This is a genomic window from Robertmurraya beringensis (genome assembly GCF_042433785.1).
Lineage (GTDB): Bacteria > Bacillota > Bacilli > Bacillales > Cytobacillaceae > Robertmurraya_A > Robertmurraya_A beringensis.
In genome coordinates this window covers 57,672-105,196 of record NZ_JBHLUU010000123.1, presented here as the reverse complement: position 1 = coordinate 105,196, position 47,525 = coordinate 57,672, and the positions used below count along the sequence as shown (strand labels likewise).

Annotated in this window: 55 protein-coding genes and 6 pseudogenes (1 of these 61 only partly in view); 17 read left to right on the top strand and 44 right to left on the bottom strand. The window is 39.8% G+C overall.

Annotation, left to right across the window (positions count from 1 at the left end; translation table 11 throughout):
• Positions 1–70: 70 nt before the first annotated feature.
• From ACFFHF_RS20985 to ACFFHF_RS20970, 4 genes and pseudogenes are all read right to left on the bottom strand, one after another.
• The gene (locus tag ACFFHF_RS20985; RefSeq protein WP_446695005.1) at positions 71–862 is read right to left on the bottom strand and encodes a Ger(x)C family spore germination C-terminal domain-containing protein; all 792 of its coding nucleotides are present in this window, start codon (positions 860–862) and stop codon (positions 71–73) included.
• Between the two features lie 144 nt (positions 863–1,006).
• Entirely contained in the window at positions 1,007–2,344 is a 1,338-nt protein-coding gene (locus ACFFHF_RS20980; protein WP_377058968.1) for an ISLre2 family transposase, read from the bottom strand.
• 182 nt (positions 2,345–2,526) lie between these two features.
• On the bottom strand, positions 2,527–2,892 hold the full coding sequence (locus ACFFHF_RS20975) for a Ger(x)C family spore germination protein (protein WP_377058967.1): 366 nt from the start codon (positions 2,890–2,892) through the stop codon (positions 2,527–2,529).
• Positions 2,893–2,897: 5 nt separating this feature from the next.
• Positions 2,898–3,682: pseudogene (locus ACFFHF_RS20970) on the bottom strand (spore germination protein).
• Between ACFFHF_RS20970 and ACFFHF_RS20965 the strand changes: the two are divergent.
• The 6 genes and pseudogenes from ACFFHF_RS20965 (at position 3,662) to ACFFHF_RS20940 (ending at position 8,013) form a co-directional block, all read left to right on the top strand.
• Complete coding sequence (locus ACFFHF_RS20965) at positions 3,662–4,207, top strand: recombinase family protein (protein ID WP_340906155.1); 546 nt, start codon at positions 3,662–3,664, stop codon at positions 4,205–4,207. The pseudogene ACFFHF_RS20970 and the gene ACFFHF_RS20965 overlap by 21 nt on opposite strands.
• 1 nt (position 4,208) lies before the next feature.
• Positions 4,209–4,442, top strand: coding sequence for a DUF4158 domain-containing protein (locus ACFFHF_RS20960; RefSeq protein ID WP_340902407.1), 234 nt, complete (start codon positions 4,209–4,211; stop codon positions 4,440–4,442).
• Positions 4,372–5,559, top strand: a pseudogene (locus ACFFHF_RS20955) (DNA topoisomerase); the annotation flags it as partial. The gene ACFFHF_RS20960 and the pseudogene ACFFHF_RS20955, both read left to right, overlap by 71 nt.
• 203 nt (positions 5,560–5,762) lie before the next feature.
• A pseudogene (locus ACFFHF_RS20950) lies at positions 5,763–6,299 on the top strand (MFS transporter); the annotation flags it as partial.
• Between the two features lie 118 nt (positions 6,300–6,417).
• Positions 6,418–7,647 carry an aminopeptidase gene (locus ACFFHF_RS20945; RefSeq protein ID WP_377058966.1) on the top strand — a complete coding sequence of 410 codons (1,230 nt, stop codon included), beginning with the start codon at positions 6,418–6,420 and terminating at the stop codon, positions 7,645–7,647.
• A 144-nt stretch (positions 7,648–7,791) separates the two neighbouring features.
• On the top strand, positions 7,792–8,013 hold the full coding sequence (locus tag ACFFHF_RS20940) for a hypothetical protein (protein WP_119706709.1): 222 nt from the start codon (positions 7,792–7,794) through the stop codon (positions 8,011–8,013).
• Between the two features lie 27 nt (positions 8,014–8,040).
• On the opposite strand, the gene ACFFHF_RS20935 is transcribed toward ACFFHF_RS20940, so the two are convergent.
• Positions 8,041–8,172, bottom strand: coding sequence for a DUF6254 family protein (locus ACFFHF_RS20935; RefSeq protein WP_340902399.1), 132 nt, complete (start codon positions 8,170–8,172; stop codon positions 8,041–8,043).
• Positions 8,173–8,374: 202 nt separating this feature from the next.
• Here ACFFHF_RS20935 and ACFFHF_RS20930 point away from each other — a divergent pair, with 202 nt between their 5' ends.
• A complete protein-coding gene (locus ACFFHF_RS20930; protein WP_340902397.1) occupies positions 8,375–8,647 on the top strand; it encodes an acylphosphatase in 273 nt (90 codons plus the stop codon).
• Positions 8,648–8,773: 126 nt separating this feature from the next.
• Positions 8,774–9,463, top strand: a complete 690-nt coding sequence (locus tag ACFFHF_RS20925) for a DUF421 domain-containing protein (protein WP_160547220.1) — start codon at positions 8,774–8,776, stop codon at positions 9,461–9,463.
• 11 nt (positions 9,464–9,474) lie between these two features.
• On the opposite strand, the gene ACFFHF_RS20920 is transcribed toward ACFFHF_RS20925, so the two are convergent.
• From ACFFHF_RS20920 to queF, 10 genes are all read right to left on the bottom strand, one after another.
• On the bottom strand, positions 9,475–9,780 hold the full coding sequence (locus ACFFHF_RS20920) for an antibiotic biosynthesis monooxygenase family protein (protein WP_377058965.1): 306 nt from the start codon (positions 9,778–9,780) through the stop codon (positions 9,475–9,477).
• Positions 9,781–9,832: 52 nt separating this feature from the next.
• Positions 9,833–10,780, bottom strand: a complete 948-nt coding sequence (locus tag ACFFHF_RS20915) for a siderophore ABC transporter substrate-binding protein (protein WP_377058964.1) — start codon at positions 10,778–10,780, stop codon at positions 9,833–9,835.
• 17 nt (positions 10,781–10,797) lie between these two features.
• The gene (locus ACFFHF_RS20910) at positions 10,798–11,559 is read right to left on the bottom strand and encodes an iron ABC transporter ATP-binding protein (RefSeq protein ID WP_377058963.1); all 762 of its coding nucleotides are present in this window, start codon (positions 11,557–11,559) and stop codon (positions 10,798–10,800) included.
• Entirely contained in the window at positions 11,556–12,506 is a 951-nt protein-coding gene (locus ACFFHF_RS20905) for an iron chelate uptake ABC transporter family permease subunit (RefSeq protein WP_377058962.1), read from the bottom strand. The genes ACFFHF_RS20910 and ACFFHF_RS20905 overlap by 4 nt, the downstream gene beginning before the upstream one ends.
• Positions 12,499–13,449 (bottom strand): ABC transporter permease, encoded by a 951-nt coding sequence (locus tag ACFFHF_RS20900; protein ID WP_377058961.1) that lies wholly within the window; start codon positions 13,447–13,449, stop codon positions 12,499–12,501. Before ACFFHF_RS20900 ends, ACFFHF_RS20905 begins: the two co-directional genes overlap by 8 nt.
• A 673-nt stretch (positions 13,450–14,122) precedes the next feature.
• Positions 14,123–14,629 carry a YfiT family bacillithiol transferase gene (locus ACFFHF_RS20895; RefSeq protein WP_377058960.1) on the bottom strand — a complete coding sequence of 169 codons (507 nt, stop codon included), beginning with the start codon at positions 14,627–14,629 and terminating at the stop codon, positions 14,123–14,125.
• A gap of 23 nt (positions 14,630–14,652) precedes the next feature.
• Positions 14,653–14,835, bottom strand: a complete 183-nt coding sequence (locus tag ACFFHF_RS20890) for a DUF3934 family protein (protein WP_160547227.1) — start codon at positions 14,833–14,835, stop codon at positions 14,653–14,655.
• Positions 14,836–14,933: 98 nt separating this feature from the next.
• Positions 14,934–15,737 carry a nucleotidyltransferase domain-containing protein gene (locus ACFFHF_RS20885; protein WP_377058959.1) on the bottom strand — a complete coding sequence of 268 codons (804 nt, stop codon included), beginning with the start codon at positions 15,735–15,737 and terminating at the stop codon, positions 14,934–14,936.
• Positions 15,738–15,839: 102 nt separating this feature from the next.
• The gene (locus tag ACFFHF_RS20880) at positions 15,840–17,846 is read right to left on the bottom strand and encodes a methyl-accepting chemotaxis protein (protein WP_377058957.1); all 2,007 of its coding nucleotides are present in this window, start codon (positions 17,844–17,846) and stop codon (positions 15,840–15,842) included.
• Positions 17,847–17,966: 120 nt separating this feature from the next.
• Positions 17,967–18,464 (bottom strand): preQ(1) synthase, encoded by a 498-nt coding sequence (gene queF, locus ACFFHF_RS20875; RefSeq protein WP_119706693.1) that lies wholly within the window; start codon positions 18,462–18,464, stop codon positions 17,967–17,969.
• Positions 18,465–18,732: 268 nt separating this feature from the next.
• On the opposite strand from queF, the gene ACFFHF_RS20870 reads away from it, so the two are divergent.
• Positions 18,733–19,089, top strand: a complete 357-nt coding sequence (locus ACFFHF_RS20870; RefSeq protein ID WP_377058956.1) for a YckD family protein — start codon at positions 18,733–18,735, stop codon at positions 19,087–19,089.
• 57 nt (positions 19,090–19,146) lie between these two features.
• Here the strand turns inward: ACFFHF_RS20870 and ACFFHF_RS20865 are convergent, their stop codons facing one another.
• Positions 19,147–20,139, bottom strand: a complete 993-nt coding sequence (locus tag ACFFHF_RS20865) for a Gfo/Idh/MocA family protein (RefSeq protein ID WP_160547231.1) — start codon at positions 20,137–20,139, stop codon at positions 19,147–19,149.
• A gap of 142 nt (positions 20,140–20,281) precedes the next feature.
• Here ACFFHF_RS20865 and ACFFHF_RS20860 point away from each other — a divergent pair, with 142 nt between their 5' ends.
• Both ACFFHF_RS20860 and ACFFHF_RS20855 read left to right on the top strand, forming a co-directional pair.
• Positions 20,282–20,854 carry a TetR family transcriptional regulator gene (locus ACFFHF_RS20860; protein ID WP_160547232.1) on the top strand — a complete coding sequence of 191 codons (573 nt, stop codon included), beginning with the start codon at positions 20,282–20,284 and terminating at the stop codon, positions 20,852–20,854.
• A 78-nt stretch (positions 20,855–20,932) separates the two neighbouring features.
• Entirely contained in the window at positions 20,933–21,865 is a 933-nt protein-coding gene (locus ACFFHF_RS20855) for an SDR family NAD(P)-dependent oxidoreductase (protein ID WP_160547233.1), read from the top strand.
• A gap of 43 nt (positions 21,866–21,908) precedes the next feature.
• On the opposite strand, the gene ACFFHF_RS20850 is transcribed toward ACFFHF_RS20855, so the two are convergent.
• From ACFFHF_RS20850 to ACFFHF_RS20840, 3 genes are all read right to left on the bottom strand, one after another.
• Positions 21,909–22,109, bottom strand: a complete 201-nt coding sequence (locus tag ACFFHF_RS20850) for a cold-shock protein (RefSeq protein WP_066052591.1) — start codon at positions 22,107–22,109, stop codon at positions 21,909–21,911.
• A gap of 213 nt (positions 22,110–22,322) precedes the next feature.
• Positions 22,323–22,760 (bottom strand): DUF1284 domain-containing protein, encoded by a 438-nt coding sequence (locus tag ACFFHF_RS20845; RefSeq protein ID WP_340902368.1) that lies wholly within the window; start codon positions 22,758–22,760, stop codon positions 22,323–22,325.
• Between the two features lie 50 nt (positions 22,761–22,810).
• Entirely contained in the window at positions 22,811–24,142 is a 1,332-nt protein-coding gene (locus ACFFHF_RS20840; RefSeq protein ID WP_160547235.1) for an oligosaccharide flippase family protein, read from the bottom strand.
• Positions 24,143–24,561: 419 nt separating this feature from the next.
• Between ACFFHF_RS20840 and ACFFHF_RS20835 the strand changes: the two genes are divergently transcribed.
• Positions 24,562–24,684 (top strand): hypothetical protein, encoded by a 123-nt coding sequence (locus ACFFHF_RS20835; RefSeq protein ID WP_340902366.1) that lies wholly within the window; start codon positions 24,562–24,564, stop codon positions 24,682–24,684.
• 321 nt (positions 24,685–25,005) lie between these two features.
• On the opposite strand, the pseudogene abc-f reads toward ACFFHF_RS20835, so the two are convergent.
• From abc-f to safA, 8 genes and pseudogenes are all read right to left on the bottom strand, one after another.
• Positions 25,006–26,856 (bottom strand): annotated as a pseudogene (gene abc-f, locus ACFFHF_RS20830) (ribosomal protection-like ABC-F family protein).
• Positions 26,857–27,031: 175 nt separating this feature from the next.
• Positions 27,032–27,157, bottom strand: a complete 126-nt coding sequence (locus tag ACFFHF_RS20825; RefSeq protein WP_512700636.1) for an RAxF-45 family protein — start codon at positions 27,155–27,157, stop codon at positions 27,032–27,034.
• Positions 27,158–27,237: 80 nt separating this feature from the next.
• Positions 27,238–27,870 (bottom strand): response regulator transcription factor, encoded by a 633-nt coding sequence (locus ACFFHF_RS20820; RefSeq protein WP_160547236.1) that lies wholly within the window; start codon positions 27,868–27,870, stop codon positions 27,238–27,240.
• Complete coding sequence (locus ACFFHF_RS20815) at positions 27,863–28,900, bottom strand: sensor histidine kinase (RefSeq protein ID WP_377058955.1); 1,038 nt, start codon at positions 28,898–28,900, stop codon at positions 27,863–27,865. The genes ACFFHF_RS20820 and ACFFHF_RS20815 overlap by 8 nt, the downstream gene beginning before the upstream one ends.
• Positions 28,897–29,634 carry a cell wall-active antibiotics response protein LiaF gene (gene liaF, locus ACFFHF_RS20810; protein WP_160547238.1) on the bottom strand — a complete coding sequence of 246 codons (738 nt, stop codon included), beginning with the start codon at positions 29,632–29,634 and terminating at the stop codon, positions 28,897–28,899. Before liaF ends, ACFFHF_RS20815 begins: the two co-directional genes overlap by 4 nt.
• Positions 29,635–29,725: 91 nt before the next feature.
• Positions 29,726–30,370, bottom strand: a complete 645-nt coding sequence (locus tag ACFFHF_RS20805; RefSeq protein ID WP_377058954.1) for a PspA/IM30 family protein — start codon at positions 30,368–30,370, stop codon at positions 29,726–29,728.
• 23 nt (positions 30,371–30,393) lie between these two features.
• Positions 30,394–30,738 (bottom strand): lmo0954 family membrane protein, encoded by a 345-nt coding sequence (locus tag ACFFHF_RS20800; protein ID WP_160547240.1) that lies wholly within the window; start codon positions 30,736–30,738, stop codon positions 30,394–30,396.
• Positions 30,739–30,958: 220 nt separating this feature from the next.
• Positions 30,959–31,573 (bottom strand): SafA/ExsA family spore coat assembly protein, encoded by a 615-nt coding sequence (safA, locus tag ACFFHF_RS20795; RefSeq protein WP_377058953.1) that lies wholly within the window; start codon positions 31,571–31,573, stop codon positions 30,959–30,961.
• 121 nt (positions 31,574–31,694) lie between these two features.
• On the opposite strand from safA, the gene ACFFHF_RS20790 reads away from it, so the two are divergent.
• Entirely contained in the window at positions 31,695–31,832 is a 138-nt protein-coding gene (locus ACFFHF_RS20790; protein WP_377058952.1) for a hypothetical protein, read from the top strand.
• A gap of 36 nt (positions 31,833–31,868) precedes the next feature.
• Here ACFFHF_RS20790 and ACFFHF_RS20785 read toward each other — a convergent pair whose 3' ends face one another.
• On the bottom strand, positions 31,869–32,444 hold the full coding sequence (locus tag ACFFHF_RS20785) for an Fpg/Nei family DNA glycosylase (RefSeq protein ID WP_377058951.1): 576 nt from the start codon (positions 32,442–32,444) through the stop codon (positions 31,869–31,871).
• 238 nt (positions 32,445–32,682) lie between these two features.
• Here ACFFHF_RS20785 and ACFFHF_RS20780 point away from each other — a divergent pair, with 238 nt between their 5' ends.
• Positions 32,683–34,212, top strand: coding sequence for an FAD-dependent oxidoreductase (locus ACFFHF_RS20780; RefSeq protein WP_377058974.1), 1,530 nt, complete (start codon positions 32,683–32,685; stop codon positions 34,210–34,212).
• Between the two features lie 33 nt (positions 34,213–34,245).
• On the opposite strand, the gene ypzF is transcribed toward ACFFHF_RS20780, so the two are convergent.
• The 10 genes from ypzF to ACFFHF_RS20730 all read right to left on the bottom strand — a co-directional run bounded on the left by ypzF (position 34,246) and on the right by ACFFHF_RS20730 (position 41,680).
• Entirely contained in the window at positions 34,246–34,383 is a 138-nt protein-coding gene (gene ypzF / locus ACFFHF_RS20775; protein ID WP_251522638.1) for a protein YpzF, read from the bottom strand.
• A 125-nt stretch (positions 34,384–34,508) separates the two neighbouring features.
• On the bottom strand, positions 34,509–34,649 hold the full coding sequence (locus tag ACFFHF_RS20770; RefSeq protein WP_340902348.1) for a hypothetical protein: 141 nt from the start codon (positions 34,647–34,649) through the stop codon (positions 34,509–34,511).
• A 74-nt stretch (positions 34,650–34,723) separates the two neighbouring features.
• Positions 34,724–35,866 carry a DEAD/DEAH box helicase gene (locus ACFFHF_RS20765; protein WP_340902345.1) on the bottom strand — a complete coding sequence of 381 codons (1,143 nt, stop codon included), beginning with the start codon at positions 35,864–35,866 and terminating at the stop codon, positions 34,724–34,726.
• Between the two features lie 85 nt (positions 35,867–35,951).
• Positions 35,952–37,169: a Ger(x)C family spore germination protein gene (locus tag ACFFHF_RS20760; RefSeq protein ID WP_377058949.1), complete on the bottom strand. Its 1,218-nt coding sequence runs from the start codon at positions 37,167–37,169 to the stop codon at positions 35,952–35,954.
• Entirely contained in the window at positions 37,166–38,755 is a 1,590-nt protein-coding gene (locus ACFFHF_RS20755) for a spore germination protein (protein ID WP_377058948.1), read from the bottom strand. The genes ACFFHF_RS20760 and ACFFHF_RS20755 overlap by 4 nt, the downstream gene beginning before the upstream one ends.
• Positions 38,752–39,864 (bottom strand): GerAB/ArcD/ProY family transporter, encoded by a 1,113-nt coding sequence (locus ACFFHF_RS20750; RefSeq protein WP_160547247.1) that lies wholly within the window; start codon positions 39,862–39,864, stop codon positions 38,752–38,754. Before ACFFHF_RS20750 ends, ACFFHF_RS20755 begins: the two co-directional genes overlap by 4 nt.
• The gene (locus ACFFHF_RS20745; RefSeq protein WP_377058947.1) at positions 39,861–40,091 is read right to left on the bottom strand and encodes a hypothetical protein; all 231 of its coding nucleotides are present in this window, start codon (positions 40,089–40,091) and stop codon (positions 39,861–39,863) included. The genes ACFFHF_RS20750 and ACFFHF_RS20745 overlap by 4 nt, the downstream gene beginning before the upstream one ends.
• Positions 40,092–40,248: 157 nt before the next feature.
• The gene (locus ACFFHF_RS20740) at positions 40,249–40,407 is read right to left on the bottom strand and encodes a DUF1540 domain-containing protein (RefSeq protein WP_340902336.1); all 159 of its coding nucleotides are present in this window, start codon (positions 40,405–40,407) and stop codon (positions 40,249–40,251) included.
• An 84-nt stretch (positions 40,408–40,491) separates the two neighbouring features.
• Positions 40,492–40,935 carry a threonine/serine exporter family protein gene (locus tag ACFFHF_RS20735; RefSeq protein WP_160547250.1) on the bottom strand — a complete coding sequence of 148 codons (444 nt, stop codon included), beginning with the start codon at positions 40,933–40,935 and terminating at the stop codon, positions 40,492–40,494.
• Between the two features lie 16 nt (positions 40,936–40,951).
• On the bottom strand, positions 40,952–41,680 hold the full coding sequence (locus ACFFHF_RS20730; RefSeq protein WP_340906153.1) for a threonine/serine exporter family protein: 729 nt from the start codon (positions 41,678–41,680) through the stop codon (positions 40,952–40,954).
• A 110-nt stretch (positions 41,681–41,790) separates the two neighbouring features.
• Here ACFFHF_RS20730 and ACFFHF_RS20725 point away from each other — a divergent pair, with 110 nt between their 5' ends.
• A complete protein-coding gene (locus ACFFHF_RS20725) occupies positions 41,791–42,786 on the top strand; it encodes a D-2-hydroxyacid dehydrogenase (protein WP_377058946.1) in 996 nt (331 codons plus the stop codon).
• A 173-nt stretch (positions 42,787–42,959) separates the two neighbouring features.
• Here the strand turns inward: ACFFHF_RS20725 and ACFFHF_RS20720 are convergent, their stop codons facing one another.
• The 5 genes and pseudogenes from ACFFHF_RS20720 to ACFFHF_RS20700 all read right to left on the bottom strand — a co-directional run.
• On the bottom strand, positions 42,960–43,682 hold the full coding sequence (locus tag ACFFHF_RS20720; RefSeq protein ID WP_340902331.1) for an amino acid ABC transporter ATP-binding protein: 723 nt from the start codon (positions 43,680–43,682) through the stop codon (positions 42,960–42,962).
• Complete coding sequence (locus ACFFHF_RS20715) at positions 43,679–44,335, bottom strand: amino acid ABC transporter permease (RefSeq protein ID WP_377058973.1); 657 nt, start codon at positions 44,333–44,335, stop codon at positions 43,679–43,681. The genes ACFFHF_RS20720 and ACFFHF_RS20715 overlap by 4 nt, the downstream gene beginning before the upstream one ends.
• A gap of 80 nt (positions 44,336–44,415) precedes the next feature.
• Positions 44,416–45,231 (bottom strand): basic amino acid ABC transporter substrate-binding protein, encoded by an 816-nt coding sequence (locus ACFFHF_RS20710; protein WP_377058945.1) that lies wholly within the window; start codon positions 45,229–45,231, stop codon positions 44,416–44,418.
• A 346-nt stretch (positions 45,232–45,577) separates the two neighbouring features.
• The gene (locus tag ACFFHF_RS20705; protein WP_160547253.1) at positions 45,578–45,811 is read right to left on the bottom strand and encodes a helix-turn-helix domain-containing protein; all 234 of its coding nucleotides are present in this window, start codon (positions 45,809–45,811) and stop codon (positions 45,578–45,580) included.
• Positions 45,812–45,869: 58 nt separating this feature from the next.
• Positions 45,870–46,109: pseudogene (locus ACFFHF_RS20700) on the bottom strand (PLP-dependent transferase); the annotation flags it as partial.
• Between the two features lie 2 nt (positions 46,110–46,111).
• On the opposite strand from ACFFHF_RS20700, the pseudogene ACFFHF_RS20695 reads away from it, so the two are divergent.
• A pseudogene (locus tag ACFFHF_RS20695) lies at positions 46,112–46,321 on the top strand (cysteine ABC transporter permease); the annotation flags it as partial.
• Positions 46,322–46,339: 18 nt separating this feature from the next.
• Positions 46,340–47,083, top strand: a complete 744-nt coding sequence (locus ACFFHF_RS20690; RefSeq protein WP_160547256.1) for an amino acid ABC transporter ATP-binding protein — start codon at positions 46,340–46,342, stop codon at positions 47,081–47,083.
• A 139-nt stretch (positions 47,084–47,222) separates the two neighbouring features.
• Here ACFFHF_RS20690 and ACFFHF_RS20685 read toward each other — a convergent pair whose 3' ends face one another.
• Positions 47,223–47,525 carry the 3' portion of an amino acid permease gene (locus tag ACFFHF_RS20685; protein WP_377058944.1) on the bottom strand. It continues 1,122 nt past the right edge of the window, so only the last 303 of its 1,425 coding nucleotides appear in the window; its start codon lies off the right edge, out of view; its stop codon occupies positions 47,223–47,225.

Here is a 47,525-nt window from a genome sequence, read left to right as displayed (position 1 = left end):
CCTTGATGACTTGTAATTTAAATTCTTTAGAATGTTTTATTCGTTTCATGATGTCAGCCTCCTTGGTACATTAAGCAGTATAATAAATATTACTCTTATTGTCCAAGTTCATTTTGGGGCTTATGAGGTTGATTTGCTCGATACTATCCTTATTTAAGAAAAATCGCTTTTCTTTTATCTCTTTATTCCATTTCTGGGGGTTCTCACGATATAATATTTCTCCTAACTTATAAACATCCGAATTTATCTCTACTCCTTTCTCAAAAGTCTTTAAAATCTCATCCCTTATTATTTTTTCAGTGTTAGCAATTAACTTATTTTCACTAATTTCCTTTAACTTTTCGTTTATTCCAGCTTGTACGACTATGTTAATGTTATATATCACTTGTTCGTTATGGATAACAGGTGTAATTTTTATCTTGGGTTTTTCTAATACTATAGAAACAATAGGTTGGTCATCTTCAACTATCCACAAAGGAGATCGAACAGTTTTTTCATCCATCCATCTTAGACCGTTTAAATCAGATTCAGAAAGCCAGCCTTGCAGATGCTTATTCCTTACAAAGAAAGCACCGTCATTTCTTAACAATGGTGCTTTATTATCTTCCTCTTTCCAATTTTCAGTGGATATTTTTATAGAAGGAATGTAAGCTGTTTGCCCAACAGGATCGCTATCTCGTATGAATTGGAAAAATTGAATAGGTTGTATGTAGGATCTTTGCTTATATCCTTCTCTTGGTTCGTGAAGAATGGTCGAAAGTCCAGATAAGGTGAAAAATGATTTTGTTTTAAATACATCTTCAATGGATTCCTTTGTAGCATACAATAAGATATTATATCGTATTTCCCGATACCGATTAATAAAATCAATAGAGGTGATTGAGTCAAGTTTTTGTGGGAGGTTTTTTTGGATAGAAAAACTCCTCTCTTATTTGTTATATTTCCCACCTAAATGAAAGCGTTATCTAAACAATTTAGTTTTGTTTTTGTTCATTTCCTTCATTTTTTAAAAACCTCGTAAGGCTTGTAAAGCATGGTATATCGGCTTTCCTTTTTGCTGATTTAAATATGATAAATTATTTCTTGTTAGCTCTCCGACTGAACTCTTTAACTTTTCCACATAATATTTTGGCTGAGAAACAGAAGCGGTTTGATCGTTAGGGTTAATTCGTCCTAAAATCGTCTTGATTTCTAATTCATCCTTCATACCAACCATAAAGTCAATAAATGCTTGTATTCCTTTATCGCACCAGCTGCGGCCGTTTTTAAGCCGTTTAGCGAATACACTCATCGTTCCTTCCGCACTTCCCATTGGACGATAGTGGCTGGTGTCTATGTCTTTTTCCTTCAACCATTCGCGATAATCTCCAAGGGCCTGAGGATATTTTGACAGCTGTTGTATGAACTCTTCTAACCGTTCTTCTTTCTTTTCGTTTTCAAGAGTACCAACTGCACTATTAAGTTCCACTAGGAATCCTTTCGCATCATATTGAGCCAGTTTCTTACGAATGACTCTATATCTCTTATGGCCTTTGAAAAGCGTTTTAACCTCACGAGCTACATGGAATCGGTCGATGACAAAGAATGCATTCTTATAGTGATCCTGACAAGCCGTAATCCACTGGGCTCCATCCCCATTAATTACGAGGTGATGTTCACTCGGATTGTAGTTGTAATTATCTATTAAGAACTGCTCAAATCCTTCCCAGAACGCTTTTTTACCTTTGTGGACATAGTGACGTTTTGCGATTAAGGATGTTCGTTTCCCGTTGACTATCCAGCCCTCATGTACGGAAGCAATCTTTTCTTCCCGCCCACGTCGTTTTCCACGTTGCCTTTTCACATATAGTCCGTCTACTTCTACAAAGAGCACTTTCCTCAATTGGTCGGTCGGCTTGACGAAAGTAACTTCTGTTTGTAGAAGGTGTTGACGAATAGTCTCATGGCTGATTACTTTGTAACCTAGTAGTTTCTCAATCATGGAGGAAGCATGACGATAGGATGTACCTTGAACTGCCATTTCCATTGCCATCGTTTCAACTAGGGGACTGAAACCTTTTGACCCCTCAAACTCTAAATAGTGATCAAGGAGATAAACGTATCCACCCTTTTCCCTGTCCCTATAGTAATTCCGATTGATGATAATAGAACCGAATGAAGTATCCATCTCTACGGCTCGCTTATCCTGAAGGTAAAATCTCTTTTTATCTCTATTTTCTGCAATCTGTTGATCCATTTCTTCGAGTTGCTTCGTGAGAACTTCACCAAATGTCTTTTGAAGCATAACAAATAAATCTTTTTCCAGTTCTTTTAATGTGGGTAATTGTATGGTATCTTTTTTCATAGGACTCCTCTTCCTTGTATTTGTGGTTTTCGCAGACTTTACTATACAAGAAGAGAGTCCTTTTTTCATTTGATTTTATTTTCCATCTACCGCACTTCCGTTTGGTGACCTGTTTCTCAATGGATGGGTCTACGCCCCATCCATTGAGAAACAGGGTACAACATCTCCCACAAACATTTTACTCATACAATAGAGGTTTTAATATCTTGCTTAAGTAGTTTATTGCTCAAAATTAGTGTAGACACATGTCCCCAAAAAAGTCTTTGTTGTGCATCCTTGTATAATTGATTTAATGCTTCTGTCATCGTAATTCCTTCACCTCTCCCAATCCAAACCGGTGGCTGCTTATCAGGTCTGGCGCCTTCTAGTCTAGCCACATTAGAAAAGTCCAGTAATTGAGCATAGGCTATATATTTTCCATCTTTATAGTCCATTCCAAGTGCTGCAACATAGTAAGTATCTTGTACTTCTTTGATATTCCAACATCCCGATAACACCGAACTAAAGAGAGTAATTATGCTTATTAAAAAGAGTTTGCGTATTTTCAATATCGTCACTCTCCTTCATCCGTCTTTGAGCTATCAGGCGTACGAACATAACTTACTCGTTCTCTATAACTTTTCCATGGTAATCGAAACAGTGCTTTAAAAAAATCCGAACTAGACTTCGGAAATACTAAAGCTAGGTAAGGGATTCCGAAAGAACGTAACCTCGCTATATAAATAACGATAAAAAATCCTGCAATCATAAAACCGTATAGACCCATAAAAATCGAACAAACAAGAACAACGCCTCTGAGAATAGATATTGCACTTGCTAATATTTGGTTCACTAGTGTATACCCTGAAATGGCAGAAAGAGCCGTAATAACAATGACTGAAGGAGAAATAAAACCCGATCGAATTGCAGCGTCACCAATGATGAGTCCGCCCACCACGGAGAGGGTTTGTCCAAGAGGTGAGGGTAATCTTTGGCCAGCTTCACGGAACATTTCAAAAAGGAATAAATCTAATGGTGCAGGAAATGGCAAACCCGATCTTGCAACAGTTACAGTCGCAAGAAGAGGAAAAGGAATCTGATCTTGATGGTATGCAAGCAGTGCCATCCAGAAGCCGGGTAGGTAGACAGCTAAAAGAAATCCTATCCATCGATAAAATCGAGCTAACGAAATGGGTAAATAGTTAATATGTGAATCTTCTGCTGTTTAATCAAGAAAGTAATGTTTACAGGAGCAATAATGACTAACGGAGAGCCATCTACTATTACGATTATTCTACCTTGTAATAAACAATCTACTGCAAAGTCAGGTCTTGATGTATCAGCAGAAAGTGGGAAGATGGATTACAACTTGATGCATTGAAACATTATGATGTGGATCAGATTTTCGAAGAAAAAGAATCGGGAAAAAAGAAAAATCGCCATCAGTTAGATGAGCTTCTAAAAATCCTCCGTAAAGGTGACACAGTGGTTGTCTATAAATTAGATCGTATCAGTCGGAGTACCAAACATTTAATTGAACTCATGGAACAGTTTGAAGAAAAAGGAATTCATTTCGTTTCTATTCAAGATAAAATTGACACAACGACAGCTATGGGACGATTCTTTTTCAGGATGTTGGCTAGCATAGCAGAATTAGAAAGGGACATTATTAGTGAGAGAACAAAAGATGGCTTGGTGGCAGCTAGAGCTAGGGGAAGAAATGGAGGTAGACCGAAGGTTGGATCAAAAAAAATCCTGCTTGCTTTAAAGATGTATAAAAGTAAAGACTACTCCTTATCACAAATTAAAGATGCTACAGGAATAGGAGCAACAACTTTATATCGTTACTTAGGAAAGAAAGAAATATCTAACGAGGAGCTATAACATGAGAGGAAAAGAATTGTTGACCTCTGATCAACGAAATATGTTTATGTCCATTCCTGACGATATTAGTGATCATGACATAGAAATGTACTATACCTTTAACTTAGAAGATCTTGAATTTATTAATAAGCACCGAAGAGACCATAATCGTATAGGGATTGCCTTACAGCTCGGTAACTTACCCTCGATCGGACTCTCGTTACCTCACGACCGATATGGAAGCGACGATGCTTGATCGAGTTGAAGCGATTGCTGGGGGCTATAAGGAAGAAGTACGTAGCATTCTCGCTAACAAAGGGAAGGTAGTCGCCAAACGGGTGTTTAATAATGGAAAAGTAACTGACCACCATGCGATTATTCCTACCGAAGAGCGATTATTTCTTCGTGATTTAGAGTCAGATGAACGAAAGCTGTACGATTTAATTGTGAAGCGATTCCTTGCTCTTTTTTACCCTGCCTATCAGTACGAAACCGTTCGTGCCATATTTGATGTGAACGGGGAGTCATTTTCTACGAAGGAAACGGTTGTAGTTGATGCAGGTTTTAAAGCTATTACAGGAAAAGACGAGGAGATAAGTGGTCAAAAGCTTGGTCAGATCACGAAAGGACAGTCCTTCTCGATCGGCCAGGTTCAAGCGGAGAAAAAGCTAACCGAACCTCCTGCACGATTCTCAGAGTCAGATATTTTAGGTCAAATGGAGAAATATGGCCTCGGAACCCCTGCTACTCGCGCCGAGATCATCGAAAGAATCATTGAAACCGAGGTCGTTGAACGGAAAAATGGACGTTTACATCCGACTCCTAAAGGAAAGCAATTGATGGATCTTGTGAATGAGGAACTTACGTCTCCAGAGCTTACTGCACAATGGGAAAAAGAGCTTGAAGCCATTTCACGTGGCAAAGGAGATCCAAAGCAATTTTTAAAACGGATTCGGAAGCAAACCGAGCAATTGATTTCTGAAATTAAGACGAGCGATAAATCGTATCGTGCTCATAATTTAACGGGATCCAAGTGTCCAGAGTGCCAATCTTTGTTGAAAGAGAGAAACACAAAAGAAGGCAAGATTCTCGTCTGCTCAAGTTCGGAATGTAACTACCGAAAGCGTAAAGATCCTAAGCTTTCTAACCGCCGCTGTCCTCAGTGTAAAAAGAAAATGGAAATGCATGAAGGAAAAGCTGGCTTGTACTTCCAATGCCGCAAATGTAATGTGGTCGAGAAAGCAGAGGAACGAAAGAAAGCAGTTAATAAACGCGAAGAACGAAAGCTTGTCCAAAAGTACTCACAAAAGGATGACAACTTCGGAAACAGCCTCGGAGACTTATTAAAAGCAGCGCTAGAAAAGAAAGATTAAAAATTAACAATATAAAAGGAACGCTAAGGCGCCCCAGGCACCTAAGCGTTTTTTCAGGAACAAAAGTGTCCGCCCCACACGGACAAATCAGGACAATCTGTCCACGAGCGGTGACAGACACCATAAAAAGACAGATCGGGGGGTTTTGTCCACGGAGGGTGTCTGACACCGCAATTGTTATTGCATTGAGGAGGGTTTTCAGCATGAGAATACGCGATTGGGATTCCAATTTGAAGGTTCGTTTGTTTGGTGAGGCGTTAATGAACATTACCTTTTGGATGTTTTTTCCCTTTTTAACGATATATTTTGCCGATGAGTTCGGCAAAAGCCTCGCTGGTTTGTTATTAATTCTTTCACAGGTTCTTTCGGTTTTTGCCAATCTTATAGGCGGTTATTGTGCAGATCGATACGGTCGTAAACGAATGATGGTTCTTTCTGCTTTTGGCCAAGGCATTTGCTTTATCTTGTTCGGACTGGCAGATTCACCGTGGCTTCAGTCTCCATGGATTGGCTTCCTCTGCTTCTCATTTGTTGGTTTTTTCGGATCCATCTACTGGCCAGCTAGTCAGGCCATGGTGGCTGATGTGGTCGACGAGGAAAACCGAAGCAGCGTGTTTGCCGTCTTTTATACATCGATTAACATCGCAGTCGTAATCGGTCCACTACTGGGTGCGATTTTCTATGTGAATCACCGTTTTGAGCTTCTCCTTATCGCGGGGCTTATATGTGTCGGTTTAGCAGCTAAGTCGCCATCCAATCATGTACAAAAAAACCTTTCGGGTGGCGAATTTGTTTTCTTTTTTTTGAAAAAACGAATACAATAAGAAAGAAGAATCCACCAAAAAGGAGACTATACATATGAGCTTTCAAAATAACTTAGAAAAATACGCAGAGCTGGCGGTTAAAGTGGGCGTGAACGTCCAGCCTAACCAGACACTCGTTATCAATACATCACTCGACTCAGCTGAGTTTGTTCGCCTAGTGGTCCGTAAAGCTTATGAGGTGGGTGCTCATAACGTAATTGTAAACTGGGCAGATGACATGGTCACTCGCGCGAAATATGAGCTGGCACCAGATGCAGCTTTTACAGAGTATCCTGAATGGCGGGCTCGTGAAATGGAAGAGCTTGCCGACAAAGGCGCTGCCTTCATGTCCATCGTTTCCTCAAGTCCTGATCTATTAAAAGGTGTCAACCCTGAGCGTATCGCAAACTTTCAAAAAGCTGCGGGTACAGCATTAAGCAATTACCGTAAAAAAATTCAGTCGGATAAAGTGAGTTGGACTGTTATTGCCACTCCTTCTCCTGATTGGGCTGCTAAAGTATTCCCAGACGCAGCACCTGAAGAACAAGTGAATCTCCTTTGGGATGCCATTTTTAAAGCGACTCGTGCAGACCTAGACAATCCAGTGGAAGCATGGAAAAAGCATGACGAAACACTTCATGAGAAAGTTGCTTACTTAAACGAACGTCGTTACAAAAAGCTACACTATACGGCTCCTGGAACAGATTTAACGATTGAACTTCCAGAAAAACATATTTGGGTGGGTGCTGGCAGCATTAACGAACAAGGAAACCACTTCATGGCCAATATGCCTACGGAAGAAGTGTTTACTGTTCCACACAGAACAGGAGTAAACGGATATGTAGCAAGCACCAAACCGCTTAGCTACGGTGGAAATATCATTGATAACTTTACCCTTACTTTTGAAAATGGGCGCATTGTGGATGTAAAGGCCGAGCAAGGTGAGGACATTTTAAAACGTCTTGTTGATACGGATGAAGGTTCACATTATTTAGGAGAAGTCGCATTGGTGCCGTTCCAATCTCCCATCTCTCAATCAAATGTGCTTTTCTACAACACCCTTTTCGACGAAAATGCATCCAACCACTTAGCGATTGGAAGTGCCTACGCATTCTGTATCGAAGGTGGAAAAACGATGTCTGCTGAAGATCTTGAGAAGAATGGTCTCAACGAAAGCATCACACATGTTGATTTCATGATCGGCTCAGCTGAAATGAACATCGATGGTATTACAAATAATGACCAAACAGAACCCGTATTCCGAAACGGAAATTGGGCTTTCTAATTCGATACTAAAAAGGCTTGGTTCCCAAACCAAGTCTTTTTCTATAAGAAAAATTTTTCCCACAGATGGTCTAAACCCTCCGACTTTCCTATATTTTATAACATGGATGATTCCACATACTTCAAAGGAATAGGTGAGGTCTAGATGTTTGTTGTAACTTATTATGATCATAGAAATGTTTTATTAACTCAGTTACTCAAAAATCTCCCTGCAGAAGGGGAAAATGTTAAGATCAAGGGGCGAAAAGGAAAGATCACGGCCGTATCACCCATCGATGAAAAGTATGTTCACGTATATGTTGCTCTTGAAGCAGTTAATAAAAATAAACTTGCAGTAGTAGATAACTCCAAAAAGAAAAAGCGATAAAAAAAGCATGAGGAAATTCCTCATGCTTTACTTATTGTCGTTATTTTTCCCTTCGACTCCAGCACCTAATTCCTCAAAGCTTTTTACTTTTCCATGAGGATGCTGATTTTCTTTTCTCTGCCTCCACTGACGTTCTTCTTGACTCTTTGATTTTGTCATCACAGATGCTCCTTTTCAAATAACTTCTTATATATTTTCTCAGGAACTACTACAACTTATGTAATCATCTTGTTTTTTACAAACAAACCCAGCAGCACCTCGGTTACCTGGATAACTGAAAGAGGCTATTGCAATGAAATTCGAATTATGGGAGGATGAAACTACATATATATAATTGAAGTTGAATTTAGGAGTGAATAACGTGGACCAGTTACATATTGTCGTTTCTGGTAAAGTTCAAGGGGTTGGCTTTCGATACTATACGCAAATGAGAGCAGCCCAATATGGAGTCACCGGCTGGGTAAAAAATATGGAGGATGGCAGCGTAGAAATTATTGCTGTCGGTCAACCGGAGGATCTCCAGCTTTTTATAGAGTCCGTACGAGAAGGAAATCCATTCTCTAAGGTCAACAACATGGAAATACATACAAGGGAAAAAATCGATCCATATCCTTCCTTTAAGATTAAATATTAATACTCAGTAAAGAGACCTCATTCGAAGGTCTTTTTCTATTTCCAATAAATCACCAGTTGTGTTTTTCCTTTTTATGGACATATTAGATTTGTACCATGATGAAAAGTCTTTGGAGGAAAAGAGTGTATGAGTTATTTAGATACTGCAGCTAGAGTAAGCATCACCTTTATTGCCTTGTATGTATTCTGCCGAATTCTTGGTAAAAAATTGATTTCTCATTTAACACTCTTTGATTTCATAGCAGGGATTACGATTGGTTCCTTGGGAGGTTCTTTTATCTTTGCCGATCAAATCCCCCTTTCTATCGGTCTATTTGGAATGGTGATTTTCACCACTCTGACTCTTATTTCTGATATCCTCTCCATGAAGTCTCACCATGCTCGTAAGCTTCTTAACAGTGAGCCTTTGCTTGTCATAAAAGAGGGGAAAATTTTAGAAGACAGGATGTCCAAAGCAAGGCTTACGATGGACGATTTATTATTATTATTAAGAAAAAAGGATATCTACTATTTAGATGAGGTGGAGTATGCTTTTTTAGAAACGGATGGATCACTTTCCGCCCAGAAAAAAATAGCTCAGCAAACCACGAAAAATCAAGATTTACAAATATCCCCCCCTTTTCGTGGAATTCCAAGAAACTTTATTATTGATGGAAAGCTCGTTATGGATCACTTAAAGGGTACTGGAAAGGATGAGAATTGGGTGAGCAATATGTTGCAGGCAAACGGAATCCAAAGCCTTTCGGATATCGCGGTGGCTCAACTGGATGAACTAGGTACCGTTTTTCTAGATAAAAAAACAAAAGACACCCTCTAAGGTGCCTTCCATTAAACTTGTGACTCATATACATCCTGGCTAGATTCTACCACATACTCGGGCTTTGGTTTACCAGCATTGGCTTTATGCCCAGCAATATGATCGGGGTGCTTCTCCCAGTTTTTCCAATCTGATTCTGACTCCCAGCGAATCATAACGATGACTTCTTCGTTCCCACGGCGACTTTTCTTCAATAGCACTTGCTTATCAATAAAGCCTGGTTGCTCTGCAATCAATCCGCCTTGCTTCGAAAAGCGCTCAATGACCTTTGAAGAGTGTCCTTCTTCAACCACAATTTTTTTCATTTGATAAAACATTGGAATGGCCTCCTATTTGTAAAAAGCCGGAACGAAGTCCGGCTTTCACCATTTATTTAAGTGCTGCTTTTACTTCTTCTACCATCAATTGCGTGGATTGAACACCATTTCCAGCGATGTACCAGTTTACAGCATCAAGGTAAATAATTTTTCCGTTTTTATAGGCATTTGTTTTCTTTACTAACTCATTTTCAATCGTTTCTTTTGCACCCACTTCTCCACCAACGGCAGCAGAGCGATCAATGACAAAAATAACATCTGGATTTTTCTCTAGAATGTATTCAAATGTAATACTTTGACCGTGTTGAGATACTTCTAAGTTCTCGTCTACTGCTTTGAATCCGAATGCATCATGAACAAAACCATAACGTGAACCTGGGCCGTATGCACTTACCTTTCCTTCGTTCGCTAATAAAATCAGAGCTTTGCTTTCAGAAGCCGATGCTTCCTTGTTCACTTCATCAATGCTTGCTTTTAACTCTTGTACTTTTGAAGCAAGAACATCTTCTTTTTCAAAGATTTCTGCTAAAAGCTCAAAGTTCTTTTCAAGTGAAGACATGTAGTTGGTATAATCCACATCAATGAAAACGGTTGGAGCAATTTCAGCAAATTGGTCGTATAACTCCGCTTGTCTTCCAGAAATAAAGATCACATCTGGCTCTAAGTGATGAATCGCTTCAAAATCAGGCTCTTTTAAGCCACCTACATTCGTATATTCAGAACCAGCATATTTTTCTAAGCTTTTTGGAACAGTTGCTTGTGGAACACCAGCCACTTCTACCCCAAATGCTTCTAATGTATCAAGAACACCAAAATCAAATACTACTACCTTCTTAGGGCTCTTCTCTACAGTCACTTCACCATATTCGTGAGAGATCGTTACTTCTTCTGTTTTTTCTCCTTCTGTGCTAGCCGTCGTGCTCGCTTCCTCATTGCTACCACACGCAGCTAATAAGAAAAGCATAGTGAAAACCAGTGAAAATAAACCAAATTTCTTCATCTTTTCTATCCCCTTTTTTATGAATTAAAGTACACGCAGATTCGGCAGTTGTTCATTTCTTGAATCGGAATATCCATATCATAAATTTCCTTCAATGCTTTTGATTGGATAATCTCATTCGTTGGTCCATCTTTTACGACCTTACCATCCTTTAGAGCAACGATACGGTCCGAATAGACTGAAGCAAAATTAATATCATGAAGAACGATCACGACCGTTTTTCCAAGATCATCCACCAGACGACGTAAAATTTTCATAATCTGTACCGAATGCTTCATATCCAGATTATTTAACGGCTCATCCAGTAAGATATACTCGGTGTCTTGAGCAATAACCATCGCAATAAACGCTCGCTGCTTTTGCCCCCCTGACAACTCATCTAAGTATCTGTCTTCCATGTCCTTCAACGCCATGTACTCGATTGCTTGATCAACCATCTTCTCATCCTCAGCCGTTAAACGGCCCTTTGAATAAGGAAAGCGACCGAATGCAACCAGCTCACGAATCGTTAAACGAACATTCATATAATTCGATTGCTTTAAGATCGATACAATTTTTGAAAAGTCATTGGACTTCATCTTTTTTATATTCGATTGATCAATGAGCACCTCACCTGTATCAGCATCTAAAAGACGACTGACCATCGATAACAGAGTGGACTTTCCTGCTCCGTTCGGGCCGATAAAAGAAGTAATCTTTCCTCTTTGAATTGAGACCGTTACATCTTCTACGACTTTCTTTTTTCCATAAAACTTCGAAAGTGCTTGAACTTGGATCAAGATGATCGACTCTCCTTTAGCAGTAAGTATATGAAGTACACGCCACCAATAAAGTTAATAATGACGCTTAGTGTCGTTGAAAAAGTAAAGATTCTTTCTACCACCCATTGGCCACCTACGAGGGCGATGACACTAATTAAACCAGCTCCACTGATCAGAATCTTGTGTTTATAGGTTCCAAACAACTGATAAGACAGGTTTGCTACAATCAATCCAAAGAACGTAATCGGACCAACAAGTGCCGTTGAGACGGAAATAAGCACCGCAACAAGGATGAGCATTTTCTTTACTAATGAATCATAATTCACACCTAGATTGACGGCATTATCTCTACCTAGAGACAGTACATCTAAATACGTTGTATATCGCCAAGCATAAAAAATGAGCAATCCGATAATCCCAATCGCAATCCATAAAATATCGGTATTGATATTATTAAAGCTTGCAAACATTCGATCTTGTACAATTTGGAATTCATTCGGATCAATCAATACCTGTAAGAATGTCGAAATGCTTGAGAAAAAGGTCCCTACGATAATTCCAATTAATAACAAAAAGTAGATTGGTTGATTTCCTTTCTTAAAAAGAAATCGATAGAGTAATAGCGCGAAAACAATCATCGCGACGACTGAAATGCTGAAATTCACTTGCTTGTTCGTCACCGTAACATGGGTTGAACCTAAGAAGAAAATAATCACGGTTTGGATGAGCATGTAAAGGGAGTCTAGCCCCATAATACTCGGAGTTAGGATTCGGTTGTGGGTAATCGTTTGAAATACCACAGTGGAATAAGCGATAGCCACCCCTGTTAAAATCATGGCAACTACCTTGAATCCTCTTCTTGGAAGAGCATAATCATAGCTTCCATTCAAATCATGAAATAAATAAAGAGTACAAACGGCTATTGCAGCCACAGTCAGTAATATATTCTTGGTTGAGTTACGCATATGCCTTCCTCCGGAACAACAAGAATAGGAAGATTCCACTACCGATCACACCGACCATTAAAGAGATAGATATCTCATATGGATAAATAATGACTCGGCCAAGAATATCGGTTACTAAAAGAAAGTTCGCTCCTAGCAACGCCGTATGTGGCAACGTCTTTTGTAGATGGTCCCCTTTAATAATAGAAATAATATTCGGAATAATTAAGCCTAAAAAAGGAATGACCCCGACGGTAAGAACCACCGTCACCGTAATAAGAGCCACTAATACCAACCCTATATTCACGACTCGCTTATAGGCAAGACCCAGGTTTTTGGAAAAATCCTCACCCATCCCAGCGACTGTGAATCGATTAGCATACAAGTAAGCTACTAATAATACCGGTATACTTATGTACAACAGCTCGTAGCGACCTTTCATAATCATTGAAAAATCTCCCTGCAGCCATGCTGACATATTCTGAATCACATCAGCCCGATACGCAAAAAACGTAGCAACCGATGATAAAATATTTCCGAACATGAGTCCGACCAGTGGGATAAATATAGCATCCTTGAACTTAATTCTGTCCAGGATTTGCATAAAAAGAAAAGTTCCTGCTAAGGCGAAGGCAAAGGCGATTCCCATCTTTTGTAGCATTGTTGCATTCGCAAAAAATAGCATCGATACTAGAATTCCTAACCTTGTCGCATCTAATGTTCCAGCGGTTGTCGGAGAAACAAATTTGTTTCTACTTAATTGCTGCATGATCAAACCAGCAATACTCATCCCTGCTCCAGCTAGCAAAATAGCAATTAACCTTGGAACGCGACTAATTAAAAAGATCTCAGTTTCTTCTGATTGAAAGTCAAGTAACATCCTCGGTGAAATGCTGCTTACCCCTACAAAAAGAGATAGAACTGAAAGAATAAGTAACGCGAGTAGTAAGTATCGTTTCTTCATCGGCTCTCCTCTTTATCACAATCTCTAATAATGAGAATCATTATCACAAGCTTTATCATATATTTATATATAAATAGTGTCAACCTAAATGAGAATGTTTTTCATACAAAATTGAAAAAATACCCAAATTTACACCTCTCTTTTACTTGATATAAGAGGTTTTCTCAAGATGTGAAAATTTTATGACAATAGTAGATTTCACTGAGTTCATATACCAAACTAAAAATAAAAAATCTGTAGGATATAATTGGCAAGTTTCTTTATTATGTATACAAAACGAAATTTATATAAAACGAACTAGCAAAAGAAATAAGCGGAGGATTTCCGGTTAGATACAGAATGGAGCCTTGTTTTGGGGTAAATAAGGGAAGGTTTTCCGCTTATGCAAAGCAAAATCTCCTATTTTCGTATTTTTCGAGCCAATAGGCGGAATCTCTCCTTCTATTTAAGCCTTTTTTAATAAAAATTACTAATTAAGCGGAATTTCTCCGTCTATTAATCAGCTCAAGTGCTTAACCAGGTCCCCAACCGAGAAGTGCGGACCCTCTTGAACCTAGGTATTGGTACTCAAAACGGCACTGCAAATGACATAAAGAAAAGACGTATGCATACGTCTTTTCTTGTGTATTTTAATAAGTAAATACCCGAAAACAGAACCCTTTACTATAAAGGACTACAGCTTTGCATTTGTAATATGAGCAAGATGATGATTTCCATGCCATGCATACAATCCGATATTTTTCTCTACTGACACGAGCCCTGACTCTGGATGGACGAAGGTTCGTTTCATTTCTTCTTCACTCACACTTTTTAAAAGTGCTACTAATCTTGTGTGGACTGACTCAATAAGTGTTAAAGACACCTCAACCGGTAGCTTCGAATCTTCTAACTCCGCCCATCTCGCTTCCTCATATGGCTTAATAACCGGGCTGTCTTCAGTCAAGGCCAGCTTAAAACGTATATATGCGTTCATATGGCTATCAGCAATATGATGCACCACCTGCCGAATCGTCCAACCTCCGTCACGATAAGGTGTATCAAGCTGTTCATTGTTTAAACCTGAAACCGCTTCTCTAAGCTTTTTAGGCAAGCTGGCGATTTCCTCTATCCATTGATGTGTTAACGTTCTATTGATGTCTCCCTCAAACTGAAACGTCCCAATCGGGTATCTCTCATCCATCTTTACCTCTCCCCATCACATCTTTATTTATCTGCTTGGTCCGTAGTTCCTTTCTCCACACCTGAACTAGGGCCATGCTTCACACCTTTGCTTTTATATGGCTTTGCATTCTTAGCTTTTTTTGCTCCAGCTTGCCAACGCGTCCAGCCTTTTTTTCCCGTACCTTTGCCTACTCCACTCTTGCTCTTTGCTTTTACTCTCGCCAATTCTAATCACTCCATTGCTAAACTATCTTATATTATAGACTAGTTTTAACTTATTGGAGGATCATATGCTGATATTTCACAATTTAAAGTGGACGAACTTACTGCCAAGCTTTCTCTAATAACTCTCTAAAAATCTCATTGAGTAAAGGTGTGGATGTGTCATTTTCACTTGCCTTCATGTTCTTTGTCATTCTTTCCATGTATTCAATCTCTTGTTGCAGGTAGTCGTTAAGCACTAGAATGGGAGGTTCTAACTGGAATGAGTGCTCTTTTCTCGCTTTTTTATGGGCGATTAGTTCTTCAATGGATTGTCTTTCCGGGCCCACAGGAACCAGTTCTTTTACAAGTACCTCAAACTTAATAGGTGGAAAGGTATGATTCAAAATAATCCACTTCCCTGCCAAAATCGGACGAAGAACCGTAAAGTACTTTTTATGATGTACCTCTTCTTCTAAAAGGTACGTACGGAAGTTTCTTTTCGCCATACTTACATAATGGTATAGACAGGTTACAGGGGAAAACACCTTCTGTTCGATGGCTAACAATTTTTCTAGAGTTGAATATTTTTCATAGTAAACAAGGTCAGAATGAAGCCACTCGAAAAATGGAGGGTTAGACTTTCGGTACAATCTTAATGCTTTCGTTAACTCCCACCCACTCATGTCTAAAAGTGGATGAACTGGGATGGAAAGAGAGTCTTTTGATGGCACTTCTAGTACATCTCTTCGGTGGTCAATGGACAAATACCATTCCTTTGTATGTATATATAGAAATCTCACATCATAATCACTATCCATGGAAGAAAATCCCCAAGCCCGACTTCCCGACTCACATGCGTACAATACTTTAACATCATATTCTCGCTCCATTTGCTGAAGAACTTCTATTATATGTTCCTTCATGAAATCCCTCTTTTCTTTTATCATAATGGGCAGAAAATTGAAAACCAATACTATCCACTAAATCGAAAAAAACCGGAAGGAACTCTTCCCACCGGTCTATTGCTATATTTTAAATTTCTTAATCATTTCGGCAAGCTTTGCACTTGCTTCATTTAACTCAATGGCCGATTGTGTGACCGAATCGAGCGCACGCACCTGCTCCTCAGTTGATTCACTTACCTTGTCTGAAGCTACTGCAGAGTGCTCTGCAACGGAAGCGATGCTTTGAATTGATGCGACCACATCGTCCTTTAAATCATTGATATGGTCAATATCGCTTCTGATCGATCCGATGGAAGAGACTATCGCGTTGATCGTTTGTGAAATATCATTAAACGCAACTTCTGTTTGACCAACAGCCTTGCTTTGTAGTTCTGAAATGGCTACGGTTTGCTCCATTTCCTTCACAACATGCTGTGTTTCTTTTTCAATACTTGAGATCGTTTGTTTGACTTGTTGTGCTGCTTTCGCTGATTGTTCAGCCAGCTTTCTCACCTCATCTGCAACTACAGCAAACCCTTTTCCACTCTCACCTGCCCTAGCTGCTTCAATACTCGCATTCAAGGCTAGAAGATTCGTTTGATCTGAAATCTCTGTAATTGAGTGAATGACTTTTTCAATTTCCTTCACCTTTGAGTCAAGGTTATGAATGACTGTTCCAACACTCTTAATAACCTCATCGCTTTCTATGGCTCGTTGTCTTAAGAAGTTCATTTGCTCCAAGCCTTTTACATTCGTCACTTCGGCTTGCTTGGATAAACCAGTCATTTCATTGACATTATCTTTTACTTTTTCGATTTGTGTAGATAATCCGATTGCCTTTTGGTTTGCTCCGTCTACATCCTGTGCTTGCTGATATGCACCTGTGGCAATCTCTCCTGTTGCTCTTGCTACCTCTTCACTTGCCGCAATGGTTTCCTCTGATACGGCTGTTAAGTTAGAAGCTGAGTCGTTTACACTGTCTACCGATTTTTCTACAGAGGTTATCAGGTCACGCATGTTTTCAACCATAATGTTAAAATGATCGGTCAGTTGACCGGTTTCATCCTTTGATTTGCTCTCCACATGAATCGTCAAATCTCCTGCTGCTACCTCTTGAACTTGCTGATTTAATAGGGTGATTGGTTTTGCGATACTTTTTGATAGGAAATAGGTAATCACAAGACCAATGATAATGGCGATTGCTGCAATGATGAGGATCGCGTCTTGAAGGATTTTGGCGCTTTCTAGTACGTTTTTCGTCTCATATACCATTCCGACCTTCCAGCCTGTTTGGCCGAGTGTTTGGTAGTAGAGTTCGAAATCCGTTCCATCTTCTGTATATGAAGTTGCCCCTTTTTCTCCACTATTCAATTGAGAAAAATAAGATTTTTCACTAACATCTTTTCCTTGATCCTTTGGATGAACTAAAGCTATTCCGCTTTGATCTAATAATAGGGAATAACCATTATAGCCTACTTTTGTCTCTTTGATGATTCCTGATAATCCAGCTAGGCTAAGATCCATCCCAACAACCCCAAGAGTTTCCTTCGTTACGGGATCAACCACAGACTGTGCTACCGTTACGATATATTCTCCTGAGCTTGCATCCTCATATGGATCCGTCCAAATGGTTTCTCCTGAAGATTGAACGGCTGCTGTGTACCAAGGTCTTCCCGTTGGATCAAAATCTGCAGGTAGCTCAATAACAGGGGTAGTCGTAAATTGCTTTGTTTCTGCCCCAACATAGATGGTTGCAGCATTTTGATTGAGGTTCATAAATTCTTGAAAGTCTTTGTCAATTATAGGCCAATAAATGCTTAAGCCATTTTGCTCGTTCGCTTTCACTTGCTTTAAGTAATCAATAACCCGGCTATCTTTACTATAGCGATCAACCGAACTTCCATAAAAATGTAAGTATAAGTCCATATTGCTTTTCAAGCTATCGACTTGAGCACTCGAGCTCGAACTCACACTAGTCAAGATTTCATCTTTCGTTTTAAAAAACGTCACAGCTGAAACCACTAATAAAGTAACAGCAATAAGGATACTGACCGTTAGCATAATCTTGGTTTGTATTTTCTTAAACATATCCTCACTCCAACAATGTTTTTTCTTTATATCGTCACAGGTTGAAGAAATTTGAAGGATTTTGTCGAATTTTTAGAAAAAAATAAAAAGCAGAGAATTCAATCTCTGCTTTCATGGTTTTTAGCGATTATCAATCGTCTCTGGATTCAAGTCATGATTCATTAAGCGATAATGGGCCATTTCTTCGTATTTCGTACCTGGCTTGCCGTAATTTGTGTATGGATCAATGGAAATTCCACCTCTAGGAGTAAATTTACCCCATACCTCAATATAGCGCGGATCCATTAACTCAATTAAATCGTTCATAATAATGTTCATGCAATCCTCATGAAAATCTCCATGATTTCTAAAGCTAAACAGGTATAACTTTAATGACTTGCTTTCTACCATTTTCTGATCAGGAATATAGCTAATGTAAATCGTTGCGAAGTCTGGCTGACCTGTTTTTGGACAAAGGCTAGTAAACTCCGGACAGTTAAATTTTACAAAATAATCGCGATTCGGGTGCTTGTTATCAAACGCCTCCAGAATGCTAGGAGAATACTCAAACAAGTACTTCGTCCCTTGATTTCCTAATAAAGTTACGCCTTCTAATTCTTCATCTTTTCTTCCACTCATGAAAAGAACCTCCTATTTAAAAAAATAAAACCATATCCTCGTTTGGATATGGTTGATAGGTATCATCAAAGCCATAGTTTTTTATAGAGGGTTTTGTTCGCTATGAACCTCTCCCGACACACGGGAATATGAATATGTCATCGTTACTATAGTGAATTTCTGTAAAAGTGTCAACGGTTTTTTATTCCACTTGTTTTTAGCAATTCGTGCATATTTAAAGCAAGATTAGGAAAAATTAACCTTCGAATGAAGGAAAGGAGGGATATTAATGAAGAAATTTGTTGGAGTCATGGCTGCATGCTTGCTTTCGATGTCTATCTTTGGTGCCACGTCTTCTTTTGCTGAAGTGGAAAAACCTGAAGATGCTAACAACACCCAAGAAGTGAAATTAACTGACGCTCAAAAGGCAGAACTCGCTAAATTACATAAAGGTATTTTGGAGCAGAAAAAACAACTGATTCAAAAATACGCTGAATTTGGCGTGATCCCGAAGGAAAAAGCGGACAAAATGATTCAGCGCTATGAAGAGCATTACAAAATGCTTGAAGAGAATGGCTTTATTTTTAAAGGACCACACGGTGGATCCGACCGCGGACCACATCATCAACACAAAAGCGAAGAATAACAACGAAAAACGGACCAGCTGTGAAGTGGCCCGTTTTTTGTTGGGTATTATTCGTGATTATAATCCCTTATTATCCGCTGGGAATTTTACACCAATTTGCTTGCGGACTTCATCCATAATTTCCATCGTTACTAAGGAGTTTTCGTATGTATTAATATTTGATTCCGTCTCGCCTTTTTCAATTAGTTCAATGAATTCCTTTGCTTCATAATACATTGAATTTACTTTTTGTGGAACGGAAAGGTCTACTTTTTCTCCATTTCGGTATTCGAGTATAACCTTTTCTGGCGTGTTCACTTTATCGATCACTAAATTTCCGTCTTCCCCTTGAATTTCAGAAGGAATGCTAGAATTCGTGATTTTTGAGTACATTAACACCGCATCCATATTTTTATAAGTTAAAAGAATACTTCCTTCTCCATCCACACCAGATTCCAGCAAGACACCAGATGCTTTAACGGATAAGGGCTTCCCGAATAGTGCCACGACTGGGTAAATACAATACACACCAATATCCATCAATGCCCCATTGGAAAAAGTAGGGTCAAATGCATTCAAAATCGTTCCACTTCGATAGGCATCATAGCGAGAAGAATACTGGCAATAGCTTGCAAATACGCGGCGTACCTGACCGATTTTCTCCAGATTCTCCTGAATCACAGCAAAGTTTGGAACAAAAGTTGATTTTAATGCTTCCATTAAAAGAACTTTGTTTTCCTTTGCTGTTTGGATCATTTTCTCTAATTCAACTTTATTCGAGGCAATCGCTTTTTCACAAATAACATGCTTTCCATGCTTTAATAATAAAATCGCTTGTTCTGCGTGCAAAGAGTTCGGACTAGCAATATACACCGCATCCAGATGTTCACTTTTTGCCATTTCCTCTAGGTTTGTAAAGAAATGCGTAGCCTGGTATTTCTCCCCGAATTCCTTCGCCTTCTCTTCTGACCGTGAATATACGGACGTTAATTGAAAACTTGGCAGTTCATTTGCCGCCTGTAAAAATGATTCGGTAATCCAGTTTGTTCCTATTACACCAAAGCGTATCATTATGTTTCTCCTTTGCCATTAGTATGCTACCATTATCTTCCCTTCTTACGATTTTTTCAACCTTCATCAAAATCTCCTTGCCAACATTAGGAAATACAGGTATTATTTAATTGACCAGTGTTCAATTAATGAGGTGAAATCTTTGTCTCCTAGAAAACCTGCACAAGACGAACTAACCAAAGAAGCGATTATCCATGTTGCTCGTGAATTATTTGTAACTAGTGGCTATCCTTCTTTTTCAATGAGGAAGTTGGCAAAAGAGCTTGGATGTAGCCATGGGGCGATCTACTACCATTTTAAAAATAAAGCGGAGCTTTTTTATGGGATTGTCACTCAAGATTTCCTTACTCTTGATCAAGTACTTGAAGAGGTGCTTTCCACTCCAACTAACTCTAATGAGGAAAAATTGTATTTGATTCTTTTCGAGTACATCCGTTTCGGCCTAACCCATCAGCCTCAATATGAAGTCATGTTTCTGATTAAGGATGAGGAGATTAAAGGCTATCTGCTAGAGGCTCCTAATAAAAGCTATTTGCATTTTGCCAATGCGGTTGCTAGCCTTGCAACCAAGCGACTTTCACCAAAGGAGATATGGTCCTTATTTATTGGGATCCATGGGTTTGTCACGCATTACTGCCGAACCGAAACCACCTTTGAGGACGTGAAACCACTAGCCAAATCACATGTGGAGTTTCTATTAAAAGCATTAAAATAAAATAAAGGGTGGCAGAAGCCTTTTATTTTTACACTTTATTGAACAGTGGTCAATAACGGATAAAAGGAGAGATTTTATATGAAAAAAGCATTGGTATTAGGTGCAACTGGCGGCATGGGATTTGCTTTAGTAGAAGAACTTGTTAGTAGAGGAATCGAAACGATTGCCTTGGCGCGTTCTTCTGATAAACTAGCTCTTTTCAAGCATGATTGGGGTTCGTTAGCAAAGATCAAGGTTGGCGACGTGTTGAATGAGCAACACTTAGGTGAGGCAGTGAAACAGGTGGATCTCGTATTTCACTCTATCAATATTCCTTATGAAAAATGGAATCCTGGCTTATTTCAGATTCTTGAAGCTGTTCTTACTCAGTGTTCCAAACACAAAAAACCCCTCATTTACGTTGATAATATTTATTCTTACGGCAGACAATCATCACCGGTTACAGAACAAACCTCTAGACATCCACATACGAAAAAAGGAAACATTCGCTTACAGCTGCAAAGCAAAATTCAAACATCAAAAGTTCCTTACATCATTGCCTACTTCCCAGATTTCTATGGACCTAAAGCAGAGAGTACCATCCTTCATTACACCTTTAAGCAAATGCTAAAAAAGCAATCAGCTGGTTTTGTTGGAGACACGACCCTTCAACGTGAATTTATTTATACGAAGGACGGTGCAAAAGCGCTTGTCGAACTTGCCTTAAGAGACGACAGTTACAATCAGGATTGGAATATTTCTGGTGTGGGCACGATTTCTGGAGAAGAAATTGCGAAGATTGCCTCTCATTTTCTTGATAAACCTGTGAAGGTAAAAATGATTGGCCGACGGATGATTGCGGCTCTCGGTCTATTAAATCCTTCTATGAGAGAAGTGACAGAGATGATGTACTTAAATGAATCACCTGTCATCCTTGATGGATCCAAGTACGAAACGCTTATTGGACCACTTCCAAAAACACCCTATCAAGTTGGCATTGTCGAAAACTTAAAAGAGTTGGCCAAAAAATAGAAACAAAAAAAGACTCGTAAAGAGTCTTTTTTTCAAGCTTAAATTAAGCTTTGTTTACGTTAGCAGCTTGTGCTCCACGTTGTCCTTGTTCTACGTCAAAAGTAACTTCTTGACCTTCTTCTAAAGTCTTGAAGCCTTCGCCTTGGATAGCTGAGAAGTGAACGAATACATCGTCTCCACCTTCGCGCTCGATGAATCCAAAACCTTTTTCTGCGTTAAACCATTTTACTTTACCTTTTTCCATTGTGAGTTACCTCCTAGTGCCTTGACACCTATAATACTATCCTTGCTCTCATTGATATAAAGAAGTAGTTTCTTACATACCGAACAAAAATAATTCTCTTACATCTTACCATCAATAACTAGTTTTAGCAAACGCATTCAACGTTTATTTTTCGAGTCCTTTTGACATGATTAAACAAATTGAAGCAAAGCTCTACTTTTTTCTACTATAATTTTAGTAGAAATCATTTATTTTTTTTCGAAGCTCTTCTATCCCTTCTTTGCAAACCCCATATGGTAGCCAAGAGCATCCTTTACAAAGATAATCCAAATCGTCAGGAGTGACTTTGGAAGCTGTTAAGGCGACTAGATGTGACTTCAAGTAAGTCTTCTCTTTCTCTAATCCTAAATGGGATAGAACTTTTTCATCCATAGACAAAACATGCTCATTAGATCCTGCACTGGCCTCACATTTTGTGTTCCCTCGATGGGGACAAGCCATACATGCATCATCAAAGGCCGCTACCGTTTTTATCATAAAGTCATCATGATCATTTCTTACTTTTCCTACTATTTCCGTCATTCTTTCAACAAATGTTGGACTATAGCCCCTTCCTCTGAAACCATGAACACAGAGGAGATGATGCCCTCTTAACACCTTTTCTTCTTCCATTTTCTCTTCCTCCTCTCACTCCATTATTCTAGCAAGAAAGGCAATATCCTTTAATGATTTTCTTCCGCCAGTTTTTTTAGAGAGAAATGAGAGATACCGATCTTTTTACAAATCGTTATATAATGCATAAGTGTGAGCAACAGAGCCCCTGTGTTCAGACCAATTAGAACCCCCTCCATCTGAAAGTCGCGGAGTGAGCCAAGCACGTACATAATGGTAAACTGGATAATGGATGACCATACCGTATGATAAAACGCATCCTTCATCAGACCGAGCCCAATCAAGTAAGCCTGCATCGGGATGACAAAGAAATGAAGCAAAAAGTATGGCCAGAGGATTTGCAAATATCCGGAAGCGACCGACGACTCAAAAAACATACTTGTAAGTGGTTCAGCAAAAAAGTAACAGACGAGCATAGCTGGTATTCCGTACAATGCCGTCCCTTTTAGCACCTGCTGCAACAGTCGTTGGAGCCGGTTAAAGTCTCCAATTGCATACGCTTTAGAAACAGTCGGTATCAGCATGATCAACAAAGAATGACCAATAAAAGCTGGGAAAAACCCAATTGTCATCGCTACACCAGTGAGCATTCCAAATTGTTCCGTTGCTGCCTGCTCGCTCACCCCTGCATGTACAAGAGCCATTTTTATAATAAAGGGTTGTACCGCATGAGTTAATGAGTGAAAAATCCGAAGTCCTGTTGTTGGAATGGATACGGCCATCAAGCTCTTTCTTACCTCTTGATTAGGGAGGGCCTCTCTCGGCCTTCTTTTTAGCTCATGATACTGAATAAAAAACGTATGGATTAAATAGAGGACGATGACAAACTCGCTCCCAACAAATGTACAAAAGGCAATAAGAATGGCCGTATCCGTCTGGAATTCGAACAATTGGAAGAGAAAGACGAGCAAACCAAGCTGCACAAGCTTTCGTACCAGCTGTGTCGATGCAATCTTGCTCATTTGCTGTTTTCCCATAAAATACCCACGAGCGATGGAAGAGAATGAAATCATCGGAATCAGTAGGATAACGAGCCAGCGCAAGAGCGGATGATACGTGTCAAATGTCGATATATACGGGAGAATGATCGTGACAGCAGCAAGTAGGACGGAAGTGAAAATAATTGTTAGCTTAATCACATGCTGAAGCATGCTTTGGTGATAGCGGGCATCTTTTTCCGCAATAAACTTAGAAATCGAAACGGGCATCTCAAAGCTTGCTAGCATAATAATTAGGAAAATGGTCGGCAAAATTTGCATATATAAGCCAAGCCCATGCTCCCCTAACTCCTTAGCTAGTACCATATTCGCAATAAACTCTACACACTCACCCATAAAGGTGGCGACAACCAACAATAATGTTCCTTTCATAAATGCACTCATGCTGTCTCTCCTTACATTTAATAGCGTTCACCATACACTATATGAGACAAGTTCTAAGAATATTTTCATTAATTACTTCGGAGGTCGGGATTTGGGGTCAGAAAGAGCAGGTAACTGTATGGATTAAAGGGATTTCGACAGGTGTTGAGGGGTTTCGTACTTAGGAGTCCAAATCCTGGGGTATTCGGACAAAACTTGGTGATATTAGTGCTTGGGAGTCCGTATCCTGGGGGTATTCGGACAAGACTTGGTGGTATTAGCGCTTAGGAGTCCGAATCATGAGGGTATTCGGACAGGATTTGGTGGTATTAGCACTTGGGAGTCCGTATCCTGGGGGTATTCGGACAGGATTTGGTGGTATTAGCACTTGAGAGTCCGAATACTGGCGTTATTCGGACAGGACTTGGTGGTATTAGCATTTGGGAGTCCGAATGCTAGTGGTATTCGGACAGGATTTGGTGGTATTAGCACTTGAGAGTCCGAATACTGGCGTTATTCGGACAGGACTTGGTGGTATTAGCATTTGGGAGTCCGAATGCTAGTGGTATTTGGCCAGGACTTGGTGGTATTAGCGCTTGGGAGTCCGAATGCTGGTGTTATTCGGACAGGACTTGACTGGTATTAGCACTTAGGAGTCCGAATGCTGGCGTTATTCGGACAGGATAGAAAGAAATTACCTTTGGTAGTATGAATCCGATAGTTAAATGCTTACAAGTGTATAATTGCAGATAATATGACAGTCTAATCGATAGTATCGAATGCCAATTAAACTAAAATCCTTTGTTTAAAAGAAAAGTAGCGTGAATACTCACGCTATTTTATATGTCAATTTATACTTATTCACTCGAAATCGTAATACCTTCCTATGCTAACTCCTCTAGCTGGGAATAAAGTTCTTCCACATGGCTCTCAAGAGTTTCTTTTTCACTGTAAAGCTCTTGAATCATAGAGAGCTCCTCTTCCAACTGAAGCTTTTCGTTTAATTCTTTTAAATGAGCTTCGATTTTTTCTATCCTGCTCTCGATTTCATCTATCGTCACCGTACTTGCCTTTTTAACAGTTTCTGTCACCCTCGTTTTTTTAAGGGAGGCTTGTGGTGTTTCCATTTTTGGAGGCTGCATGTCTAACAGTTTCTGTCTCGCCCATAGATAACCTCCTGCGAACTGATGCAGTCTTTTGTCTTTAATCCAATAAATCCGATCAAAAAGCTTATCTAAAAAGTAACGATCATGCGATACAGCCAGAATCGTTCCATTAAATTCTTCTAGCGCTTCTTCCAAAACTTCACGGGATTCAATATCTAAGTGATTGGTCGGCTCATCAAGGATGAGAAAATTCAAATCCTGATACATCATCTGTGCCAGACGAAGTCGCATTTTTTCCCCACCGCTTAGCTGAGATACCTTGCGAAACACGCTGTGACCATAAAATAGAAAGCGGGCAAGAATATGTCTGGCTTCTCCTTCTGTTACCTTTATTTCATCTCGAAATAGTTCGATCACCGTTTCGTCCTTTTTATTAGGAAAAATATGCTGTGAAAGATACCCGACTTTCACATTACTTCCAATCTTTACTTCTCCGCTATCCGCCTGCTCTTGCCCGAGAAGCATTTTAATAAGCGTGGATTTTCCCGTCCCATTTTCACCAACCATGGCCACCCTTTCACGGAATTGAATGTGGAGATGCACATCCTGAAATAGCAAATGCTGCCCAAAGGATTTATTTACCCCCTTTATGACCACCACATCCTTGCCACTTCGGTCGGCTACCTCCATCTCCAAATTCATCTTTTTGCGATTCAGAATAGGCCGATCCAGCTTCTCCATTCTCTCGAGCGCTCTTTCCATATTACGCGCACGCTTATGAAGCCCTTCATTCGGCGGATTGGCACGATTGGCCCACTCACGTAGTCTTTTAATGGCTTCTTTCATTTTTTTAATCTTTTTTTGCTGTTCTTCGTATGCTTGAAATTCCTTTAAGAGGCGCTCCTCCTTCTCCTTCACAAAGACCGAGTAATTCCCTATATACGAAGTAATCTCCCCATCCTCTAAATCAAGCATTTTGGTCACCACATCATCGAGAAAGTATCGGTCATGAGACACTATAACAACCGTACCTTTATACTCTTTTAAAAACTGTCCCAGCCACTCGACTGACATCAAATCTAAATGATTCGTTGGTTCATCGAGTAATAAAAGATCCGGTTGCTTTAACAGAAGTTGCGCTAAGCCAATCTTTGTTTTCTCCCCTCCACTTAGTGACTGAAACGATTAATCTAAGAGGTATTGAATAGAAAGGCCATTTGAGATGCGATCGATATTAGCATCCATTTCGTATCCGCCTAAAAGTGTATATTGATCCTGTAACTGTCCGTATTTTTCTATGCATCTTTCAAGCTCCTCTGCAGAAAGATTCGGACTCGCCATCTTCACCTCAAGCTCTTTCATTTGCGTCTCCATCTCTACCAATGAGGCGAATGCCGTTTTTAACACATCTAAGGCCGTTATTTCACTTTGGAAAACAGGAATTTGCTCTAAGTATCCAATTGTCGTCCCTTTTCTCCAATGAATTTGGCCACTATCTGGTATGTCTTCTCCAGCTAATAACTTAAAAAGAGTCGTTTTTCCACTCCCGTTTCGACCAACGAGTCCGACACGATCTCCTTCATGTATTTCAAGTGATAAATTTTCAAAAATGGTGTTCCCACCAAACATTTTGGCTAATGGAATTTACGCTTAAAGTAATCATTATTTAACGAACCTCCGGAGTTTTTTATATACAAAAAAACCATGGGAAAAATCCCATGGCACGAAAAATGTGTACGAAAAAAGAGCGCGGAAAGCCCTCTTTCATCCATTCATTATTTGTGGAAAAGAGATGTTTCACTGTTTAGTTTGCTATGGAATTGCTAAAAAAGGGCAGACTTCTCCCGTTGTTTGCAAAACCAGCAAAAATTGCACGGACGATATACGTATAGTCCATCCAGAATCCGCGCATCAAAACAGTATTTTTCATCTCTTTCCACCTCCGTTTCAGTTCAGTTATCTTCATCATATTCATTCCTGAGCTGAAAAGCAAGAAATATATGTAAATATTTACTTTACTAGCTCATGTTTGAATGCGTAAATCACGGCTTGAGTTCGATCTTGTACTTGAAGCTTGCTTAACACATTACTCACATGCGTTTTTACCGTCTTTAGAGCAATAAACAAGTCATCCGCAATTTCTTGATTGCTTTTTCCCTCAGCCATCAACAAGAGGATTTCCATTTCTCGTGAGGTAAGCTCCTCATGCGGTGCTACATCATTTTTTTGACGCATTTTCATCATCATTTTGCCTGTCACCTCAGGTTCAAGAACCGACTGCCCATGATAGGTGGCACGTACCGCATTAGCTATTTCACTAGCCTTTGAGGTTTTTAACATATAACTCGTTGCCCCCGCCTCAAGTGCTGGGTATACTTTTTCATCGTCTAAAAAGCTTGTCACAATGATGATTTTTGCCTCGGGCCATTCTGCAATGATTTGACGTGTTGCTTCAATGCCATCCATTTCCTTCATCACTAAATCCATTAATACGATATCTGGCCTTAATTCTAGTACCATTGGTATCGCTGCTTTTCCGTTATCCGCTTCACCTACAACCTCAATATCTGGCTGTGCCGATAAATACGAAGAAACTCCAATTCTCACCATCTCATGGTCATCCACAAACACGACTCTAATCATTGCTCTCACCCTTCCTCATCAACGGGACCTTCACTTCTAGACGGGTACCTTTATCTTTTACACTAATAATTTTACACGTTCCACCAATTTCAACGGCACGTTCATACATATTTTGAAGTCCATACGAACCAGCTTTTGATTCTTCCACATCAAAGCCAACTCCATCATCCACTACCCTCATAATGATAAAATTGTCTCGTTGGATGAGCAAAACCTCCAGCTCCTTCGCCTTTGAATGACGAAGAATGTTCGAAACAGATTCCTGAAGGATTCGAAAGAGGTGATCCTCCACTCCTTTATCCAGAGGAAACTCCTCTACCTTCCATCCTATTTCCATCGTTACTTTTTGTGATAGTTCGACTAATAGCTCTTCGATTCCTTCTTGAAGTGTTTTTCCTTTTAACGGCACTGGACGTAAATGGAGAAGAAGCGCTCTCATTTCCAATTGAGACTGATGAATCATTTCTTCAACCATCTTCATTTGCTTTGCTTCTCGGTCTTCACTTTCCACCTGCTTGGTCTCATTGATAGCCGACATCATCATCGAAGCGGCAAAGAGCTGTTGACTTACGGAGTCATGGAGCTCTCTAGCTAAGCGATTGCGCTCTTGAGAAATAATTTCTTGAATCCGATTTTCTTGATCCTCTGCCTTCTCATTCGCAAGCTTCTGTGACGCTTTCGCCTGGTCAGCAATTTGCTTCTGGATTTTCCGAACTCTGTGGACAATCGGTTCATAGGAAATCCCATTCTCCATCTGACTTTCGCGCCCTTCCTCCACTTCGTGAAGAAGATCATCAATCGTTTGCATCTGTTTTCGCCAATAAAACCCCGATCCCAAACCAAACAAAATTCCAATCGCAATACTTACGCTTGGAAGGAAAAAGATAAATGGGATATCCATTAAATCACGTTCCCATAACTCTGACCAATTGTAGACTGGAAAAGCCATGAAAAAAGAAACCGATAAAAAGATAAAGACTAGTAGAGAGAGCGTAATGCCCCACACAATTTGGCGTTGTACGATACTCATACTCGCTTCACCTCGAGGTCACCCACCAGCATTGAAGTGAATATCTTCACCTTCTGATCCGCTTTCTCATACTCGCTCGTTTGCACATGCAGTCGCTGATTAAATAGCTTATCTCCTGTTACATTCAATATATTACTAGAGCCAGCAAGAACACTGTGATTCACACAAACCTCAACATCGTATGGAACTTGAATCTGAATATTCCCGACTAATCCTCGTACAAATATAATCGTCTCACCTTTTGGTAAAACGGTATAGCTTAGGTCGATGATCGTGTCACCGATTCCCGTTTGTATATTAATATCATTCCACTCATATACATGGTCTTTCGTTCTTTGTTCACCGAAAAAAGTATTATCAAATAAGGGCGTTTTCTTTACGATCGTTTCTGTTTGTGGAGGACTCGATTGTGCTTCGACTACCTCAGGCTGTATTTTTTCTGGGGAACGCTTGGACTTGGCAAATTGAAAAATTAAATATCCCAATATCCCAAACAAAAAGACTTTAATAGTCATCATATTAAATACACTTAAAATAAAGAAGATCGTTCCTGCCCAAAATAAGAACTTGCCTGATGTTCTTGGCTGGCGCTTCCTCCCAATATAGATCATTCCTGATGCAACAAGGAGGGAGAAGATCAGTCCACGATTAAAGAAAGTGACTTCAAGTAATAACAATACAATTCCAAACATCACGGCCCAGCTGAGAAGATCACTCTTCTTTTTTCCTACCATGTGTGATTCCTCCTCTCCTGTCATATATAGACCTATAGAAGGCGTATGTACTACGCCTTCTAATCTCCACCTTTTACAATACCAGTTTTTTTTATAAAGTAGTAGCTTCTTCTTTTTTCATTTCTTTTTCTAGTTTGTCGATGCGGGCATCGATGGTGTTTCTGTAATAGGAAGTATTTACTTTCTCTTCCATTCGATCAAGGTATGACTCAATTTCTTGAAAGCGCGAAACGGATTGGTTCGAGAGGTTGTCACTGTCTAGCACTTTATTCATTTGATAATGCGCACGAGATAGATTTTCTCTCCCCATTAGTTCCATGCGGCGAATATGCATATCCTTCAACTTATGCTTCATTTCCTCGTATTTTTGCTCTAGCTCTTGCAATTGATTTTCTGTGTATCGAAGGGATTCGCTTAATCGTGCGGCTCTCTCTTCGTATTGAAGTTGCTCTGCACTTGCAAATGTGTAAAGCTCCGTTTCACCTGCATGTTGTGCTACTTCTGCTTGGTATTTTCTTTTTTCAGCCAGTTCCTGCGCTTGCTTCAACTCACGAGTAAACCCATCACGCAACGTATATTGTCTTTCAACTAGCTTTCTTACTTTTTCTGTTTCCACTTCACATTCACGTAAATACTGGTTCAGCATGGCAATCGGATTTTTATTTTCCTTTTTTTCTAGTGCTTCATTTAAATCCGCTACAATCGTGTTTTTTAATCGAGTAAATAAGTTTGACATAAATATCTCTCCTCTTTTTAAAATTAGTTTTTATTTAGTTCAGACCATTGATTTTCAAAGTTTTGAAAAGGGTCATTTGAAACGGTTTCTTTCACTTTGGTTTCGTTAAATTTTTTATAAACAACATAAAGAATATATGCAGCGACAATTCCTACGATCGCCGGTGCGTTAGAGATCGATGCCATCAGGAGAATGAATCCTAAGATACCTAACCCGATTTTCATCCCCGTCGAATCTGTCTTTAAAAACTGCTTAAACACAAAGTACAGAATCGCCACGCTGACCACTAACCCTACCAGTGGACCAAGATTTGCTAATAAAACTAACGCTGCAATGCCTCCAATTAAAAGCAACCCGAATTTTTTCATTTGTTGTTGCCTCCCTTCTTGATATCATCTTACCTAGATTTCGAACTTCTCATAACGAGCTTAAGCTTGATTTTCATATACGACTTGAGGCTTAGAGAGTGATAGGACTGGTGGTAAATCGCGGGTTTGAGTGGGGTTGTAAGAGGAAAACTCGTCATTTTAGTTGTGGATGGTGAGGAGGTTTCCAAATAAAAAAAGCCGGAGTTTCCCCCGACTTGCCCTACTTCGAAATAAACATTTGTGTCCAGTAATGCTGCTTTGATCCGCCTTGGGCATAACCAACACCAATATGCGTGTAGCCTGAGCTCAGGATGTTTTTGCGGTGACCTTCGCTGTTCATCCATGCTGTCACTACCTCTTGCGCTGTACGCTGACCGGCTGCAATGTTTTCTCCTGCACTACGGTACGAGATTCCGAAGTTTTTCATCATATCAAATGGCGATCCGTATGTAGGGCTGGTGTGAGAAAAATAGTTTCGGTCTCTCATGTCAGCTGATTTGTAACGTGCCACTCGTGCTAGTTGCCAGTCCGCTACCAGAGGCTTTAACCCATACTTAGCACGTTCTTGATTCGTCAATTGCACCACCTGATTTTCAATTGACTTTGTTGCATCAAAATCTGGAATGTTAACCTTTTGTCCTGGATAGATTAATGCCGGATTTTTAAACTGAGGGTTTGCTTGGATGATCTCTGACAATCCCACTTGATAGCGAACAGCAATTTTCCATAAGCTATCTCCCGGTTGGACCGTATACACTTGTTGTGCGAACGAGTTTGTCGGGATAACCACCAATGACAATAATAGAGCAATTCCTAAGAATAGCTTTTTAAGCATATTTACCACCTCCTAACAATTATAGAATTCATCTTCCTCCTCTAAAAAAATCAAGGAGAATGTTTCCAAACCGGAAAAGATTTATGATCCCCTTCATATAGTGTGTAAAGGAGGGATTTCCATGGGTTTGATGTGGGTAACAACCGTTGGATTCGCTATTTGCTTAGGAATTGTTGGTGGTGTGTTTATTTATTATCTAAGAGCCGCACTTGATTCAGAGGATGCACATCGAATTGATCCCGCTCCAAAAGAAGAATAGAAATCAGTGGCTCGGATCTCTCCCGGGCCACTTTTCTTATTCCCTTTGACAACCTGGACAATAAAAACATTTTCTTGAGGATACCTCTTCAAAGCAAATCGTTTCTCCACACCTCCCACACGACTCCCCTTCACGATCGTACACAAAGCAATGATTATTATATCCCCCGGTAAAGGTATCGCCTTTATATAAAGGCTGGTCCATATAGCCACCAAACCCTAGTGCCCGCTGAAGTACGGACTGAATCGCATCATAAAGATCCTTTTGCATTCCCTCATCTAAGGTATCTGCTTGTTTGGTAGGCATGAGCCTGGCACCAAAGCATATTTCATCCGAATAACAATTCCCAATTCCTGCGATAAATTGCTGATCAAGAAGAGTGATTTTAAGCCGTCCTCTCTTTTCCCCGATTAAATCAAGCCAGGCTTTATACGTTAAATGGCCATTCAACGGTTCAGGACCTAAATCAGACAGCTCCTTTTCAAGCTCCCCTTCTGTTAAAAGATGCAGATAGCCCAGCCTTAACCCAATAAAATACAACTCCATTTCCCCAAAGGAAAGAATCACCTGTTTGGTTCGGTTTGGCTGGTCATTTTCACTTCCTATATACATCCACCCGCCAAGCATTAAGTGCAGCAGTAAGCTGTCTCCCGTACTTAATTTAAAAATACCGGTATGTCTCCATTTCTGGTAATTCAGGCATGGCTGACTCTCCTTAAGTTCGGTTTCTTTTAGTATGTGCAAAACCAAATGGTTCGCTTGGAAAATTGTCCTTTCTTCGATACATATTTCTATCTCAATTGGAAAAATTATGTTCATCTAGAAGATTTGAGGAGGAACGGCTATGTCTATGAAGGACTATGAAATGCCCCGCTTTCCAGAGCCTTACTGGAGAGACATGGATTTACCGATTTACAATTCTTTAATCGAGGATATCCATATGGATGTGGCTATTGTTGGAGCGGGAATTACCGGTATCACAGCGGGATATCTATTAGCTAAGGAAGGCTTAAAAGTTGCCATTCTTGAAGCTGGGAGGGTTCTAAATGGAACGACCGGTCATACGACGGCAAAAATAACAGCTCAGCATGGATTAATATATAATGAATTGCTCCAAAATTTTGGCGAAGAACGAGCGAAAATGTATTATCAGGGCTCTGCTGACGCTCTTGAGTTTATCAATCAAATGGTAAAAGAACATAGCATCGAGTGCGATTTTTCAACCCAAGAGGCTATTATTTATGCCGTTTCAGAGGAAAAAGCCTATACGGTGGAAGAAGAGGCGGATGCCTATCGTAAGCTTGGCATTCGTGGGGAGTTAACAGAAGAAAGCCTCCCTTTTAATATTAAATCCATGTCTACTCTTGTCATGCCTGATCAGGCCCAGTTCCATCCACTCAAGTACTTGAATGTACTTTTACGTAAATTTATTGAAGCTGGTGGAGTTGTTTACGAAAATGTAACCGCTACAGATGTAGAGGAAGGCTCTCAGCCTCAGGTGGTTTTAAGAAACGGGAAAAAAGTATCCTGCGATCATGTCATTGCAGCGTCTCATTTCCCGTTTGTGGATAAAAATGGTTTTTATTTTACTCGCCTTGAAGTGAAACGCTCTTATATCGTTGCGGTAACCACGCAAAAAGAGTTTCCTGGTGGCATGTTTTATAGTGCCGACTCACCTACTCGCTCGTTAAGGTCTACCCCTCTAGAGAATGGAGAACAGCTTGTTCTTGTTAGTGGTGACGGTCATAAAACTGGACAAGGGGTGGACACCATGAAGCATTATTTGGCGCTAGAGGAGTTTGCTCATGATGTATTCGGTATTAAAGAGTACAAGTACCGCTGGTCTGCTCAGGATCTGATTACATTAGATAAAATCCCTTATATTGGACCGGTTACGGAGAAAAATTCCAATATTCAAATTGCTACGGGCTACCGTAAATGGGGCATGACGAACGGGACGCAGGCAGCACTTGTCCTAGCAGATACGATACTCGGGAAAGAGAATGTGTACCGAGATTTCTATGCTCCTCAACGATTCGATTCCGATCCGGATATCAAAAAATTCATTAAGATTAACGCAGACGTTGCAAAGCATTTGGTAAAAGGAAAGCTTGAGTATGTAGGGAAAGAACCAGGTGAGGTGGAGGTAGATGAAGGAGCAGTGGTGATGGTGAAAGGCGAGCGTGCCGGTGCTTATCGCGATCACGAGGGCTGCCTGCATCTGGTAGACACAACCTGTACTCATCTAGGCTGTGAGGTGGAATGGAATCACGGAGATCGTACATGGGATTGCCCTTGTCACGGATCACGTTTTTCTTATGATGGGGAAGTCGTAGAAGGTCCTGCGAATAAACCACTTAAAAAAGTGGAATTGGATTAAAAACTGGCCGAAGCAATTCGGCCAGTTCTTTTGTTATTGATTCGTCGGACGATTACGGTGAATGTCCTTTTTTTCTGTTGTTGTAAACTCAACAAGCTCTGAGCTCGTTTGTGGTTGCTTTCTGTTGTTATTACGCTGTGCATTGGCATTTCCAAGCTTTGTTCTTCCCATGTAAAACATCTCCTTTTAAAAAGAGGATACTTACATAAGTAGTATGAGAAGCAAGCCCACACCTTATTCGAAAACTGGAGGTTTTCTGTGCTTGGTGGCTTGCTCAAACGCAAAACCAAGCTTAATTAGAGTTGGTTCACTATAAGCAGTTCCGGTGAATGATCTTTTGAAGTCAACTCACCAGAAGCCATTTTTTCCTGAATTAGATCGATCGTTGCTTCTTCAAGCCATTCTTCATAAGCTTTATGTAAACGTGGACTCTCCATTCCTCCAACCCCTTTTTTTAAAATATAGCTTTATTATACAACAAGGAGTGGGAATTCCTCCCACTCCTTGCATCTTACTTTCTTGAATCCGCATCCACCATTTGACCTTTAAAAAACACCTTTTTTACAACACCCTTTTTTAACTCTCTAGAAAATCTCTTTAAATCTCTTTCCTCACGTTCATTTACTAAAGAAATAACCGTACCTTCTGCACCAAATCTTCCTGTACGTCCTGATCGATGTACATATTGCTCAATATCTCTAGGGAAATCATAATGAACCACATGTGTGATGCCTTTTATGTCTAACCCTCTTGCTGCAACATCCGTAGCAAGCAGCATATTCACCTTGCCTGTTCGAAAATCCTTCAAAGCATTTTTACGTTTGTCCTTGTTTAAATCACTATGTAAAACAGATGCTTTTACATGTTGAAAGGCAAGCTTTTCTGATACTACATTCAGGTTTCCGATATCTTTAATGAATACTAGGACACTTACCTCTTCCAAGCGCGATATTTTTTCAAGCAGCTTAATTTTATCGCGTTGTTCCGCAGCAAAATACACATGGTCAACCCTACCAGACTCAATCGTCTCATCTTTTGTTACTTTAATAACCTCAGCATCCTTCGTTAATTCCTTCGCTAAAGTCACAGAATGCTCCGGAAGAGTCGCTGAAAATAGAACCACTTGGCGATCCGCCTGAGAGGATTTTACAATATTCTTTACTGTCTGTAGATGCTCCTTTGTTAAAAGCTGGTCACCTTCGTCCAGTACAATCGTTTTTACCTCATGCATTTTGATTTTCTTTTGTGCAATCAGTTCCATCATCCGTCCAGGGGTTCCCGCAATAATATGGGGCTGTTTCTTTAGCTTTTCGAGCTGGCGCTTGACGTTTGCTCCTCCGATAAAAGAGGCAGAACGAATTCCGCTTCCTTCACTCCATTTTTGGATCTCAGAAAGGATTTGCATAACAAGCTCCTGCGAGGAAGCCATAATGACTGCTTGAATCGTTCGTTTCTCTGGATCAATTTTATTTAATACCGGTAGAAGATACGCTAGTGTTTTTCCCGTCCCTGTTGGTGACTCCGCTATCACATCTTTCCCTTCTACGATAAAAGGAACGGCTTTTGTCTGAACACTCGTTAACTCCTTAAATCCTTCTTTTGTCCATACATCTTGTATAAATGGCTGTAGCTCGTTTACAATTGTCGTACTCATATGCTTCTCCTTTAATCAAAGCTGATCTATTTCAGCTCTTCTCTTATAAACCTATATAAATACTAGCGGAAAGACCCCACAATGTCTATTCTCTTGGAATTTCTGTAATAAAGGTTTTCCCTCTAACACCAGATCTTCTTAAATGAAGATTGGTATCAACTTCTACGTCAGCTTGTGCAAATACTTCATCCCAGTGATCTTCCACTTTTTTGTACTCTTTATGATGTTGACGATTCAATGCCTCTCCAAAACCAAATATATCAACACCAAACTCTGTTTGAACTTTCTTGATTGTTTCCTTTATATCGTTTGCTACATAACGATTGATTTTCTTTTCAAAATCCTCGTATGTTCCAATTTTGGTCAAATCATTCATACATTGAGTGGCTTCAATTCTTGTTTCACCATTGATTATCACCTTTAAAACAGGCTTGCCATTCTCGAAATCGACTTTTAGTTTGTTATGTGTTTCTGTCACAGTTACAGCGATATACCTTTCATCCTCAGGTTTTTTTTCCTCGCCCGAACAAGGTATACTCATACTGGTTTTCTTTAGCTTTTGCGTCCAGTAGTAATTTCTTGTTTCGTCCACACTTAAATATCCAACTAATCGGTCGTCTCGGAAAACAGCCATCCCATCCATTTCTACAAGCGCATCCATTTCCGTCTTCATATTATTTTCAGAGCTTGCTCCTTTTTTGGGGTCCCCTGTAAGCACTAATGTAGCTGATACAGGATTGCGACCCTTGGATGTTAAAGCGGAAATAAAATCGGTCAGTCTTACTCCCGGGTCTCCTCCCCACTCTTCATTAAAAGATTGTGTTTGTCTGTGTATTTTTAAAGATGGAACCTTTTGGGTGGGATATGTCACCTTTGCAAATTCTTCTGCTTTTTCACCTTTTGTTACCATGATGTTAAAGTCATTACGAAACTGACCACTTCGATCAAGATAATCAATAAATTCCAATATCCCTTTCTTTGCAATTTCTTCACTGATATATAAAACCCTCGTGTGTGAAAAAATTAATCGTCTTGTCATTCCAATATTCATTTTATGGAGAAGCTCAGATACCGAATTTCCTTCAAGTGAGTAAGTTAAGGCCGGAGTAGCCTGCCCACCCATTTGATTTTTTGAAAATTGAGCTGCATTCACGATCTCGATGGTTAATCTGTATTTACTGTTCTTTCCCTCATCAACCGCAAGCCCTGTGACAATGGAAACATCGTTCAATTCAATTCGATCCCAACAGCCGGCTAACATAACGACACATCCCAATATGGATAATGCATGTTTGATTTTCATTTTTGTCCTCCTAATGGTTGGTCTGGAGGACTTGGCTGATTATTTTCTTCACTTCTGACAGGTGATTTTGGATATAAATACGAAGGTCGATTTTTATTTAACCATATCGGCACACGAACAAATACATCATCCTGATTTCTTGGTTGAAACGGTGCCACTGGTGCCAAATAGGGAATACCAAAGGACCGAAGACTGACTAAATGAATAACCATAACGATTAAAAATAATAGAACACCATATAACCCGATAAAGGCCGCGATAAAAATAACAACAAAACGGAGCAAGCGCGTGGCAATAGAAAAGCTATAGATAGGTGATACAAAGCTAGCAATAGCGGTAAAAGCGACGACAATAATGAGAACATTTGACACCAGCCCCGCCTCTGCAGCCGCTTGCCCTATAACGAGTGCCCCAACAATAGAAACAGTTTGCCCAACCACCCTTGGCATCCGTACTCCAGCTTCTCTCAACACTTCAAAGGAAAGCTCCATAATCATGATTTCAATAACAGCCGGGAATGGTACACCCTCCCGTTGTGCTTGAACACTAATCAATAACTGTGTGGGCATAAGTTCATGGTGAAAGGTGGAAATAGCAACATATAAGGATGGAAATAAAAGGGCAATCATGAAAGACGAATATCTAACGATCCTAATAAAACTTGGCATAATAAATGGCTGATAATAATCCTCGGTTGCCTGAAAAAAATCAATAAATAGAGTGGGTACCGTTAATACAAAGGGGCTACCATCTACAAATATGGCCATTTTCCCCTCTAATAAGTGTCCGCAAATACTATCAGGTCGTTCGGTGTTATACACGAGTGGAAAGGGAGTAAGGGTTTTATCGACAATAAATTCTTCGACATTTCCTGAATCCAGTAAGGCACCTACATCGATCTGATTCAATCGTTTTCTTACTTCTCTTAAGAGATCTTCATTGGCAATGTCATTAATATACCCAAGTGCCACATTGGTTTTTGAATCCCTCCCCATTTGGAAAATTTCAAACTTAAGTCGAGGATTTTTCAGGCGCTTTCTGACTAATAACAGATTAACTGGCAATCCTTCTACAAAACCGTCCTTCGGTCCACGAATGATTGTCTGTGTGCTAGGCTCTGAAATGGCCCGTTGCTCTGGCAATCCAATCCCTAATGAAAGTGCTTCAGAGTACCCATCGACCATAATGATTGCTTCCCCGTTTAATATCCCCCATACCACTCGATGAAAGTTTTCCGCCACTTTATAATCAATCGAAGGAAAATAAAGCTCTCTCATTTCAATCATATTACTGAATGAACTATCGTTTGGATGATTAGTTGCACTCTGAATGACTCGATTTGACAGCTCATTTTTGTCAGTCATGGTGCTTAAATACGTTATATAAGCTTTCTGTCCTCCAATTTTAATGAGTTCACACTTAAAGTCAAAGGTTCCCTTGAACAGCTCTTCTAAAAGCTTTTTATTTTTTTCCACTTGATTATAATATTGCTTTGGTACATCCTGCTGTTCAAAAAGCTCTTCCTCTGTTGGTTTTCCGTTGTTCTTATTCTTTTTTCTTGAAAACAATGAACTGAACAAACTCATTTTCTTTCCTCCTTGCTCTTTCTTGTTTTCCATAGGAGAATTGGTAGGACCATCAGCGGAAAAAATAATTGAAACGGGACATGCATAAACAATGGAACGACGATTAGACCCTCTTCAATATGTTCAGCAAAATTATTACTAATTTTCACTGAGATAAATGCAATAATCGTTCCAATCGGTACCACGTACATCCGATAGGGTCGATTGCTTATGAGCTCTAATCCTTTTAATGCTCCATAGAAAAACACACTTACTTTAACAATAATTCCAAACATAACGATGAAAACAACGATGAGATCGACCCGTTCAATAAACTCTAATAATGATATTTCCCGAGCCGACGATAACAGAGGAAAATTCGATCTTGCTCTCGCCTCTACACCAAGAGTGGTAATTTGTAAGATAGCATTGTAAATAAGCATGACTCCACTTGCCATAACAGCAAGCAGAGTTACTTTTTTTGCTTTTTTAAATTTCGATGTGTACGGGATAATCATCGTAAAAGCAATTAATTCTCCAAAAGGAAAAGTTAATAGCTGTGGAAAAACAGCTTTCATCACCGGTTTAAATCCATCGCCGAGAATCGGAAACAAATTTTCAAATTCCATTTCACCCGAGATAAAAATAGCTATACCGATGATAATGATAAAGGAGAAAAAATAGGGCATGAACACTTCACTGGTTCTTCCCATTACCTCAATTCCTAAATACAACATATACATAATCACGAGTAACATGGTTATCGCTATAAACTCAATCGGCGTCTCGTCAAAAATAAATGAAACTATCAGTTCACAAAAGTCGCGAAGAACACGGGAAGCAATATAAAGAAAGTACATAATATACAGTAAAGTGAATAAATTGCCTAACCACTTTCCAAAGCAAAACTGGAAAATTTCAAAGAGATTTTTTCCCGGTAACCTTGAGAGCATAAAATAATACATCAAGGCTAACCCCAACCCAAAGAACATGGCTAATCCAATCGCAATCCAAGCATCCTGGTTTGCATCATTCCCCGGACTTATTACGGCCGCACTTCCAATTTCAAAAATAAAAATCAATATAAATAATTGCCAAAGGGACAACTTCTCGACAAGTATATTTTTCATGACGGTTTACTTGATTTTTTACTTTTCCTAAACCGATAATCTACCACCATACCGTAGATCAATCCGGCTATTAAATTCACAAACAACATCCATTGACTTGTCCCTTTTTCAAAGAAAATATTTGCATTTAAAATTGACATTAACGAACGTTCATATAAATATAGATCAAACATGGTAATCACTCCGATAGAGGCTAGCAATAAGAAAGTAAACAAAAAGGTTACCAACAGCAATCATCCTTATCCGATAAAAATTAACTCTCATGCCACTTTTGTATATCATTTGTTACTTGTGGGTGAATTATGCTGATTTGGTAGGAAATTCCGAAATCTCTATTTTTACGCAAATAAAAAGACAGCGCTCGCTCGCGCTGTCTTTTTATTCTTATAATCCTTCAGGTTCGAATGTTTTACAATCTGTTTCACGGCTCGTATCCGCTTCTTTACCGCGATGGCTTACAATGAAGATTTGCTCTGCCGCACACTTCATTCCTTCTTCGTTGTACACACAATTACTGACTTCACATAAAACGTCTTGTGCCATGGTATCACACCTCCCCTATTGATAGGGTAAGCAAAAAGAGAAGGGGACATTCGGATTCCAACTTGGCAAATCCTTGAATCAGTCTTAGCTCTTTCTGATGATGGCTGTCTTTCGAATAAGCTGATTAATTACTTCTGAAAAAACGATTCCCATCGCAATCGCCCCTGAAATCAAGAAAGCTTTTGCCGCAAGGGCTAACGCAATATTATAGTCATTTTCAACAAAGTTTCGCATTGCATCATATGCCATTCCGCCCGGAACAAGCGGGATGATTCCAGCAACGATAAATATGATAATCGGCGTTCGATACAGCTTAGCAAACACCTGACTGGCCACAGCAATCACGAAGGATGCCACTAACGTAGCATTCACTGCATCAGCACCGTTCATCGTAAAGAGAATATATATAATCCATCCAAGCATCCCAACAAAACCGGATTGAATTAAGGAAGTTTTAGGAGCGTTAAAAATAATACCAAAAGCGGCGGCGGCCAAAAAACTAAATAGCAGATGTTGAAGAATGTACATTGGCTTATCGCCCCTTTTAAAGAAATGATAATACAACAGCAATGCCTGACCCGATCGCAAAAGCGGTTAGTAACGCTTCTGCCCCTTTAGATATACCTGAAACCAAATGTCCCGCCATTAAGTCTCTAACGGCATTGGTTAAAAGTAAACCCGGAACGAGCGGCATGACAGATCCGATGATAATTTTATCTAACTCTACACCTATACCCATATGAACAAATAAAAAGGAAAGAATACCAATAATAATCGAACCAATAAACTCAGAAAAAAACTTAATCGGGACCATTCTGTGAAAGTACATCACACTCGTAAACCCAAGCCCACCTGTTAGACAGGCTGGCAGAAAATCGTTCCAGCTACCATTAAACATAATTAAAAAGCAACCACTCGCCATTGCTGCTGCAAGGATTTGAATAGTAGTTGAATACGTTAATTGGGATTCCTCTACCTCTGTTAACGCACGAAAAGCATCCTCTATATCAAGCTCTCCACTCGTTATCCGACGAGAAACCCCGTTTACCAAAGCCACTTTATGAAGATCCGTTGTTCTTTCTGTAATGCGCACAAGCTTTGTTTTGGTAGGCTCTGTGCTTTCAATTGAAAAAATAATGCCTGTTGGTGTGACAAAACAATGGGCCTCTCTAACTCCAAAGGCTCGAGCGATTCTCTCCATTGTGTCTTCTACTCGGTATGTTTCAGCCCCGCTTTGGAGCATGATTCTCCCTGCTAATAAACATACTTCCATAATGTCGTACACGACTTGCTTTTTCTCCACTTTTATCACCTTACTGCTGACTTTTTGAATGTAAAGACTACTTTATCATATTTCTCAGATTAGCGGGTCACTACTTTTATATGTTATATTTAGAATATCGAAATTTTCAAAAAAGTAGGTGCCACTCTTTGAGAAAACTTGTCGTTACTCATAATCTGGAACAAGTATATGTTAACGAAATACAAGCTGTTTTACCAGACTGGGAAATTGTTGTGGGAAAAGAAATCTATAAAGAACATATTCCTACCGCTGAAATCATTTTAGGATGGAAAAAGGATATTAAAGACCTTTTAGGAGACTCCTCTACTCTGAAATGGGTGCAAACTTGGAGTGCCGGTGTGAATAATTTACCTCTTCCCACTCTTCATGAGCGCGGAGTACTAGTGACAAGCGCGAATGGTGTCCATGCCTTTCCCATTTCTGAAACCATTTTCGGATTGATGCTTGCCCTTACTCGGAATATTCATACCTATGTTCGAAATCAATCTTCAAAACATTGGCATCATGCTGGCTTAAAGCTTGAGATCCACGGAAAAACGATTGGTATTATCGGTGTCGGAGCCATTGGAAAGGAAACAGCTAAGATCGCTAAGGCGTTTGGAATGAAAGTACTCGGGGTAAGGAACTCCCATTTGTCTGAGGAACATGTGGATGAAATGTACACGACAGCAGAACTTGAGACAGTCCTTCCACAATGTGATTATGTCGTTTCTACCCTCCCTTTAACGAAGGACACAAAAGGATTATTCTCTAAGAAACAATTTCAGCTCATGAAGCCTGACTCCTTTTTCATTAATATTGGTCGTGGCGAAATTGTGGTGGAGGAGGATCTGATTCAGGCACTTCAAACCGGGGAAATCGCAGGGGCCGGATTAGATGTATTTGAGGTCGAACCTCTCCCTGAGAACAGTCCTTTATGGGAAATGGAAAATGTGATCGTTACTCCTCATACTTCTGGTTCAACTGAATATTATGACCGTCGAGTGGTGGAAGATATCTTTTTGCCAAACTTACGACAGTATATAAATGGTGAGAAGCCACCGATTAATGTTGTAGATTTTGTAAAGGGATATTAAAAAACACAGGTCCCTTAGAACCTGTGTTTCCGACTCGATGGGACTTTAACTCATAAACGACGCTACCCGTATCAAGGATACGAGAGGTTGCTCTGTTCTTTGAGCTACGAGTCTTAACTTATTGTGCCTCAATAAAAACAAATTATGCAAAAAGGATGTCCTGTGACATCCTTTTACAGTACTTTACTCAAAAATGATTTTGTTCGTTCCTGCTGCGGATTGGTAAACAGCTCTTCAGGTACATTTTCTTCCACAATATAGCCGCCGTCCATGAAGATGACTCGATCGCCCACTTCTCTAGCAAACCCCATTTCATGTGTCACCACTACCATGGTCATGCCTTCTTTTGCTAGCTGTTTCATTACCTCTAGAACCTCACCGACCATCTCTGGATCTAGTGCAGAGGTTGGTTCATCAAAAAGCATGATTTTTGGTTCCATTGCAAGTGCTCTTGCAATCGCCACACGCTGTTTTTGACCACCTGATAATGAATCAGGATAGGCATCAGCTTTATCTTCTAGACCGACTTTTCGTAAAAGGTCTAAACCCTTTTGACGAGCCACTTCTTCATCGACCTTCTTCACCTTCACTGGTGCCATCACAATATTTTCAATCACTGTTTTATGTGGAAATAGGTTAAATTGCTGAAATACCATTCCTACATTCTGTCTTACTTTATTAATATTCACGCTTTTATCGGTAAGGTCGACACCTTCAATATATACATGACCGTCGGTTACGGATTCTAACAAATTCAAGCAGCGAAGAAACGTCGACTTTCCTGAACCAGATGGTCCAATCACCACAACCACTTCTTGCGGTTGTATTTCAGCATTAATGTATTTTAGTACTTCGTTCGTACCAAATGATTTTTTTAGATTACTTACTTTAATCATTCTGTTGATAACCTCCTCTCAAGACGGTTTAACAAGAAGCTCAAAGATAATGTGATAACGAGGTAAATCACTGCAACCGTAATATACGGTTCCCAAACTTTGAAGTATTGTCCTTGCATAGCCCGTCCCCAGTACATAATCTCTGGAGCCGCAATGACCGCTGCTAAAGAGGATTCCTTAATAAGTACGATAAATTCATTTCCTAATGGAGGAATCATTCTCTTAAACGCTTGTGGCAGAATGACGTGTCTCATAGCTTGTACATGAGTCATACCAAGTGTTCTAGCTGCTTCCATCTGCCCTTTGTCAATCGATTGAATTCCAGCTCGGAAGATTTCTGCAATGTATGCTGCTGCATTCAGTGATAATGCAAGAATAGCCGCTGTCACTGGCTCCGTCTTCCCTGTAAACAATGGAACGAGACCAAAGTGAATGAGCAAAATCTGGACAAATAAAGGAGTTCCTCTAAAAAATGTAATATATAAGTCAAAAGGTAGTGACAACCACTTGTTTTTCACCATTTTTCCTAACCCAATGGCCAAACCAAGTGCTGTTCCAATAACAATTCCTGCGAGCGATAAACCAAGGGTAAGCAAGGTTCCCTTTAAAAACAATGGCGCATAGTCCATGATGAGATCAAAACGAAAGTCCATCATACTCCTCCTTTACTAGGATGAAAAAAATGGCGTAACACTATGTAAAAGAGTTACGCCCTAAATAATCAAGTAACCAATTATTGTTGTGCTTTTAAATCTTCAAGGTCCGGCTCAGAACCAAACCATTCTTTATAAATCTCTGCATATGTTCCGTTTTCATAGATCGCGTTAATGGCTTCATTAATTTCTGCTGTTAACTCGCTATCTTTCGGGAACATTAATCCATAATACTCAGCTGCGAATGCGTCCGCATCTTCAACGACAACAAACTTATCATCCGGGTTATTTTTCGCGTACTCTTCAACTACCGTGTTATCCGCAACAACCGCGTCTGCTCCGCCACCTTTAAGCTCCATAATTGCTAGAACCGTATTTTCAAATTTTTTGATATTAGGATTGTTTTGTCCTAGTACACTCTCAATTGCTTCTTGACCTGTTGTTCCGTTTTGAACAGCTACTTTCTTGTCCTTTAAGTCTGCAGCTGATTTAATATCACTGCCCTCTGGAACGAGAATTTTATTTGTTGATAGGAAGTATGCGTGAGAGAAATCATAGGATTCTTTACGCTCATCATTAATGGTAATGGCTGATACAGCAAAGTCAGCAATTTTATCTTCTAACTCTACGAAAACAGGTTCCCAACCTACATGTACGATCTCAACCTCATAGCCAGCTTCTTTCGCAACTGCATTCACGAAGTCCACATCAAATCCAACAATTTTATCGCCATCCATGTATTCAAATGGTGCATAAGCTGCGTCCGTTACGACTCTCAATGTTTTCTTTTCTTCGCTTGCTCCTTCATCAGATCCATTGTTCTGATCGTTTGTTCCACAAGCGGCCAAAAGCATACTAAACACTAACAAAAACGATAATAAAGATAGTTTTTTCACTACATTTCCCCCTTAATAATGGTCTTATTTTTTATTAAAACTTTCTCTAGCAAATACCTCACAACTCTAAATTTTCAGTATATTTTGACATGAAAACATTATAACTTTTATCGTTTTTTTATGCAACAACAAAAACTTTGTTAGGATAATTTATTATCACTCTACCATAGCAAAGGATAAGTACTGGTATCCCTATCCTTTTAAGTATTTGAAAATACCTTTGGTTAGTTGTTTTACTATTATTTTTACTGTCAATCTTTCTTACCTATTCATTGACAACTGCATAAAAATCATAAAAAACATACAAATGATGGGAGAATGTTTTTTCATTCTCCCATTTTACTACTTAATCCTCATCCTTGATGTCTCTGTCTTCTGGAATGGGCTCGTTTTCTAACTCTTTGATGAGGTTTTTATATTTTTCAAGCTGCTCAAAATGAGTTTTGAATTGATCCTTGTAAATCATGGGCGCACCATCATGATCATGCAACACCCGGATTTTTCCCTGTAAAATTAAATTTTCTACATACTGAACGGAAACCGATAAATACTCAGCCGTTTCTTTAACTGTTAGGTACATCCATACGTCACTCCTACTATCTATATGAAGCTATTATAACGAATTTCCCCTTTTTAACCTATAACGTTAAAGATAATTGTGATTCTAGATGGGCGAAGGCTTGTTCAAGATCAGCTATTAGATCTTCGGTATCCTCGATTCCGACTGATATCCGAACGAGCCCTTCCGGTATCCCAAGTTCCTTTCGTTCTTCAAGAGTACACTCTACATGACTCGTGGTTCTTGCTGGTCCATAGATCGTCTCTACAGCGCCAAGGTTACCAGCTCTATTTGCATACTGTAACTTTGGAAGAAGAATACTCTTTTATCAGCCTGGTAAAAGACACCTCCCTCGCTGCAACGATCACTGTGACAGAGATGTTTCAAAAAGGGCAACAGGTGGCTGCAGCTACGTACGAACCTCTTTGGCTGTATATTGAAGTAGCATTTATTTATTTAATGTTTAGTACGGTGCTGTCCTATGCTCAATCCATGCTTGAACGTCGCTTTGACCGTAGCGTAGCAAAGTAGGAAGGGAGAGTATTGGCTATGATTAAACTAGAAAATTTATATAAAAGCTTTGGAGATATTGACGTTTTAAAAGGAATTAACTTAGAGGTTGAAAAGGGAAAAACGGCTGTTGTTATTGGCCCATCTGGTTCAGGGAAAACGACTCTTTTACGCTGTCTTAATTTATTGGAGATTCCAAATCAAGGGGCAATTACGATTGGGGAAAAAGAACTTCAGTTTCAATCAGGAACGAAGCTAAAACCGACTCAAATGACCCTCTTCCGTCAACAAACGGGCATGGTGTTTCAATCGTACAACCTTTTTCCACACTTAACAGTTGTTGAGAATATAATGGAAGGCCAAGTCGTGGTGTTAAAACGATCAAAGACGGATGCCAAAAAGCGTTCTCTCGATTTACTTGCCAAGGTTGGACTGAGTGACCGTGCGGAGATGTACCCTCACCAACTGTCAGGCGGCCAACAGCAACGCGTGGGGATTGCCAGAGCAATGGCGATGGATCCGAAAGTCTTATTATTCGACGAACCCACCTCGGCCTTAGATCCGGAGCTGGTTGGTGAAGTATTAAAAGTCATGAAGGATCTTGCAGAAGAAGGCATGACGATGGTCGTTGTTACCCATGAAATGGAGTTCGCAAGAGACGTAGCAGACCAAGTCATCTTCATGGATCAAGGAGTCATTGCTGAAAAAGGAACACCCGAAGAAATCTTCACCCTCTCCACCAATCCTAGAACGCAGCAATTCCTAAACAAAGTCGCACGCTGAACTAGCGCACTAAATAACAAAAGGGGTAAAGTGTCCTTCTGGGAAGGACACTTTACCCCTTTTTGTCCACGCACGGTGACAGACACCCTCCGTGGACACTTTGGCCTCATTTGTCTTTTTGTGGTGTCTGTCACCGCCGTTAGGCTGCTTTTTTGGTTTCTGTTTTTTGTTTGTGGGCTCTTGCTACTGGGCCGTAGAAGAAGATTCCACTTGCAAGGAGAGCCACACCGAACATGAAGGTTTTGATGTCGGCTGTTCCCGCGTAGATCACCCATACTGAATATAAGGTCGCTAGTAAAGCAATGACACCGTCAACCATTTTTGATCTTACTTGGCCTTCATACGTTTCACCTGTCATCACTAGCTTTAACTGAAATACAGCTGCAATGAAGTATGGAACCAGGTAAGATAAGGTTGCAATGTAAATAACAAAATCAAACGC

Bases quoted from the DNA above. Each gene is read 5' to 3' on its own strand.
- ACFFHF_RS20755 (WP_377058948.1), bottom strand. From the start codon at position 38,755: ATGAGTTTGTTCAGTTCATTGTTTTCAAGAAAAAAGAATAAGAACAAC.
- ACFFHF_RS20690 (WP_160547256.1), top strand. From the start codon at position 46,340: ATGATTAAACTAGAAAATTTATATAAAAGCTTTGGAGATATTGACGTT.
- ACFFHF_RS20905 (WP_377058962.1), bottom strand. From the start codon at position 12,506: ATGCGTAACTCAACCAAGAATATATTACTGACTGTGGCTGCAATAGCC.
- ACFFHF_RS20865 (WP_160547231.1), bottom strand. From the start codon at position 20,139: ATGATACGCTTTGGTGTAATAGGAACAAACTGGATTACCGAATCATTT.
- ACFFHF_RS20960 (WP_340902407.1), top strand. From the start codon at position 4,209: ATGAGAGGAAAAGAATTGTTGACCTCTGATCAACGAAATATGTTTATG.
- liaF (WP_160547238.1), bottom strand. From the start codon at position 29,634: ATGGTAGGAAAAAAGAAGAGTGATCTTCTCAGCTGGGCCGTGATGTTT.
- ACFFHF_RS20815 (WP_377058955.1), bottom strand. From the start codon at position 28,900: ATGAGTATCGTACAACGCCAAATTGTGTGGGGCATTACGCTCTCTCTA.
- ACFFHF_RS20705 (WP_160547253.1), bottom strand. From the start codon at position 45,811: ATGTACCTAACAGTTAAAGAAACGGCTGAGTATTTATCGGTTTCCGTT.
- ACFFHF_RS20730 (WP_340906153.1), bottom strand. From the start codon at position 41,680: ATGGAAGTATGTTTATTAGCAGGGAGAATCATGCTCCAAAGCGGGGCT.
- safA (WP_377058953.1), bottom strand. From the start codon at position 31,573: ATGCTTAAAAAGCTATTCTTAGGAATTGCTCTATTATTGTCATTGGTG.
- ACFFHF_RS20825 (WP_512700636.1), bottom strand. From the start codon at position 27,157: ATGAAAAATACTGTTTTGATGCGCGGATTCTGGATGGACTATACGTAT.
- ACFFHF_RS20900 (WP_377058961.1), bottom strand. From the start codon at position 13,449: ATGAAGAAACGATACTTACTACTCGCGTTACTTATTCTTTCAGTTCTA.
- ACFFHF_RS20785 (WP_377058951.1), bottom strand. From the start codon at position 32,444: ATGTATATAGGAAGTGAAAATGACCAGCCAAACCGAACCAAACAGGTG.
- ACFFHF_RS20725 (WP_377058946.1), top strand. From the start codon at position 41,791: ATGTTATATTTAGAATATCGAAATTTTCAAAAAAGTAGGTGCCACTCT.
- ACFFHF_RS20790 (WP_377058952.1), top strand. From the start codon at position 31,695: ATGGGTTTGATGTGGGTAACAACCGTTGGATTCGCTATTTGCTTAGGA.
- ACFFHF_RS20840 (WP_160547235.1), bottom strand. From the start codon at position 24,142: ATGAGTGCATTTATGAAAGGAACATTATTGTTGGTTGTCGCCACCTTT.
- ACFFHF_RS20735 (WP_160547250.1), bottom strand. From the start codon at position 40,935: ATGTACATTCTTCAACATCTGCTATTTAGTTTTTTGGCCGCCGCCGCT.
- ypzF (WP_251522638.1), bottom strand. From the start codon at position 34,383: ATGGGAAGAACAAAGCTTGGAAATGCCAATGCACAGCGTAATAACAAC.
- ACFFHF_RS20720 (WP_340902331.1), bottom strand. From the start codon at position 43,682: ATGATTAAAGTAAGTAATCTAAAAAAATCATTTGGTACGAACGAAGTA.
- ACFFHF_RS20870 (WP_377058956.1), top strand. From the start codon at position 18,733: ATGAAGAAATTTGTTGGAGTCATGGCTGCATGCTTGCTTTCGATGTCT.
- ACFFHF_RS20750 (WP_160547247.1), bottom strand. From the start codon at position 39,864: ATGAAAAATATACTTGTCGAGAAGTTGTCCCTTTGGCAATTATTTATA.
- ACFFHF_RS20850 (WP_066052591.1), bottom strand. From the start codon at position 22,109: ATGGAAAAAGGTAAAGTAAAATGGTTTAACGCAGAAAAAGGTTTTGGA.
- ACFFHF_RS20980 (WP_377058968.1), bottom strand. From the start codon at position 2,344: ATGAAAAAAGATACCATACAATTACCCACATTAAAAGAACTGGAAAAA.
- ACFFHF_RS20895 (WP_377058960.1), bottom strand. From the start codon at position 14,629: ATGGATGAGAGATACCCGATTGGGACGTTTCAGTTTGAGGGAGACATC.
- ACFFHF_RS20920 (WP_377058965.1), bottom strand. From the start codon at position 9,780: ATGTTTTATCAAATGAAAAAAATTGTGGTTGAAGAAGGACACTCTTCA.
- queF (WP_119706693.1), bottom strand. From the start codon at position 18,464: ATGAGTGGAAGAAAAGATGAAGAATTAGAAGGCGTAACTTTATTAGGA.
- ACFFHF_RS20855 (WP_160547233.1), top strand. From the start codon at position 20,933: ATGAAAAAAGCATTGGTATTAGGTGCAACTGGCGGCATGGGATTTGCT.
- ACFFHF_RS20915 (WP_377058964.1), bottom strand. From the start codon at position 10,780: ATGAAGAAATTTGGTTTATTTTCACTGGTTTTCACTATGCTTTTCTTA.
- ACFFHF_RS20715 (WP_377058973.1), bottom strand. From the start codon at position 44,335: ATGGACTTTCGTTTTGATCTCATCATGGACTATGCGCCATTGTTTTTA.
- ACFFHF_RS20760 (WP_377058949.1), bottom strand. From the start codon at position 37,169: ATGAAAATCAAACATGCATTATCCATATTGGGATGTGTCGTTATGTTA.
- ACFFHF_RS20925 (WP_160547220.1), top strand. From the start codon at position 8,774: ATGAGTTATTTAGATACTGCAGCTAGAGTAAGCATCACCTTTATTGCC.
- ACFFHF_RS20780 (WP_377058974.1), top strand. From the start codon at position 32,683: ATGAAGGACTATGAAATGCCCCGCTTTCCAGAGCCTTACTGGAGAGAC.
- ACFFHF_RS20845 (WP_340902368.1), bottom strand. From the start codon at position 22,760: ATGGAAGAAGAAAAGGTGTTAAGAGGGCATCATCTCCTCTGTGTTCAT.
- ACFFHF_RS20940 (WP_119706709.1), top strand. From the start codon at position 7,792: ATGTTTGTTGTAACTTATTATGATCATAGAAATGTTTTATTAACTCAG.
- ACFFHF_RS20800 (WP_160547240.1), bottom strand. From the start codon at position 30,738: ATGAAAAAATTCGGGTTGCTTTTAATTGGAGGCATTGCAGCGTTAGTT.
- ACFFHF_RS20805 (WP_377058954.1), bottom strand. From the start codon at position 30,370: ATGTCAAACTTATTTACTCGATTAAAAAACACGATTGTAGCGGATTTA.
- ACFFHF_RS20770 (WP_340902348.1), bottom strand. From the start codon at position 34,649: ATGGAGAGTCCACGTTTACATAAAGCTTATGAAGAATGGCTTGAAGAA.
- ACFFHF_RS20885 (WP_377058959.1), bottom strand. From the start codon at position 15,737: ATGAAGGAACATATAATAGAAGTTCTTCAGCAAATGGAGCGAGAATAT.
- ACFFHF_RS20765 (WP_340902345.1), bottom strand. From the start codon at position 35,866: ATGAGTACGACAATTGTAAACGAGCTACAGCCATTTATACAAGATGTA.
- ACFFHF_RS20935 (WP_340902399.1), bottom strand. From the start codon at position 8,172: ATGACAAAATCAAAGAGTCAAGAAGAACGTCAGTGGAGGCAGAGAAAA.
- ACFFHF_RS20945 (WP_377058966.1), top strand. From the start codon at position 6,418: ATGAGCTTTCAAAATAACTTAGAAAAATACGCAGAGCTGGCGGTTAAA.
- ACFFHF_RS20880 (WP_377058957.1), bottom strand. From the start codon at position 17,846: ATGTTTAAGAAAATACAAACCAAGATTATGCTAACGGTCAGTATCCTT.
- ACFFHF_RS20740 (WP_340902336.1), bottom strand. From the start codon at position 40,407: ATGGCACAAGACGTTTTATGTGAAGTCAGTAATTGTGTGTACAACGAA.
- ACFFHF_RS20820 (WP_160547236.1), bottom strand. From the start codon at position 27,870: ATGATTAGAGTCGTGTTTGTGGATGACCATGAGATGGTGAGAATTGGA.